Annotated in this window: 53 protein-coding genes and 1 tRNA gene (1 of these 54 running past the window's edge); 24 read left to right on the top strand and 30 right to left on the bottom strand. The window is 39.4% G+C overall.

Annotated elements, in window-relative coordinates:
* The 6 genes from FJR37_RS06660 to FJR37_RS06635 all read right to left on the bottom strand — a co-directional run.
* A protein-coding gene (locus tag FJR37_RS06660; RefSeq protein WP_052149729.1) for a hypothetical protein crosses the window boundary here: on the bottom strand, positions 1-318 show its 5' portion. It extends 132 nt beyond the left edge of the window; the window shows 318 of its 450 coding nt (coding positions 1-318); its start codon is at positions 316-318; the stop codon falls past the left edge of the window.
* An 18-nt stretch (positions 319-336) separates the two neighbouring features.
* Positions 337-768: a hypothetical protein gene (locus FJR37_RS06655; RefSeq protein ID WP_039199507.1), complete on the bottom strand. Its 432-nt coding sequence runs from the start codon at positions 766-768 to the stop codon at positions 337-339.
* A gap of 33 nt (positions 769-801) precedes the next feature.
* Positions 802-1443: a ParA family protein gene (locus tag FJR37_RS06650; RefSeq protein WP_160289893.1), complete on the bottom strand. Its 642-nt coding sequence runs from the start codon at positions 1441-1443 to the stop codon at positions 802-804.
* A gap of 167 nt (positions 1444-1610) precedes the next feature.
* Complete coding sequence (locus tag FJR37_RS06645; protein ID WP_039199509.1) at positions 1611-3014, bottom strand: NAD(P)(+) transhydrogenase (Re/Si-specific) subunit beta; 1404 nt, start codon at positions 3012-3014, stop codon at positions 1611-1613.
* Complete coding sequence (locus FJR37_RS06640; protein ID WP_039199511.1) at positions 3011-3304, bottom strand: NAD(P) transhydrogenase subunit alpha; 294 nt, start codon at positions 3302-3304, stop codon at positions 3011-3013. Before FJR37_RS06640 ends, FJR37_RS06645 begins: the two co-directional genes overlap by 4 nt.
* Before the next feature lie 148 nt (positions 3305-3452).
* The gene (locus tag FJR37_RS06635; RefSeq protein WP_039199513.1) at positions 3453-4607 is read right to left on the bottom strand and encodes a Re/Si-specific NAD(P)(+) transhydrogenase subunit alpha; all 1155 of its coding nucleotides are present in this window, start codon (positions 4605-4607) and stop codon (positions 3453-3455) included.
* 625 nt (positions 4608-5232) lie between these two features.
* Here FJR37_RS06635 and FJR37_RS06630 point away from each other — a divergent pair.
* The 13 genes from FJR37_RS06630 to FJR37_RS06570 all read left to right on the top strand — a co-directional run bounded on the left by FJR37_RS06630 (position 5233) and on the right by FJR37_RS06570 (position 15148).
* Complete coding sequence (locus tag FJR37_RS06630) at positions 5233-5739, top strand: DUF2808 domain-containing protein (protein ID WP_027401332.1); 507 nt, start codon at positions 5233-5235, stop codon at positions 5737-5739.
* Between the two features lie 125 nt (positions 5740-5864).
* The gene (gene rpmH, locus FJR37_RS06625) at positions 5865-5999 is read left to right on the top strand and encodes a 50S ribosomal protein L34 (protein WP_015209090.1); all 135 of its coding nucleotides are present in this window, start codon (positions 5865-5867) and stop codon (positions 5997-5999) included.
* A 30-nt stretch (positions 6000-6029) separates the two neighbouring features.
* A complete protein-coding gene (gene rnpA / locus FJR37_RS06620; RefSeq protein WP_039199516.1) occupies positions 6030-6419 on the top strand; it encodes a ribonuclease P protein component in 390 nt (129 codons plus the stop codon).
* The gene (locus tag FJR37_RS06615; protein ID WP_039199518.1) at positions 6406-6792 is read left to right on the top strand and encodes a PH domain-containing protein; all 387 of its coding nucleotides are present in this window, start codon (positions 6406-6408) and stop codon (positions 6790-6792) included. Before rnpA ends, FJR37_RS06615 begins: the two co-directional genes overlap by 14 nt.
* Before the next feature lie 438 nt (positions 6793-7230).
* Positions 7231-8376 (top strand): membrane protein insertase YidC, encoded by a 1146-nt coding sequence (yidC, locus tag FJR37_RS06610; protein ID WP_027401335.1) that lies wholly within the window; start codon positions 7231-7233, stop codon positions 8374-8376.
* A gap of 2 nt (positions 8377-8378) precedes the next feature.
* Positions 8379-8894, top strand: coding sequence for a R3H domain-containing nucleic acid-binding protein (locus FJR37_RS06605; protein ID WP_039199520.1), 516 nt, complete (start codon positions 8379-8381; stop codon positions 8892-8894).
* A gap of 135 nt (positions 8895-9029) precedes the next feature.
* On the top strand, positions 9030-9533 hold the full coding sequence (locus FJR37_RS06600; RefSeq protein ID WP_168465617.1) for a DUF177 domain-containing protein: 504 nt from the start codon (positions 9030-9032) through the stop codon (positions 9531-9533).
* A gap of 391 nt (positions 9534-9924) precedes the next feature.
* Positions 9925-10224, top strand: coding sequence for a type II toxin-antitoxin system HigB family toxin (locus FJR37_RS06595; RefSeq protein ID WP_027401338.1), 300 nt, complete (start codon positions 9925-9927; stop codon positions 10222-10224).
* Positions 10208-10609, top strand: coding sequence for a type II toxin-antitoxin system HigA family antitoxin (locus tag FJR37_RS06590; RefSeq protein WP_039199524.1), 402 nt, complete (start codon positions 10208-10210; stop codon positions 10607-10609). Before FJR37_RS06595 ends, FJR37_RS06590 begins: the two co-directional genes overlap by 17 nt.
* 678 nt (positions 10610-11287) lie before the next feature.
* Positions 11288-13444: a polyribonucleotide nucleotidyltransferase gene (locus FJR37_RS06585; protein ID WP_053538770.1), complete on the top strand. Its 2157-nt coding sequence runs from the start codon at positions 11288-11290 to the stop codon at positions 13442-13444.
* A gap of 198 nt (positions 13445-13642) precedes the next feature.
* Positions 13643-13975, top strand: a complete 333-nt coding sequence (locus tag FJR37_RS06580; RefSeq protein ID WP_027401341.1) for a hypothetical protein — start codon at positions 13643-13645, stop codon at positions 13973-13975.
* Positions 13939-14340, top strand: coding sequence for a hypothetical protein (locus FJR37_RS06575; RefSeq protein WP_027401342.1), 402 nt, complete (start codon positions 13939-13941; stop codon positions 14338-14340). The genes FJR37_RS06580 and FJR37_RS06575 overlap by 37 nt, the downstream gene beginning before the upstream one ends.
* A gap of 634 nt (positions 14341-14974) precedes the next feature.
* Positions 14975-15148, top strand: coding sequence for a hypothetical protein (locus FJR37_RS06570; protein ID WP_168465616.1), 174 nt, complete (start codon positions 14975-14977; stop codon positions 15146-15148).
* Between the two features lie 159 nt (positions 15149-15307).
* On the opposite strand, the gene argH is transcribed toward FJR37_RS06570, so the two are convergent.
* The 3 genes from argH to larB form a co-directional block, all read right to left on the bottom strand.
* A complete protein-coding gene (argH, locus tag FJR37_RS06565) occupies positions 15308-16696 on the bottom strand; it encodes an argininosuccinate lyase (protein ID WP_168465615.1) in 1389 nt (462 codons plus the stop codon).
* Positions 16697-17018: 322 nt separating this feature from the next.
* Positions 17019-17231: a hypothetical protein gene (locus FJR37_RS06560; RefSeq protein ID WP_039199529.1), complete on the bottom strand. Its 213-nt coding sequence runs from the start codon at positions 17229-17231 to the stop codon at positions 17019-17021.
* 102 nt (positions 17232-17333) lie between these two features.
* A complete protein-coding gene (gene larB / locus FJR37_RS06555) occupies positions 17334-18119 on the bottom strand; it encodes a nickel pincer cofactor biosynthesis protein LarB (RefSeq protein ID WP_053538772.1) in 786 nt (261 codons plus the stop codon).
* Between the two features lie 192 nt (positions 18120-18311).
* Here larB and FJR37_RS06550 point away from each other — a divergent pair, with 192 nt between their 5' ends.
* Together FJR37_RS06550 and FJR37_RS06545 are read left to right on the top strand one after the other, a co-directional pair.
* A complete protein-coding gene (locus FJR37_RS06550; RefSeq protein WP_254434527.1) occupies positions 18312-19991 on the top strand; it encodes a mechanosensitive ion channel family protein in 1680 nt (559 codons plus the stop codon).
* A gap of 36 nt (positions 19992-20027) precedes the next feature.
* A complete protein-coding gene (locus tag FJR37_RS06545) occupies positions 20028-20942 on the top strand; it encodes a mechanosensitive ion channel family protein (protein ID WP_172891187.1) in 915 nt (304 codons plus the stop codon).
* Between the two features lie 302 nt (positions 20943-21244).
* On the opposite strand, the gene FJR37_RS06540 is transcribed toward FJR37_RS06545, so the two are convergent.
* From FJR37_RS06540 to trmD, 5 genes are read right to left on the bottom strand one after another with little or no spacing between them, the layout of a single operon-like run.
* Positions 21245-23023, bottom strand: coding sequence for an ABC transporter substrate-binding protein (locus FJR37_RS06540; RefSeq protein WP_168465613.1), 1779 nt, complete (start codon positions 23021-23023; stop codon positions 21245-21247).
* Between the two features lie 21 nt (positions 23024-23044).
* Positions 23045-23671: a PIN domain-containing protein gene (locus tag FJR37_RS06535; RefSeq protein ID WP_052149730.1), complete on the bottom strand. Its 627-nt coding sequence runs from the start codon at positions 23669-23671 to the stop codon at positions 23045-23047.
* Entirely contained in the window at positions 23652-24143 is a 492-nt protein-coding gene (locus tag FJR37_RS06530; protein ID WP_039199542.1) for a type I restriction enzyme HsdR N-terminal domain-containing protein, read from the bottom strand. The genes FJR37_RS06535 and FJR37_RS06530 overlap by 20 nt, the downstream gene beginning before the upstream one ends.
* Before the next feature lie 32 nt (positions 24144-24175).
* Positions 24176-24658 carry a 2-C-methyl-D-erythritol 2,4-cyclodiphosphate synthase gene (gene ispF / locus FJR37_RS06525; RefSeq protein ID WP_168465612.1) on the bottom strand — a complete coding sequence of 161 codons (483 nt, stop codon included), beginning with the start codon at positions 24656-24658 and terminating at the stop codon, positions 24176-24178.
* A 16-nt stretch (positions 24659-24674) separates the two neighbouring features.
* Entirely contained in the window at positions 24675-25466 is a 792-nt protein-coding gene (gene trmD, locus FJR37_RS06520; protein WP_168465611.1) for a tRNA (guanosine(37)-N1)-methyltransferase TrmD, read from the bottom strand.
* A gap of 667 nt (positions 25467-26133) precedes the next feature.
* On the opposite strand from trmD, the gene FJR37_RS06515 reads away from it, so the two are divergent.
* A complete protein-coding gene (locus tag FJR37_RS06515; protein ID WP_027401350.1) occupies positions 26134-26997 on the top strand; it encodes a cyanophycinase in 864 nt (287 codons plus the stop codon).
* 178 nt (positions 26998-27175) lie between these two features.
* Complete coding sequence (gene cphA, locus FJR37_RS06510) at positions 27176-29872, top strand: cyanophycin synthetase (protein WP_168465627.1); 2697 nt, start codon at positions 27176-27178, stop codon at positions 29870-29872.
* Between the two features lie 143 nt (positions 29873-30015).
* Here the strand turns inward: cphA and FJR37_RS06505 are convergent, their stop codons facing one another.
* From FJR37_RS06505 to FJR37_RS06475, 7 genes are all read right to left on the bottom strand, one after another.
* A complete protein-coding gene (locus tag FJR37_RS06505; protein ID WP_053538779.1) occupies positions 30016-30444 on the bottom strand; it encodes a type II toxin-antitoxin system VapC family toxin in 429 nt (142 codons plus the stop codon).
* Complete coding sequence (locus FJR37_RS06500) at positions 30441-30689, bottom strand: plasmid stability protein (RefSeq protein WP_053538780.1); 249 nt, start codon at positions 30687-30689, stop codon at positions 30441-30443. Before FJR37_RS06500 ends, FJR37_RS06505 begins: the two co-directional genes overlap by 4 nt.
* Before the next feature lie 137 nt (positions 30690-30826).
* Complete coding sequence (locus tag FJR37_RS06495; RefSeq protein ID WP_168465610.1) at positions 30827-31165, bottom strand: hypothetical protein; 339 nt, start codon at positions 31163-31165, stop codon at positions 30827-30829.
* Positions 31166-31182: 17 nt separating this feature from the next.
* Positions 31183-31347, bottom strand: a complete 165-nt coding sequence (locus tag FJR37_RS06490; RefSeq protein WP_168465609.1) for a hypothetical protein — start codon at positions 31345-31347, stop codon at positions 31183-31185.
* Positions 31348-31384: 37 nt separating this feature from the next.
* Positions 31385-32782: an AAA family ATPase gene (locus FJR37_RS06485; RefSeq protein ID WP_168465608.1), complete on the bottom strand. Its 1398-nt coding sequence runs from the start codon at positions 32780-32782 to the stop codon at positions 31385-31387.
* Positions 32783-33009: 227 nt separating this feature from the next.
* A tRNA-Ser gene (locus FJR37_RS06480) sits at positions 33010-33094 on the bottom strand.
* A 58-nt stretch (positions 33095-33152) separates the two neighbouring features.
* A complete protein-coding gene (locus FJR37_RS06475) occupies positions 33153-34082 on the bottom strand; it encodes a TIGR04168 family protein (RefSeq protein ID WP_039204021.1) in 930 nt (309 codons plus the stop codon).
* A gap of 325 nt (positions 34083-34407) precedes the next feature.
* Here FJR37_RS06475 and nadA point away from each other — a divergent pair, with 325 nt between their 5' ends.
* Positions 34408-35370: a quinolinate synthase NadA gene (nadA, locus tag FJR37_RS06470; RefSeq protein WP_168465607.1), complete on the top strand. Its 963-nt coding sequence runs from the start codon at positions 34408-34410 to the stop codon at positions 35368-35370.
* Between the two features lie 132 nt (positions 35371-35502).
* Here the strand turns inward: nadA and FJR37_RS06465 are convergent, their stop codons facing one another.
* Both FJR37_RS06465 and FJR37_RS06460 read right to left on the bottom strand, forming a co-directional pair.
* Positions 35503-36393 (bottom strand): hypothetical protein, encoded by an 891-nt coding sequence (locus FJR37_RS06465; RefSeq protein ID WP_168465606.1) that lies wholly within the window; start codon positions 36391-36393, stop codon positions 35503-35505.
* 206 nt (positions 36394-36599) lie between these two features.
* Positions 36600-37733 carry an SGNH/GDSL hydrolase family protein gene (locus tag FJR37_RS06460; protein ID WP_168465605.1) on the bottom strand — a complete coding sequence of 378 codons (1134 nt, stop codon included), beginning with the start codon at positions 37731-37733 and terminating at the stop codon, positions 36600-36602.
* A 930-nt stretch (positions 37734-38663) separates the two neighbouring features.
* Here FJR37_RS06460 and FJR37_RS06455 point away from each other — a divergent pair.
* Positions 38664-38858 (top strand): hypothetical protein, encoded by a 195-nt coding sequence (locus FJR37_RS06455; RefSeq protein ID WP_015083627.1) that lies wholly within the window; start codon positions 38664-38666, stop codon positions 38856-38858.
* A 732-nt stretch (positions 38859-39590) separates the two neighbouring features.
* On the opposite strand, the gene FJR37_RS06450 is transcribed toward FJR37_RS06455, so the two are convergent.
* Both FJR37_RS06450 and FJR37_RS06445 read right to left on the bottom strand, forming a co-directional pair.
* Positions 39591-40316: a cyclase family protein gene (locus tag FJR37_RS06450; protein ID WP_217355201.1), complete on the bottom strand. Its 726-nt coding sequence runs from the start codon at positions 40314-40316 to the stop codon at positions 39591-39593.
* 649 nt (positions 40317-40965) lie between these two features.
* On the bottom strand, positions 40966-42273 hold the full coding sequence (locus FJR37_RS06445) for a hemolysin family protein (RefSeq protein ID WP_072033603.1): 1308 nt from the start codon (positions 42271-42273) through the stop codon (positions 40966-40968).
* 279 nt (positions 42274-42552) lie between these two features.
* Here FJR37_RS06445 and mfd point away from each other — a divergent pair, with 279 nt between their 5' ends.
* Positions 42553-46032, top strand: coding sequence for a transcription-repair coupling factor (gene mfd / locus FJR37_RS06440; protein WP_168465604.1), 3480 nt, complete (start codon positions 42553-42555; stop codon positions 46030-46032).
* Positions 46033-46571: 539 nt separating this feature from the next.
* On the opposite strand, the gene FJR37_RS06435 is transcribed toward mfd, so the two are convergent.
* From FJR37_RS06435 to pdxH, 3 genes are all read right to left on the bottom strand, one after another.
* Complete coding sequence (locus tag FJR37_RS06435) at positions 46572-47426, bottom strand: Uma2 family endonuclease (RefSeq protein WP_168465603.1); 855 nt, start codon at positions 47424-47426, stop codon at positions 46572-46574.
* A gap of 193 nt (positions 47427-47619) precedes the next feature.
* Complete coding sequence (locus FJR37_RS06430) at positions 47620-48711, bottom strand: glycosyltransferase (protein WP_168465602.1); 1092 nt, start codon at positions 48709-48711, stop codon at positions 47620-47622.
* Between the two features lie 702 nt (positions 48712-49413).
* Positions 49414-50058, bottom strand: a complete 645-nt coding sequence (pdxH, locus tag FJR37_RS06425; protein ID WP_039201388.1) for a pyridoxamine 5'-phosphate oxidase — start codon at positions 50056-50058, stop codon at positions 49414-49416.
* Positions 50059-50524: 466 nt separating this feature from the next.
* Between pdxH and FJR37_RS06420 the strand changes: the two genes are divergently transcribed.
* From FJR37_RS06420 to FJR37_RS06410, 3 genes are all read left to right on the top strand, one after another.
* Entirely contained in the window at positions 50525-51619 is a 1095-nt protein-coding gene (locus FJR37_RS06420; RefSeq protein ID WP_039201387.1) for an AI-2E family transporter, read from the top strand.
* 89 nt (positions 51620-51708) lie between these two features.
* Complete coding sequence (locus FJR37_RS06415) at positions 51709-52500, top strand: segregation/condensation protein A (protein ID WP_168465601.1); 792 nt, start codon at positions 51709-51711, stop codon at positions 52498-52500.
* 139 nt (positions 52501-52639) lie between these two features.
* Positions 52640-53809 carry a sugar phosphate nucleotidyltransferase gene (locus FJR37_RS06410; protein WP_039201385.1) on the top strand — a complete coding sequence of 390 codons (1170 nt, stop codon included), beginning with the start codon at positions 52640-52642 and terminating at the stop codon, positions 53807-53809.
* A 154-nt stretch (positions 53810-53963) separates the two neighbouring features.
* Here the strand turns inward: FJR37_RS06410 and speA are convergent, their stop codons facing one another.
* Positions 53964-55979 (bottom strand): biosynthetic arginine decarboxylase, encoded by a 2016-nt coding sequence (speA, locus tag FJR37_RS06405; RefSeq protein WP_039201384.1) that lies wholly within the window; start codon positions 55977-55979, stop codon positions 53964-53966.
* A gap of 317 nt (positions 55980-56296) precedes the next feature.
* Between speA and ndk the strand changes: the two genes are divergently transcribed.
* Positions 56297-56746, top strand: a complete 450-nt coding sequence (ndk, locus tag FJR37_RS06400) for a nucleoside-diphosphate kinase (RefSeq protein ID WP_027401368.1) — start codon at positions 56297-56299, stop codon at positions 56744-56746.
* A gap of 93 nt (positions 56747-56839) precedes the next feature.
* Here the strand turns inward: ndk and FJR37_RS06395 are convergent, their stop codons facing one another.
* Positions 56840-57571 (bottom strand): TerC family protein, encoded by a 732-nt coding sequence (locus FJR37_RS06395; RefSeq protein ID WP_039201383.1) that lies wholly within the window; start codon positions 57569-57571, stop codon positions 56840-56842.
* Positions 57572-57671: the final 100 nt, after the last annotated feature.

The raw sequence follows: 57671 nt of genomic DNA, 5'->3' as shown, positions 1-57671 counted from the left end.
TCCATAAAGGCGATCTGTAAATGTATCTTTATACCCAACTCCAGACAACATAATGCTTACATCTGCTCTATGATATTTGATATCTGAGTAATATTTTCGCGCTTCATCTTTATCTAAAGGTTTTCTGCTTAATTTAGATTGAAAGTGAATTTTTTTACCTTCAAAGAAAGTTGAACCATCAATACCGTCGTCTGATCCTCCTGGACCTGGTGTTAGTTGAAGACAATCTGCAAATCTCTGTCCAAGCTTCTGCTTAGAATCGTTTTCAGCTTCAAGAATACCTTTTATCAGGTAGTAGGTTGTCGGATCGCTATACACTTTTATTTTTCCTCAAGACTAAACATTTTCTTGACTAATATTTAAATTCTTGTCATATAAAACTTCAATCCCAGCAACAGCATATTTGCTTGCTTCTTCTACCTCTTTCACACCTAATTTATTAAGTTTGTTTAATGTTTCAGCATTAAGTATAAGTTTATGAATACTAGACCCTAAACTTTCAGGATAATATTGTAAATCCTTAACTTCAACACCTTTTTTTTCAGATAAAAAAATGATGTAGTTTATACAAGAGTTTAGCATTGTTCGCACAGACACACCAAATATCTTACAATATTCTTCAACCTTCTTTTCTTGAGATTCGGATAGATAAACTTTTAAAGATGACTCATTTAGACCAGAATCACGCTTATCTAAGCCAGAAGAAATTAGATAATCTACGGATGTATTTTCTATAGCTTGTTTTTCTTGTTGAAATTTTGGTGTCATCAGAATCTCCTAGCTAAATTATCAATCAATCAATCAACTTAGAAGAGAGCCAAAATAACTATTGAGATTTTCCAACCCTGGATAATTCCAAACAAATTCTCTCTCATTTAATGCTTTATCTACTTCCTTGTTTAAATCCTTCATACGATTGGCAACCTTATAACTACTGGGCAATCTGGAAATAATTTCCAATTTTCTATTGATAGTTTGTTTAGATGAACCTAGAGGTACAATAATTACTTCAGGACTAAAGCCAGCAAATTCCTCTAATTGTGAAATTACTGGTAAAGTGTCAGATAAACCTTCAATTGCCCAAGGATGCCTACTAACAGGTATAAATACAAGATCAGGGTTATTGTCAACTATAACTTTGACAGTTTCAGGTAAAGGTGTACTCATATCAAGAATGATATGATCGTAAGTTTCATAATCCGCAATTCGTTTAATTGGTTCACGCTCTGGATTCCAAATTATTGATAATCTGTTATTATAGTCTTTCATTTCCAAAGGTGTATTTGCCTTACTACCAAAGTAAAAGAACCAAGCATTTCTTTGTGTGTCGCAATCAATTAGAAGAATACGGTTTAGCTGAGTTGCAAGAATACCTGCTAGATGAACTGCGAGTGTAGTTTTTCCTGCCCCTCCTTTATGTTGAGTGCAAAGAATTATGCTCAAATTAATCTCCTGACAATTAAGTTATACAACAGCAAATCTCCAGCAACTTTTTTATATTTTATTTGTTCTTCTTGCTAGATGTTTAAGTAGTAGCAAGTATTTTAATAGTCTTACCCAAAAGTTCCAAAGTAAGGGCATAGCAATAAACTACACCCCTATACTATAACCTAAAGTTGCTTCACCTCACTAACCAACTTAGCCACCATATCCTTAGCGCTACCAAACAACATCGTCGTTTTAGCCTTATAAAACAACTCATTATCAACACCAGCAAAACCAGCACTCATACCGCGCTTAATCACAATAGTTTGCTTTGCGCGATCAACCTCCAAAATCGGCATCCCATAAATAGGACTATTCTTATCACTACGTGCCGCCGGATTGACCACATCATTAGCACCAATCACCAACGCCACATCAGCCTGTTCAAACTGGGGATTAATATCCTCCATATCATACAACTGCGTATAGGCCACATTAGCTTCTGCCAATAATACATTCATGTGTCCCGGCATTCTCCCCGCCACCGGATGTATCGCATATTTCACATCCACACCCATGCGTTCTAATTGATCAGCCAACTCCCGGACGCTATGCTGTGCTTGAGCAACCGCCATACCGTAACCTGGGACAATCACCACAGAACGGGCATAACCCAACATCATCGCCCCTTCTTCCGCATCAATACTGCGAACAGGTTGATCACTAGCACCAGCAGCCGCACCACCACTAGAAGTAGAGACAGAACCAAAAGCACTAAATAAGACACTGAACAAAGAACGGTTCATAGCCTTACACATAATTTCCGTCAGGATAAGACCAGAAGCCCCCACCAAAGCACCGGCGATGATTAACATATTGTTCATCACCACAAACCCAGCCGCAGCCGCAGCCACACCAGAGAGGGAGTTTAACAGGGAGATGACAACCGGCATATCACCCCCACCAATGGGGAGGACGAACATGACACCCAACACCAAGGAAACAGCCACCACAGCTAAAAATACAGGGAGGCTATCTGGTGTCATGATTAAATAGGCACTTCCAGCTAAATAAGAACCCAAAAGCAGAATGTTAAAAGGTTGTTGCAAAGGAAAGGTAATCGGTGTACCGCTAATTAAACCTTGCAATTTGGCAAAAGCGAGAAAACTACCCGTTAAAGTCACACCACCAATTAACACATCCAATAACATAGATATGTTGACATCGAGGGGGATAGGTTGAGAACTATCTAATAACCGCCAAAATTCAGCCACAGCGATAAGTGCGGAAGAAGCACCCCCCAAACCGTTGAGTAAACCCACCATTTGGGGCATTTCCGTCATTTGCACTTTGTAAGCAATCACAGCGCCAATTACCGAACCAATAGCCAAGCCTACCAAAATCATCTCGTAATTTAATACGTGCTGATCTAGCATTGTGGCGACAATTGCTAATAGCATTCCCACCGCAGCGATAAGATTACCGTTTCTTGCACTAGCGGGAGAACCGAGTTTTTTCAAACCGAGAATAAATAATGATGCAGCGACTAAGTAAGTTAGCTGAATCCCAGTTGGTAAAAAGTCGCTCATGCTTTAACTTCCTTTTTTTTAAACATTTGCAGCATTCTGTCAGTTACTAAAAAACCACCGACAACGTTCACCATTGCCAAAATTACAGCGATTAAACCGAGAATGACTGATAAATTCGTGTTTCTCTCCCCCGCAGCCAGGATTGCACCAATTACCGAAATCCCGGAAATGGCGTTTGAACCGGACATTAACGGAGTGTGTAACGTCGGGGGAATTTTGTTAATCACTTCAAAGCCAATAAAAGAGGCTAAGACGAGTACAAATAAAGCCGGAAGTAATGCTTGTGTCATGTGATTTTTGGATTAAAGAATAAGGCTCACGCAAAGGCGCAAAGGCGCAAAGGAAAGATAGGATACGCAAGAACTCTCTCAAACTCGTATTTCTCTGTGAACTCTGTGCCTCTGTGGTTCGTTATTCCGTGATTTTTATTGATGTAAACTAAACCGCTACCGTTTGCAAAGCGTCCTTTACTCGTTGGTTTCTAATTTCTCCATCATGAGTAACACAAGCAGCGTCAACGATATCGTCACCGAAGTTGATTTCTAAGGCTTTGTCTTTAATCAACAGTTGCATTAATGAAGTAACGTTCTTTGCATACAGTTGGCTGGCGTGTACTGGCATGGATGAGGGTAAATTAATTGGTCCAATGATTGTTACACCGTTCCAAACAATATCTTTACCTGCTTCTGTACAAGCGCAGTTTCCACCTTGTTCTGCGGCTAAGTCTACTATTACTGAACCGGGTTTCATTTGCGCTACCATTTCTTCTGTCACCAGTCTGGGGGCTTGTCTTCCTGGTACTTGGGCGGTGGTAATGACAATATCGGAGTTTTTGACGTGGCTGGCTACTAGTTCTTGGGTACGCTTTTTACTGTCTTCTGAAATTTCTTTGGCGTAACCACCGGCTGCAACGGTTTCTTCTTCGAGTTTGACTTCGACGAATTTCGCCCCTAAGCTTTGGACTTCTTCTTTAACGGCTGGGCGGATGTCAAAGGCTTCTACTACTGCTCCTAGTCGTCTTGCGGTGGCGATCGCTTGCAATCCTGCCACTCCTGCCCCCATAATAAATACTTTGGCGGGAGCAATTGTCCCCGCCGCAGTGGTTAACATGGGGAAGTATTTCGGTAATGCCGCCGCCGCAATCAATACGGCTTTATAGCCTGCCAGTGAAGCCTGGGAGGACAAGGCATCCATGCTTTGCGCTCTGGTGGTACGGGGGATTAATTCCATACTCAAAGCTGTAATTTGCCGATTTGCCAATTGTTGGGCAATTACGGGATTTCCCAGAGGATTAAGGAAGCTAATTAATACAGAACCAGATTTAAGTAATTCAATTTCTGTCCGGCCATCTTCTCTAGTTTGGGGTGGGCTAACTTTGAGTAAAATATCTGCTTCACTCCATAATTGAGCAGAATCATGGCTAATTTTTGCCCCTGCGGCTTCATAGTCAGCATCACTGAAAAATGCTTTTTCTCCCGCACCAGCTTCTACCCAAACTTCTAAACCTTGTTTGACTAATTTAGCTACGGTGTCAGGAATTAAAGCTACACGCCGTTCACAAACTTCTATTTCTTTCGCAACTGCTATTTTCATGAAATCTCCTAGAAATAAATCCCTTGACTATTAATTAAGCTGTCGGGATGATTAACCATGAATTACCTTTGTAGATAGAACTTTCAACCTTTTTGTTTTTCCTATCCTTGGGCTTTATTCACAATCTCAACTTGACAATATGCAAATATCATCCTGGCAAAATAGCTATAAGTAGAATTAGTTATCGCACATCCTATGCCGATATCTACATTTTGTATATTGTTCTTCAGATTATTTTATATTTGGAAAAGATCTCACCCTGAAAGTTTTATTTATTTAAAATATACTTGTGTACTAAAATATTTATAATTAGCAATAAAAATTATCCTTTAGCAATACAAAACTATGTAATCTAGATTTTATCTCTTGTTGGCCGCGTCAAACTCGATAAACACCTACTCAATAATTTATTCCCAAAGCCAAAAACAACACAATTTCGTTTATTCGTCTCATCGCAGGTTGGTACTGCGCGTAAGTCCTATAATCTTAGTTTCAGGAATGGAAGTTTTCACTAAAAAGGCACTTTTATCTTTCACCAACGTCAATTGTCAAACATATAGTAGTAAAGTTTAGTTACAAATACTGATACTTCGTTACAAACTACCAACTAGAGGAAACCTAATTTATGAAACGCCTACTTTCTGCCTTAGCCGTGACTAGCTGCTTATTAGCGGGTTTACCAGCGATAACTTTAGCCCAGAATGGTTTAACACTTTTTAGTGGGGTCAAAAGTGAAAATCAGTTACCCTTTCGGTTAGATTTTGGCGGACAAACCAGCAACACAGATCGTTATATACTCAGAGTTCCTGCCAAACAAATGAAACTAGCAGTAGCTCAATTTACCATTACTTATCCTGATTATTACAAGGGAACTTTCGATCCCAAAAGTGTTGAAGTCATAGTTAAAGGTAAAAAAGTCCCCCTATCTGAAGTCAAATGGGATAAAGAAGGTGGTGTGATTCAAATATTTCCTGAAGAACCAGTTCCCGCCGGTCGCAAGGTCGAGTTAGTCTTATCCAATGTACAGAATCCAGCTTTTGGGGGAGTTTACTATTTCAAATGTCAAGTTCTTTCCCCCGGTGATGTCCCATTACTGCGTTATCTTGGTACGTGGATTATCAGTATTAACTAAAAAGGCAAGGGGCAACTGACAACTGACAACTGACAACTCCATCCAGAAATATGTTTTTATTGCCTGTAAAGTGGTAAAATATCAGATTGTGACTTTTTATGAAAATCGCCTAAGAGGAGAACCGTATGCAAAGAACACTGGGCGGCACTTGCCGTAAGAGAAAAAGAACATCTGGATTCCGCGCCAGAATGCGAACACCAGACGGCAGAAACGTGATTAGTGCCAGAAGAAGAAAAGGGCGGCATCGTCTGAGCGTTTAGGGTAATAAAATTCAGCAATTAAGAACTGTTGTGGCTTTGCCCAAAGCATATCGGCTCAAATCCCGTCAGGATTTTCAGGCAGTTTTCCGAGAAGGAATTCGGCGACATAGTTCTCATTTCACACTGAGAGCTTTAAAACCTACTCTTGCGACAGAACCTTCTTTGGATACTGCCCCCCCTAGCACAAAAATTGGTATTGCCATTAGTACAAAAGTCAGTAAACGCGCCGTTGTTCGCAACAAAATCAAAAGGCAAATAACAGCAGCATTACATCAACTATTGCCTAAATTACTCCCAGGATGGCGGCTAGTATTAATTGTGAAACCAACAACAACAGGATCTGAGTGCGAAACCCAGAAATTTCTGCAAGAATTAGAGCAGTTGTTGGCACAAACTGAGGTATTAAATGGGTATTCGTGAAGAAGTTTATTATGAGGGTGGTCCCCACATTGGGGATTTGATTTTCAACCTGCTCATTGGGCTAACAGTGGTGGGTATACCCTTAGCTGTGGGAGCAATAGTCAGAGCAGTGTGGCTACGCTTCCGCATCACAGATCGAAGGATATGTGTAACTGGTGGTTGGATGGGACGCGATCGCTATGATGTAATTTATTCAGAAGTGGTGAAAGTCGTCAAAGTTCCCCGTGCCATCGGTCTATGGGGAGATATGGCAGTTACCCTCAAAAATGGTACTCTCATCGAAATGCGGGCTGTTCCCAATTTTCGGGGAGTCTATGACTACATTAATGAAAAAATTGCTGCTAAAAATCCCCAATATAGCAATCCTAAATGAGTCACTTGATTTTGGATTTACGTTAGCGAAGCGTACGCAGCGCAGCGAGTATTTTAGATTTTGGATTGAGTTCACCCTAAAGTGTATAGCTGGAAAATTTTGGATTTGGGATTTACGTTAGCGAAGCGTACGCAGCGCAGCGAGTATTTTTCCATCCTTCAGGACAGGGCTTGTACCAAATTTTTTGAATCTAAAATCTAAAATCTAAAATTCCCGGTCATTTTTCCAGAGCGTTAACATTCACATTTTTAGATCATGTGCGGCTATCCTTAACTTCCATAGCTTGTGGATAGTCGCAGCAATGCTTAACAAAAACCTCTACAATATAGAGCAAAAGCTTGGAAGAGAACCGCCTCTAGTCAGAGGATAGGATCAACTGAGTATCCCACTCCCAACCGGGGTGGGAGTGTCAAAGTACCGCAGGTTGAATTCAGAATAATGGATTTTGGTATCGGGTTTCTCTCGAACAACGTGATGTTGCCAATCATAGACCTTTTCTATGGTTTTGTCCCTAGCTATGGGTTGGCGATAGTAGCCTTAACATTGATTATCCGCTTTGCACTCTATCCCCTGAGTGCTGGCTCTATCCGCAGTATGCGGCGGATGCGAGTTGTGCAACCTGTGATGCAAAAGCGTATGGCAGAAATTAAAGAACGCTATAAAGATGATCAGCAAAAGCAACAAGAGGAAATGCTCAAGGTCCAAAGTGAATTTGGTAATCCCTTAGCAGGATGTCTACCTTTACTGTTGCAAATGCCAGTATTACTAGCACTGTTTGCAACTTTGCGGGGTTCGCCTTTTTCTGGTGTTAACTATTCCGTTAACCTGCAAATCTTCCCCCAAGAAGAGATTGAGCGCATTCAACCCCAAGCATTTGCCACTCCTCCACAAAATATCTACATTGCTGACGGTGATCACACTCCCATTTCTGCGATCTTACCGGGAGGCGATAAGTTAACAGTGGGAGAAAAAACTAAGATTCAATATCAAACCGTAGAAGGCAAACCATTTGATTTGCTTCTCAAGGAACACCCAGAAGCTCAGTTAACACCCACCTGGAAAGTCACCAAAGGCGCAGAGAGGGTGAAAATTGATGCCGAAGGCAATGTAGAGGCTCTAGAACCCGGAGACGTGACCATTCAAGGCACAATTCCCGGACTAGCAGCAGAAAAAGGATTTCTCTTTATTGATGCTTTGGGTCGAGTAGGTGCTATTGATCCCGATAACACAGTCCATTGGGATATTGTGGCGATGATTGTCTTCTTTGGTATCAGCCTTTATGTCAGCCAAATGCTGTCTGGGCAAAATTCCAGCGGTGGCAACCCTCAGCAAGATACAGTCAATAAAATTACCCCTGTCATCTTTTCTGGGATGTTCCTATTCTTTCCTCTGCCGGCTGGGGTACTTATGTATATGGTAATTGGTAACGTTTTCCAAACTATCCAAACATATATCCTCTCCCGTGAACCTCTACCAGAAGAAATTCAGAAAATCGTAGATTCACAAGAAAAAGAAGCCCAAACCATCGAAGTAAAAGCGTTGCCATTTGAACCCAAAAGTTCTAAGAAAAAGGCTACCGGTTGATTATGAGCGACATTTCTATGCAGAGTAGTGAACAATGGCTACAAAATTTGCTACTTTTAACTGGTGTATCTACTCAAGTATGGGCTAATTTAGAACCTAAGCCATCTTCAGGACAAGATACACCAACAGGAGAAAGCTACTGGTTAACAATAGATCAAACCAACTTAACATCAGAACAAATTAGGATTTTAATTGGTGCTGGTGGTTCGGTGCTAGATAGTATTCAGTATCTAGCAAATTCCGTTCTCAACTTAAATCAACCAGAAGAAAATCAGACAGCTTACACAATTGAATTGAATGGTTATCGGGTAAGACGAGAAGCCGAAATCCGCACTTTAGCTGAAACTGCTGCCGCAGAAGTCCGTTTTTCTGGAAGAGAGGTAGAACTTCAATCTCTCAGTTCCTCAGAACGCCGACAAATCCACACTTTATTGCAGGAATTTTCGGATTTAGAAACCTTCAGTCGCGGCAAAGAACCTCATCGTCATTTAGTTGTTCGTCAAGCAGTCACACCATAATTAGGTAATAGGGAACGGGGAACAGGGAACAGGAAACAAGGAACAGACAAAAATATTACCAATTACCAGTTACCAATTACCCATTACCCATTACCCATTACCAATGATCAATTTTGATGGTATTTCACAAATCCTATGGACGCTATTTTTATTCCGCAGCTATCTAAAGCCCCGGAGCGGACAGAGGAAATTCAAGTTCAAGAGTTTCTGCCTGGACTAGAAACATTGACACCCGTTCGCGGAGTTATCCAGGTTAAACACCAGGGTAATTATTTAGAAGTTTCATCTCAGGCAGAAACAATTGTTACCTGTACTTGCAACCGCTGTTTGCAGCAGTATAACCATCGTTTGGTTCTGAATACTCAGGAAGTCATTTGGTTAGATGAAACTGCTAATCAAACGGAAGATTTGCCTTTAGAAATGGAAGTTGCTGTCGAAGATTTACTGGAAACTTTAGCACCTGATGGTCATTTTGATCCCAGTGAATGGCTCTATCAGCAAATGTGTTTAGCGTTACCTCAGCGTCAATTATGTAACCTTAATTGTCCAGGTATTCTAAATACTGCTGTTTCTGAACCACCTATTGATAGCCGTTGGGCTTTATTAGATGCTTTGAAAAAACAACTTCCAGATAATTAGTAAATTTACTATTTGGTGCGTTATGGCTTAATTCTTTATGGCTCGGTAAAAGCTGTTAATACTCTCTCAATCTCCTCAAGGATTTTTTATCTTTGTGGAGTTTTTAATTACAGAGAAATGAAAAATGAACCACGAAGGAACGAAGGACTCGAAGGAAAGAGGGTTTTAGAGAGATTTTGCATAAACTCTAAGTTAGGGCTTGACAACTTACTCTCATTTTGAGAGAATAGGGCAGGTGGCAAGCACAAACACAAAAATAACTAAGCACAAACACAAGAATAACTAAGCACAAACACAAGAATAACTAAGCACAAACACAAGAATACCCAAGCACAAACAAGGAATTAAGCTATGTACACCAACCACTATTATTTCAAATCCAAAATATATTATGCACTTAATTCACATTCGCACCCTCCGCGAAGAAGCAGCAAAGTACCCTGATATCAGGAAACAAATAGAAGATTGGCATCAAACAGTTAAAAAATCAGAATGGCAAAGTTTAAATGATGTTCAGAAATTTTACCGAGATGCTGAGGCAGTTGGTAATTTTACTGTTTTTAATATCAAAGGTAATGATTATCGTTTAATTGTAGGAATGGATTATGAAGATCAAACGGTGTACTACAAATACTTGCTAACTCACGCCGAATATAGTAAAAATAAATGGAAAAATGACCCTTACTTTTGACCGAAATACTTATAGTCAATTACTAGCAGAAATCGCTCCTAAAGTAATTGAAACAGAGGAAGACTATGAACGGTTGTTAAAAGTTGCAGAATATCTAACTTTTAAAAAAAATCGTAGTCCAGAGGAGCGAGCTTTACACAAATTGCTTGTCAGACTAATTGAAGATTATGAGGAAGAACATTATCCAATGGATGAATCTACACCTCATGAAATATTGCTACATATCATGGAATCTAGTGGAATTCGTCAAGCTGACTTAGTACGTATTCTTGGTTCTAGCAGCGGTGTGGTTTCAGAGGTTGTCAACGGTAAACGTTCAATTAGTAAAGCACAAGCAAAAGCCTTGGGAGAATATTTTAAAGTGTCTCCTAGTTTATTTATTTAGAGGTTGTTTGAAAAGTCTAAATTCATACATAGGGTTTGCTGAATAAGTACCCATTCATTGGTGTCAACTTAACGTAAAACATCTATCCCGCAAAGAACTCAATTCATCTCATTCCCAGTCTCTGACTGGGAATGAATTCTAGAAGGCTCTGCCTTCAATGATATTAGAGGCAGAGCCTCATCAACTGCATTCCTAGTCAGAGACTAGGAACGAGGTGTGGTAGGGATTTGAGCTTAAGTTGACACCATTAAGCTTTTGCTTTACCCCTACACGGAGAATCAAATAATTAAGCCGTGTTGGGTATAAATATCGCTCTCCTTGAGTTAGAAGTGATATTTGGGGGATGAATTGACACTCTCCGGTCTAAAGACGCGAAGCTCCCAACGCTACCGCGTTCCTCTTGTAGAATTTATACGGATTGCTTTGCGTTTTTGCTCCTGTGCTTTTTAATGACAAGGTAAATATCATACTGTTATTTGCGGTTTAATTGAATGATGAACTATTATTAAATCGTTCTCAAAAATAGAACTGAGATCACAAACCCAGATATGAAGCCTGTTGTACGGCTAAATGAGAAAATTTTGTTTTATGTTTGTTCATTACAGAAGCCGTCTAGACTGCATAAATGTTAGGATTGCCACAGAGTGAGAATCGCGTAAGAGAAGGAAAAAAAACTGAATGGCAGAATTTGAAAAGTCAATATCCTTTGATGGACGGGATATTCGACTGACGGTTGGCCTACTAGCCCCCCAAGCAGGTGGGTCGGTTTTGATACAATCAGGAGATACAACTGTTTTAGTAACGGCTACAAGGTCAGCAGCGCGGGAAGGCATTGATTTTTTGCCACTGACCGTAGATTACGAAGAAAGATTGTACGCAGCAGGAAGAATTCCAGGGGGGATTATGCGCCGGGAAGGTCGTCCACCGGAAAAGGCAATTCTTGCCAGTCGTCTGATTGACCGTCCACTTCGTCCTTTATTCCCCTCATGGTTGCGGGATGATTTGCAAGTTGTGGCAATAACTATGTCAATGGATGAGCAAGTCCCCCCTGATGTGTTAGCAGTCACAGGCGCTTCAATTGCTACTCTCATTGCCCAAATTCCTTTTAATGGACCAATGGCCGCAGTGCGAGTAGGCTTGGTTGGTGATGATTTTATTATTAACCCTACCTATGCAGAAATTGAAGCGGGAGATTTGGATTTAATCGTTGCCGGTTCTCCAGATGGGGTAATCATGGTGGAAGCGGGTGCAAATCAATTGCCAGAGCGAGATATTATTGAAGCGATTGATTTTGGCTACGAAGCGGTTCGGGATTTAATTCAAGCTCAGTTAGATTTGCTGGATGAACTAGGTCTAAAACTTGTGCAAGAAGCCCCACCAGAAGTAGATAAGACATTAGAAAACTATATCCGCGATCGCGCTAGTGATGAGATCAAAAAAATCTTGGCGCAATTTGAGTTAACTAAAACTGATCGTGATATTGCTTTAGATGCAGTAAAAGATAATATCTCTGCTGAAATCAAAGCCTTACCAGAAGAAGACCCCATTCGCATCGCTGCCACAGCCGACTCCAAAGCCCTTGGTAATACCTTCAAGAGCATTACCAAATACTTCATGCGTCGTCAAATTGTCGAAGATAACGTGCGCGTTGATGGTCGTAAGCTTGATGAAGTTCGTCCTATCTCTTGTCGAGTTGGGATTATACCCAAAAGAGTACATGGTAGCGGTTTATTTAACCGGGGACTGACTCAGGTGCTATCAATGTGTACCCTTGGTACTCCTGGAGATGCCCAAAATCTGAACGACGACTTGCAACTAGAACAAACTAAACGTTACCTGCATCACTATAACTTCCCTCCCTTCTCCGTCGGCGAAACCAAACCATTACGCGCCCCTGGTAGACGGGAAATCGGACATGGTGCATTAGCAGAACGGGCATTATTACCTGTATTACCGCCAAAAGACAAGTTCCCCTACGTAATTCGCGTAGTTTCGGAAGTGCTTTCTTCCAACGGTTCAACTTCAATGGGTTCAGTTTGTGGTTCCAGTTTATCCCTCATGGATGCAGGTGTACCCATTACCAAACCTGTGAGCGGTGCGGCAATGGGCTTGATTAAGGAAGGGGACGAAGTACGAATCCTCACCGATATCCAGGGCATTGAAGACTTTTTGGGTGACATGGACTTCAAAGTTGCTGGTACAGATACTGGAATTACAGCTTTGCAAATGGATATGAAAATATCTGGTTTGTCTTTAGAAGTAATTGCCCAAGCTGTCAACCAAGCCAAACCTGCCCGGTTACACATTCTGGAAAAAATGCTCCAGACTATTGACACCCCCAGGGAAGAAACTTCACCCTTTGCCCCACGTCTGTTAACAATTAAGATTGATCCTGACATGATTGGTCTGGTGATTGGACCTGGTGGTAAAACCATTAAGGGTATCACTGAAGAAACAGGTGCAAAGATTGACATCCAAGATGATGGTACTGTCACCATTTCCGCAGTTGATGAAAACCGAGCTAAGAGAGCGCGGAATATCGTTCAGGGCATGACTCGTAAACTCCATGAAGGGGATGTTTACATCGGTCGTGTGACACGGGTTATACCCATTGGCGCTTTTGTGGAGTTCTTGCCCGGTAAAGAAGGCATGATTCACATTTCTCAACTCGCTGACTATCGCGTTGGTAAGGTTGAAGATGAGGTAGCTGTTGGTGATGAGGTGATTGTCAAAGTGCGAGAAATTGACAATAAGGGTCGAATTAACCTAACACGCTTGGGTATTCATCCAGATCAAGCCGCAGCAGCACGAGAAGCAGCAGCGGTAAACCATTAAATCGCTGGTTGGATTTTAGATTTTAGATTACAGATCAATCGCAAATCTAAAATCCGCGATGCCTTGCTAGTAGGCATCGTTACGGTGATTTTGGTAGTAAGTTAGTTATATAAAACCAATACAAAAAAAGCTAACAAATGCTAACAACTTATTTGGCAACGGGTAAGTTTATGTCGTAATTATCAAGAGGTAAAAATCATGGTGACAGTATCAATTAAAGATGAATACATTGAAGTTTTATCTGCACTAGGAGATTTACAAGAATCAATGGATTTGGCTCTTAAACAATATACTCTTGATAAGATAGCCTTAAAAATTGCTGAACTTCGTCAACGAGATATTAAGTATCAAGAAAAATATCAGCTAGATTATTCTACTTTTTGTCAGCAAATATATGAAGATGAAGACTTTATCAAACAAGTAGAAAATTTAGTCAGTAAAACATGGGAAATTGATTTAGCTGATTGGGAATTTTGTCATCAAGGAGTTGAAGATTGGATACAAAAATTACAGACTATTTTACTGACATAGTAAAAATCGCTAAAGTTAATTTTCAGCAGGTTAATTATATAATAGACACAACTCCAAAACGCGCCATCCTGCGTTTAGAAGGACAGTATGGAGAATATCGGATTTTGATTACAGAATTGTTCAGTGATGAACTGAGAAAATATAGATATTATGTTTTGCGAGGTGATTGGGTTGAAGCAGGTTTTGATAATAGCCCAGATCCTCGAGCCATTCGCCTAAAATATGGTCGTATTGGTAAAGAATACGCGAATGAATATATTCCTCACTTACATCGAGATGATAAAAATCAGCTATTTTTAACTGAAGAAATGACAGTTGTAGATTTTGCTGATTGGGTAAAAACTAATATTGATATTTCTCTCTGATTTAATCTGAATATTTAGTAAATTGCTGAAAAGTCTCAAGTCCAAGGATAGAAACGGCGATTCTTAACGCTTTCCGCCGTAAAATGCCCGCAGAATGGAATTGTGTGTCTATATAGGGCTTGCTGAAAAAGTTGTCTGTGATAGCGCAGCGTGACGTAAGTCATGGGCTAGGAGTCAGGAGTCAGGAGGAAGAATTAGAAGAAGAGAAGAATAGTATTAAATCTGGTAAAGTGATAGGCTTTTGCTAATTTCAACCCTTATTCCTTGCACTTCTTTCACCTTTTTTACCTTCAAACTCTTGATATATCTCAGTTCTAGGTTTATTCACCCCTGTATAAATATAGATTGTGCTTACTAATTTTCGCTTATACAAGCCTCGTTTGTGTATAATTAAATCGAGCTACCTATTGTAAATTGAATTGAATTCAGAAAATCACAGAAGTTCATGACCAATACCAATTACCAACCTAAATTCTGGTTGACATTAGACTTTTTAGTGCGATATAATGGTATGCTATTTAAAGTGTATTGATTGCTGCACTAGGCTAAAAAAGTATATCAATAATATCGGTAGCTAATATGGCCTAAGTAATGCCTAGATGCCAATTTTTTGTTGTTTATTAATGAGGTGAATATGGCAAAGCGCCGTAACCCGAAAAAAGAAAAGGCGCTACGAAACCAGGCCTACGCCAGAAAGTTTCGTAAACGGACCACCACAGGTAGAATGGGCAGAAGATTCCAACAAAGACCGCCCAAGAGTGAAGAGGAAGAAGGAACAGGAGCAGCAGCAATGGATGCTGCTGATTAATGTAGCTGGTTAAATTTGACTCTTTCATATTTTGAATTTTTAGGGTGTACACCAGTACACCCTTACTTGTGTTAGTGGTCAGTTGTCAGTTGGAAGAAAGAATGAAATTTCTCCCCTGTTCCCTGTTCCCTGTTCCCTGTTCCCTGTTCCCTGTTCCCTTTATTTCACACTGAGTTGAGTCCGGGCGTTGATAAGGGCTTGTCTAACTTGGAGAAAGCCTGTACCTCCATAGCTGTTGCGGGCTGCAACCACTTGACGTGGGGTTATGGCTTCATAAATGTCGGCGGCAAATGCGGGATGGATTTCTTGCCATTCTTCTAGATGCAAATCTTTGAGCAGTTTACCAGCGGCAATACTGGTTTTGACGACTTTGCCGACAATGTTATAAGCTTCGCGGAAGGGTACACCCCTGGCGGCGAGATAATCTGCAACATCGGTAGCGTTAGCAAAGTCTTCTGTAACTGCTGTTGCTAATCGTTGGTGACGAAATTCTAAACCTTCTTGCAGTAAAATTGTCATTGCTTCTAAACAGGCTTTGACTGTGTTTACACTGTCAAATATGCCTTCTTTGTCTTCCTGGAGATCTTTGTTATAAGCCAGGGGTAAACCTTTCATAATTACTAACATGGCTTGCAGATGACCAAATACTCGCCCGGTTTTGCCGCGCACTAATTCAGGTACGTCGGGGTTTTTCTTTTGGGGCATAATGCTAGAACCTGTGGCACAGCTATCTTTGAGGGTGATGAAGCGAAATTCTTCTGATGCCCACAGGATTATTTCTTCGGAAAGACGGCTGAGGTGAACCATAATAATACTAGCAGCACAGAGAAATTCTATGGCGAAGTCCCGATCGCTCACTCCGTCCAAGCTGTTAGCATAAACATTGTCAAAATGTAATAAATTGGCTGTATAGTGGCGGTCAATGGGGAAAGTTGTTCCCGCTAAAGCACCACAACCCAAGGGGGAGATATTCACTCGGCTGTAAACGTCTTCTAAGCGTTCCCAGTCCCGTTGTGCCATTTGAAAGTATGCCAGTAAATGGTGGGCTAAACTCACTGGTTGGGCGCGTTGCAGGTGGGTATAACCAGGAATCAATGTTTCAACATTTTTTTCGGCTATATCAACTAAGACTGTTTGCCAATCCCGTAATTGTTGGCGGATTTGTTGAATTTGATCACGGAGGTATAATCGAGTGTCTGTACCTACTTGGTCATTGCGAGAACGGGCTGTGTGGAGTTTTTTACCTACATCTCCGACAATTTCCGTGAGGCGCTTTTCTACGGCAAAATGGACATCTTCGGCATCAACACCGGGTTGGAATTGCCCTTGACGATATTCTTGACGAACTTGTTCTAAACCGTTAAACAGTGCTTCCCCTTCTTCGTGGGAAATTATACCTGTATGAGCCAACATTTTGGCATGGGCTTGAGAACCTGTAATATCATATTCGATAAGTTCAATGTCAAAACTGATACTAGCATTAAAACGAGCGATCGCTGGATGTAGCGCGGATTCAAACCGCTGACTCCAAGTTTGTTTTTCGGTCATAAATCTGAAGGGAGAGGAAGAAATTTGTAGATATTAGATTTTGAATCATACGCCGGATGTGAGTTAAAAATCTTGTTGTTTCATAAGCGAAATTACAAGGTCTTCAGTATCTAACTCAAGTTGCTAGTTATCTCGTTGAGGCTGGTAATGGGTAATTGGTAATAGGTAATAAAAGCTCTGGTTTCATCCTGTTAATCCTTTAATCCTGGATATTATCTCGACTTCCCTCGATAACCACCTGATTCTGACAATTTACCTAACTGGCAACTTACATTATCTAAATAACTAATCCAAAATCTAAAATCTAAAATCTAAAATCACTTTAACCGTAACTAGTAAAACCTTTGAACAGGTAACCAACAATTATACCAATCAACAATGCCCAAATTTGCCCAGTTTTGACAAAGTGATTCCAAGAGGCTTGTACTTGACCTAAAAGGTCTGGGTCTCTAACATTACCAATATCAGCCAGAAGAGTAATATGTTCGTGTAAATTTCCTAGCAGTGGCAATAGTGAATCATTCAAATGTTCCATAATTCTTTCACCAAAAGGTTTATCACCTATTATTAAGAGTTGAAGTAACTAATCAAATCAAAAGCCACCGCAATTATACGCAATCTTTACTTTCATACTTTACTATGTTTCTGCCGCCAAACGTAATTTTTCTGAAGTTCGTAAAATTTGCCCAGCTAAGACTGCTGCACCAAAGCCATTATCTATATTAACTACACCTATACCAGCGGCACAAGAGTTAAGCATTGTCAATAGAGGTGCTAAACCGGAAAAGCTTGCACCATAACCAATACTGGTAGGAACAGCGATTACGGGACAATCTGCCAAACCCGCTACAACACTGGGCAAAGCCCCTTCCATGCCCGCGACAACGATTAATACCGATGCTGATTCTAATACATGACGGTTGCTTAATAACCGATGAATTCCCGCCACACCTACATCCCAGAGGCGCTGTACATAAAAACCCGAAAGTTCCGCAGTGACAGCGGCTTCTTCAGCAACGGCTAAATCGGCAGTACCAGCGGAAAGAATGCCGATTTTACCGGGAAATCTGACTTCAATTACAGGAGGAACAATGGCACAAATTCGGGCTTGTTCGTAGTATTGGATACCTCTAACTTTTGGTTGTAATGCGGAATATACTTGTGGTTCAATGCGGGTAGCCATGACGACGGAAGTACGGTGGCGCATGACTTCCATGATTTGAGCAATTTGTTCTGGTGTTTTACCAGGTCCCCAAATGACTTCCGGGAAACCAGTTCTTAATTGACGATGGTGATCTATTTTAGCAAACTCACCTACGGATTGATAGGCTAAGTCTTTGAGGGAGTCGAAGGCTATATCTGGGGTTATTTTACCATTGGCGACGGCTTCTAAGAGCGATCGCAAATTTTCTGGTTGTGTCACTGCAATTTTGAATTAAAAATGAATTATAAATCTATTCTAGGCTGATTATATTTTTAACATCTATGATACTATACCAAGCATGGCTTGACGAAGAGCCATAAATTTAATCAAATCATGAAAAAACACATTAATAAAACAAAGGATATAAATATTTTTCATAAGTTTATGATTAGCCTAATATGTTTTATTTTTATGATAAACATATCTATAGCTTACTCTCAAGATAAAACTGTAACTGTTCCAGATCGAGACACACCTGTTGCTCAAAATTCTGACGTTGTGAATAAAATAGATGGAACTCCTGTATTGTTAGGAGATACCACACTATTTGTAATTCAAAAGAATGTGGGTTCATTTTCTCCCCAAGAGAGAGCGGAAGCCGTAAGCAATAGACTAGAAAAAATTGCTAATGATCCATCAACATCCCTAGAGAATCTACAAGTTATAGAGAATGCGGATATCACTAATATTGTTGTAGGGGATAAACTGTTACTTACACTCACAGATAAAGATGCTAAAGCTGCAAATCAAACCAGACAAATATTAGGCAAGGAATATTTAGAAATAGTTAAAAATACTATTATCCAATATCGAAAAGAACGTAGCCTAGGCAATATTTTAAAAGGAATAATTTATAGTTTTATTTCAACCCTTGTTTTATTAATACTTTTAAAAGTATTTAATCAAGTTTATCCCAGAATTATTACTAGATTACAAAATTGGACAGGAATTAGAATCCCTGAGTTAAGAATTCAAAATATAGAACTTTTACCCGCAGCTAGAGTCAGTAATATTGTGACTAGGCTAGTTAAAATTATCCGCACAATTCTAATAATTAGTATTTTCTATATTTACATTTCTTTGGTTTTGAGTTTTTTTCCTTGGACAAAACAAATAAGTTCTAGACTTATTAGTTATTTTCTAGCAGCAATTTATAAAAGTTGGTTAGCATTTGCAGATTATTTACCCAATATATTTGCATTAGCATTAATTATTTTTATCAGTTACTATAGTCTTAAATTTATTCGCTATCTTTTCACAGAATTAGGTAATGGAACTATATCTGTTCCCGGCTTTTATAATGATTGGGCAGAGCCAACCTATAAACTGGTATTCTTAATTATAGTGGCTTTAGCCTTAGTGTTAGCATTTCCTTATTTACCAGGATTTGGTTCACCAGCATTTCAAGGTATATCAGTATTTTTAGGGATTTTGTTTTCCTTGGGTTCAACGGCTGTTGTAGCTAATGTTGTCGCGGGGACTATTCTTATTTATACCCGTGCTTTCCAAATGGGTGATCGCATTAAAATTGGTGAAGCTATAGGTGATATAGTAGAAAAAACCCTGCTAGTTACGCGCATTCGTACCATCAAAAATGTCATTATTACTATTCCTAATGGAACTGTATTAACTAGCCAAATTATCAACTATACAGCCCTATCTCAAGACCCTAATTATTATCTAATATTACATACAACAATCACACTTGGGTATGATGTGCCTTGGCGAAAAGTTCATCAAGTTTTAATTGATGCAGCAATAGCGACAAATAATATACTAACTGAACCTATTCCCTTTGTTTTGCAAACTAGTTTAGATGATTTCTATGTTAGTTATGAATTAAATGCTTATAGTAATAAACCCATGCTAATGGCGAACATTTATTCAGATCTCCATCAAAATATTCAGGATAAATGTAGTGAAGCAGGGATTGAAATTCTTTCTCCTCATTATTCTGCGGTCAGAGACGGTAATCAAACCACCATACCAGAAAACTATCTGTCTGAAGATTACAAAGCACCAGGATTTCGGCTATCTTCTTTAAATAACCTTTTCAACCCTGATAACAGTAAAAATACACCAAATTTATGAATGTAAATTAACCGTTTATTTAATAAGGATTAAATTGTGGAAAATGCTTTAAAGACAATTCAAAAATTATTAGATGATGCTATAGTTATCAAATTGATTGAAGTAACTTCAGGGATTATTATAGTTGCCATTATTTTCCGAATTTTATCTCAAGTTTTACCGCGTCAGGTTCAAGACAGTGATTTACGCTATCGTATCCGCAAAGGCATTACCTTTGTTGGTTATGCAATTATGGCTTTATTAATTGTTTTGATATTTAGTGATAGCCTGGGAAAACTAACAGTAATTTTTGGGGTAATTGGTGCTGGTGTCGCCTTTGCATTACAAGAAGTAATTGGGAGTTTTGCTGGTTGGGTAGCTATTTCCTTCGGTCAATTTTACAAACCAGGAGATAGAGTATTACTGGGTGGGATAATGGGAGATGTTATAGATATTAGTATTTTACGGACTACTTTAATGGAGTGCGGCGCTTGGGTAAAAGCTGATCTTTATAATGGCAGAATTGTCAGAATTGCTAATAGTTTTGTGTTTAAAGAACCCGTATTTAATTATTCAGCAGATTTTCCCTTTGTCTGGGATGAAATTACTGTACCAGTAAAATACGGGAGCGATCGCTCTTTAACCAGAGAAATCCTGCAACAGGTAGCTAACGAAGTTGTCGGGGAATATATGCCTCAAGCACAGGTACAATGGCAACATATGGTACACAAATATTTAATTGAAGATGCCAGAATCGAACCTGCTGTCACCCTAGCAGCTAACGACAACTGGCTAGAATTTACCCTGCGTTATGTAGTGGACTACAAACAACGTCGAGGTAAAAAAGATGTCATCTTTAGCCGAATTCTTGACGAATTCGACAACACAAACGGAAGTATAAGCATTGCTTCCACCACCATTCACATAGTAGAAACACCTGCATTTAACGTCAAACTGACGGACAACACATAAAAAAGTTCTCCAACTTTTGTAGTCGCTACATCATAGCCCCCTCTCGAAGAGCGGGGAGGGGTTTGAGGGTGGGGTTTTTGTATCTCACTTAACCGATAACCGCTATAAAAATTCCTAACTTCCCAGAAGAATATGTGCCAATATCACCTGAGTTCGACATAAGATAATTTTTGGAAAACTGCCCCAAATATGAGTCTCAAACCCTTATGATCTCGTTGAAAAAATTATAACTCTGTTCGCGTAGCGTCTCCGAAGGAGAAACTCCGAACTCCTAACACCGAACTCAGGTAATATCCATTTCCCTATTTCGTAACTTTAATTTCATGAATATTCCAAAAAGCACCACCAAGAGCAGAATATTGGATACCTTGAAACCGATTTCTGATTGCTGATAGAGAATAGGAATTAACCAAGTAAATGAAAGGTAAATACTCCTGTGTTAATTGTTGACTTTCGCCATAAATTTCCTTCAATTTAGCCTCATCAAACTCCTGTGCGCCTTGAATATAAAGTTCATTAATTTTCTTTTCCCAGTCAGCAACTTCCCAACCTTCAATCGGTTTTTGTCCAGCTTGTGGTTTTTGATTAAACATATGTAGTCCCCCTTCAGGAGACCACACATTAGCACCATCATTTGGTTCTAACCCCCCTGTCAAACCTATTAAACAAGCATCCCAATCTAAAGTGTTAGAAAGTTTATCTATAAAAGTATTCCAAGCCAATGGTGTAAAATCTACTTGAATACCAATTTTACTTAAATCCTGTTTAATTTGCGAACCCATTGACTCCCGAATTTTATTACCCGCATTAGTGAGTAAGGCAAATCTAACCTCATTACCTTGATCATCTACTAAGAGATTTTTTTCATTATATTGAAATCCAGCTTTTAGTAGTAATTCTTTGGCTTTTTCAGGATTATAGTTATAAACCTTTAAGCCTTTTTCCGGTGATAAGAAATAAGGACTTTGAACAGAAATAGGAGAATTTTGGGGTGTACCTAAACCACGAAAAGTATTATTTAACATGGTTTGTCTATCAATAGCATAGGCTACCGCTTGCCGGAATTGCACATTATTAAACCATTTAGATTTAATGGGATCAACTAGAGGTTGATTTTTTCTTTTTCCCTTATTTAAGTTAAAGGAAATAAAGGAAGTGCTAGAACTAGGACCCCCATTATATATTTTAAAATTCCCTTGTTTTTCCTGAACTTTTAATAAAGAAAAATAATCAGGGGAAACACTAATAGAATCTAAATCACCGGAACGAAATTGGAGTAAGGAAGTATCTGTTGACTCCACAATTTGCCAAATTATTCGTTCAATATAAGGTTGGGGTTTACCTTGAGCATCTTTACGCCAATAATAGGGGTTACGGCGAAAAATTATGCGTTGACTCGTATCATATCTTTCCAGTTTATAAGGACCATTAACAATAATTTCTTCAGGAGGAGTATCCACACCCCATTTATTCAGAAATTCCACTTTACCATCTTTGTTTTTTGTTTTGACTGATTTCTCTAAAATATGAGCAGGTAAAATAGATGCTCCTGTATTCAGTAAAAAAGGTCTAAATGGTTCAGGGACACTAAATTCCACTCTTCTATTATCTATTTTTCTGACAGTTGGTAATTTGCGATTTTTACCGACTCTTAAAACATCTCTAGTATCTGTGGGGATGTTTTCATTTAAATAAATGTCATTATAGGTAAATACGACATCATCAACTGTTAATGGTTGTCCATCTGACCATTTTAAACCTTCACGCATGGTAAAGGTAATTTTGGTTTTATCTGGTGATATTTCCCATGATTCGGCTAATGCTCCTTCTATTTTGCCATCAATGGGATTTTGAGTTAATAATCCTTCATAAGTGTAACCAAAAATATTTGGTGATTCGGAACTCAGCGCAGCATTAAATGTTTTTGGATCACTCAAAATGCTTGTTACTAATTGGGGTACTTGAGCCGCATTTGTTTTTAATTTGGTTGGGTTACAAGCGGTAATTGTTATTGATATAAAACCGATTGTTATTAATAAGAAAAAGCGTTTTGTAAAATTGAGTATTTTTTGTGATGTCATAGTTTATACCAGATATTAATTTTATGGTAATTGAGAGTCTAACCAACCTAGAAAGTTTTTAGTGTTACTAAAATATTTAATTTTTGCACTATTCAAAATCTCTCTTACTTCCTGTTTACCGAAATCTTTTGTATTGCCACTAATAAATACTTTTTGATCACAAGGATGCTGATTTGCATGAGATACAATACACTGTAATATTAAGTTATCCATAAGATCATTCTTAATTAGTAGTGTTTCTGTTTCTATAAAAATATTATCAGAAATATCCTTGATTATGTTATTATCAAAATTAATAGTTTCTGAATTTTCTGTTAACAAGTTAATAATTTCATATAACCTATCTTGTACATCATTTAATAATAGTAGATTTTCAATAGATGCTCTTTCTAAACTCACCTTAAATAAATCTGCATGGATAGAAATTTTATCACGCATTGCTTCATTAATTTGTTTCTCCATTTCTGCTTGAAATTTTAACTGATTTTGCTTATCTATTCTATATGTGTTAATAACTTCTACATAACAAATAGCTGGTATAGCAAGACGAATTAAGGGAGAGAGATTCCGCAGCAATTGTCCTGCCTCTAGGTCTCTTCCTTTTGCAACTGCCATTAAAAAATTAGTTTCAATGTAAAGTATCAGCACCTAAATTTTCCTGAATATAAGTATGTCCACCTTCTAACAATGGTAATAAACCAATTTTCGCTAATTCATTATACGCTGGTGGTGTATCTGAATTCCAATGATATGATAAATCTCTGAGCCAAGATTTAATAAGTGTTTCTAAATAAAAATCAAAGATTCTTTTATGCGGGAATTCTGGATCATAATTACTTAGTATATCATTAGTTCTCAAGGAAATTAGGTTTTCTATTTCCTGATCATTATTCAATGCAAAAATATTAATTTCCTCTAAATCCACTAACATACCAAAAGGAATATCTGGCTTGATATTCTGCAAATATGTTTTTAATTGATAAATAGCACTTTGCCTGTTTAATTCTGTCTCTGATTTTTGAGCTTTTACCTCTACTAATAAGATAATTTCTTCATCTTTATTTGTAAACATAATATCAGGACGATATTTTTGAGGGGACTGGAAGTTGATAACTTGCATCTTCTTTTCTCCTTGATGTAAATAAAAATTGATTAATCACCACTTACCAACAAAACTACAGCATAAGCACAAATACCTTCTTCTCTGCCTGTTGGTCCAAGTTTTTCATTAGTTGTAGCTTTGATACCAATTTGATTTGGTTCTACTTCTAAAACTGCTGTTAATTTATCTCGCATTTTAGAAATATGCGGTTTTAATTTCGGACGTTCAGCGACAACGACAGAATCAATATTGCCAATTTTCCAACCTTGTTCACGAATTAGTTGATGGACTTGATGTAATAATACTAAACTATCAGCCCCAGCCCATTGGGGATCTGTTGGGGGAAAATAATGACCAATATCCCCCAAAGATAAAGCTCCCAGCATCGCGTCCATAATAGCATGAGTAAGCACATCAGCGTCACTGTGTCCTAACAAGCCGAGTTCATGAGGAATGTGAACACCGCCTAAAATTAAATGGCGATCGCTCACCAATCTGTGTATATCGTAGCCATTACCAATTCTGATGTTCATAGTTAGTTGTCCTTTGTCAGTTGTCAGTTGTAAAAGAATATTTTTCTCCCCCCACTTCCCCCACTTCCCCCACTTCCCCTACTTCCCCTGTTCCCTGTTCCCTGTTCCCTGTTCCCTGTTCCCTCTCTTTTTCCCAAAGTTTAAGCAAATCGGGACGACGGGAAGCTGTGCGCTGAATTTGTTGTTGAAACCGCCAACGAGCGATCGCTGCATGATTACCACTTAGTAGCACATCTGGGACTTGCCAACCACGAAAATTTGCCGGACGAGTGTACTGGGGAAAATCCAACAAATATTCCTCAAAACTTTCCGTCTTCAGCGATTCCTCCTTACCCACAGTTCCCGGAAGCAGACGCACCACACCATTAATCAAAACCATCGAAGGAATTTCTCCCCCTGTCAGGATAAAATCCCCTAAAGAAATCTCCCGAGTCACCAAATTTAGCACCCTGTCATCTACCCCTTCATAATGACCACAGATTACAACCAACTGGTCGTAATTCGTGGCTAATTCGCGCAGCAAGGGCTGGTTCATTGGTTGTCCCTGGGGACTCATCAAAATCACATCTCGACGGGGTAGAATCGGCAAAGACTCCACAGCCGCAAAAATCGGTTCTGGCTTCATCAACATTCCCACACCACCACCATAGGGTTGATCATCCACCTTATGGTGCTTATCGGTAGTGAAATCTCTAGGATTAACTAAATGCACTTGAGCAATCTGTTTAGCTAAAGCCTTAGCCAACAAACCAGAATTGAGGATTGATGTAAAACAGTCAGGAAAAAGTGTAACTATATCAAAACGCACAGTAATTCGGATTCGATAGAACTAATTTTAAGGGTAGATACTTAGCTAATACCATAACTGATAACCTAGCATGGATTCAGGAGTTCGGAGTTCGGAGTTTGGAGGAAGAAATTGAAGAATAGAGCATGAAATTTCTCCCTTGTTCCCCGTTCCCCGTTCCCCGTTCCCCGTTCCCCGTTCCCCGTTCCCCGTTCCCCGTTCCCCGTTCCCCGTTCCCTCTTGCCTTTTTTGTAAGTCATAGAAAAACTAAAAATCTATCAACAGTGCCGAAAAATACCAATATCCTTAATTTTCTAGTGAGATCAAAAGTTTTTCTAATTACTTAATTTATGTTTAAATATTGTCACTACTAAATTTAAATTAATAATCCCACCAAAGTTAACAACTTCCGGGATACATCCAACCAGCCTCAGAAGTAAGAGTGTCAAGACCGACTAAATCCTAAGTCCAGAAGGGAATTATAGTTAATTTAGCACTATGAAAGCCATCTGGAAAAAGTAGATAGGTAAAAAACAAGATGCTGGCTATGAGAACGACGGACATGAGAAAATTGAGGCATCGTGTGCGTCAAGCAGTGTCCTCTCATCAAAGCCAAAGGCGAAAATTAACAAGCAACAAACCTTGTTCAATTAACCTGAAGTTGTTGACTCCCTCAAGCAGAAACACAATGCCGCAGTTAGAAGTTAAATCGCTGGAAATGAGGACACCCCAAGCTACTAAAACCGCCGTACTAGTTATCGGAGGCGCAGAAGATAAAGTTCATGGACGTGAAATTCTAAGAACTTTTTTTGTTCGTGCTGGTGGTAACAAGGCGTATATTACAATAATTCCATCAGCCTCCCGTGAGCCTGCCATTATCGCTGGTAGGTACGTTCGCATTTTTGAAGAAATGGGTGCGGAAAAGGTTGAAATATTAGACATTCGGGAACGGGAGCAATGCGAAAATCCTGAGATTAAAGCATCCCTCGAAGCCTGTAGTGGTGTCTTCTTAACCGGAGGAGACCAACTGCGCCTTTGTGGAGTCCTGTCCGACACACCGGCAATGGAAATTATCCGCCAGCGGGTGAGAGCCGGACAACTGACTTTGGCAGGAACAAGTGCTGGAGCAGCCGTGATGGGACATCACATGATCGCAGGTGGTGGTAGTGGTGAAACACCCAATCGTTCCCTAGTTGACATGGCAACAGGCTTAGGATTCATTCCTGAAGTTGTCGTTGACCAACATTTCCATAACCGGAATCGGATGGGGCGACTAGTTAGCGCGATCGCCGCTCACCCAGATAGATTAGGCATTGGTATAGACGAAGATACCTGTGCCGTATTTGAACGCGATGGTTGGCTACAAGTTATGGGTAAAGGCAGTGTCACTATTGTTGATCCTACCGAACTTACCCACACTAATGAACCCAACGTTAGTGCGAACCAACCCCTGACAGTACATAATTTAAGACTACATATCCTCAGTTACGGAGATCGCTTCCATCTTTACCAACGTACTGTTTTACCTGCTGTGCATCGCATCTCTAGCTGACGATATAGAAGATATAGAGCATATCAGGTCACACTGATTTGACCGCATCTTGATTTCTTCTTCTAGAGTTTAGATCAATTCCATCTAAGAAAGAAAAACTGCTTCAAATGCCAAATTTAGCGGTCAATTCCAGCAAAAAACTAGAATTTTGGTTACGAATCTCCATCTACCTATTCCCATGAGAATCCTCAAGATCCAGACCTTACGCGGCCCAAATTACTGGAGCATTCGACGGCACAAACTGATCGTTATGCGCCTAGACTTAGACAAACTTGCCGAAACCCCCTCAAATGAAATACCTGGCTTTTATGAAGGACTAGTAGAGGCACTGCCAAGTCTAGAGGGTCACTACTGCTCCCCAGGTTGTCGTGGTGGTTTTCTAATGCGGGTGCGAGAAGGCACCATGATGGGTCATATAGTGGAACACGTAGCCTTAGAACTCCAGGAATTAGCGGGGATGCACGTAGGTTTCGGTCGCACCCGTGAAACCGTCACACATGGAATTTACCAGGTAGTGATTGAGTACCTAAATGAAGAAGCGGGTCGCTATGCAGCCCGGGCAGCAGTCAGGCTATGTCAAAGTATTATTGACCGAGGACGTTATCCCAAAGCCGAACTAGAGCAAGACGTTCAAGACCTCAAAGACTTTTGGCGTGATGCTTCACTAGGACCTTCCACAGAAGCCATTATCAAAGAAGCGGAGAAAAAAGGTATTCCTTGGATGCCTTTACCAGCTAGATTCTTAATTCAATTGGGCTATGGTATCCACCAAAAACGGATTCAAGCCACAATGACCAATAACACAGGCATTCTTGGTGTAGAACTAGCTGGTGATAAAGAAGCTACTAAACGGATTCTCGATGCCAACGGCGTACCAGTCCCCAGAGGTACAGTCATCAATTTCTTTGATGATTTAGAAGAAGCCATTGAATATGTTGGTGGTTATCCCATCGTGATTAAGCCTTTAGACGGTAATCATGGACGAGGGATCACCATTGATATCCGCAACTGGGAAGACGCAGAAGCAGCTTATGAAATGGCTCGACAAGTCTCTCGCTCAATCATTGTTGAGCGATACTATGTGGGACGAGATCATCGAGTACTAGTAGTTAATGGCAAAGTAGTTGCTGTAGCAGAGAGAATTCCTGCTCATGTGGTGGGTAATGGCAAATCTACAATTACAGAACTAATTGAAGAAACAAACCTTGACCCTAAACGTGGTGACGGACATGATAACGTCTTGACTAAAATCGAACTAGATCGTACCAGCTATCAACTCCTAGATAGACAAGGGTACACCGTCAACAGTGTACCACCCCAGGGAGCAATTTGTTACTTAAGAGCTACAGCCAACTTAAGTACAGGTGGTAGTGCTGTAGATCGCACAGACGAAATTCACCCAGAAAATCGCTGGTTAGCACAACGGATAGTCAGAATTATCGGCTTAGATGTAGCTGGTATAGATATCGTGACTTCAGATATTAGCCGTCCCTTAAGAGAATTAGACGGTGTAATTGTTGAAGTCAATGCTGCCCCTGGTTTCCGAATGCACGTTGCCCCCAGCATTGGCATCCCCCGCAATGTCGCCGGCGCAGTCATGGATATGCTGTTCCCCAACGAACAATCTAGCCGTATTCCTATACTTTCAGTTACAGGTACGAATGGTAAAACTACCACAACTCGCCTGTTAGCCCATATTTATAAGCAAACTGGTAAGGTTGTCGGCTACACAACTACAGATGGTACTTATATCGGTGATTTCTTAGTAGAATCGGGAGATAATACAGGTCCTCAAAGCGCCCATGTTATCCTTCAAGATCCGACCGTAGAAGTAGCCGTATTGGAATCGGCTCGCGGTGGTATTCTCCGCTCTGGGTTGGGTTTTGAAAATGCTAATGTAGGTGTAGTATTAAATGTGTCTGCTGACCATTTAGGCATCGGTGATATAGATACTATTGAGCAATTAGCCCATCTTAAAAGCGTAGTTGCTGAAGCTGTTTTCCCTGATGGTTATGCGGTACTCAATGCCGATGATTACCGGGTTGCTGCTATGGCAGAAAAAACTAAGGCGAACATTGCCTACTTTACCATGAATCCAGACTCGGATCTGGTACGGAAACATATCCAACAGGGTGGAGTAGCCGCAGTCTATGAACATGGTTATCTGTCCATTGTCAAAGGTGATTGGACGCACCGCATCGAAAGGGCAGAAAATATCCCCTTGACAATGGGTGCAAGAGCGCCATTTATGATTGCTAATGCTTTAGCCGCTAGTTTGGCAGCTTTTGTTCAGGATGTCACCATTGAGCAAATTCGCGCTGGTTTAAGAGGCTTTCGTGCTTCTGTAAGTCAGACCCCAGGACGGATGAATTTGTTTAATTTGGGTAAATACCATGCTTTGGTAGATTATGCCCACAATGCGGCTAGTTACGAGGCTTTGGGGTCATTTGTCCGTAATTGGACAATGGGACAGCGCATTGGTGTAATTGGTGGTCCTGGCGATCGCCGTGACGAAGACTTTGTTACTCTAGGTAGATTATCAGCAGATATCTTTGACTATATCATTGTTAAAGAAGATGATGATACTAGGGGTAGACCTCGTGGTTCAGCTTCAGATTTGATTGTTGAAGGTATTACCCAAGTTAAGCCTAATTACCGCTTTGAATCAATTTTGGATGAAACCACAGCTATTAACAAAGCCTTAGATATGGCTAATGATGGTAGTTTGGTAGTAGTTTTGCCAGAAAGCGTCAACCGGGCAATTAAGTTAATTAAGATGCGGGGTGTACAGGAAGAAGTCCAGCCTCAGCAATCAGTTAACAATGATTCCCAAAATGGGATAGCACCTTCTTCTGTTGTTAATACACTGATTTAGGAGCATCTCTTGTTTGTAAATTGCCCTCAGACTCATTCATAATTTAAGTCTGGGGGTTAATTAATATTAGTTAAGACTTAGCAAACATCTTTAAGAATAAAATAGCAGGAGTCAGAAGTTAAGCGACTTATTAAGGTAGTTATCTATACTGATTCATATTTCCAAGGATTAATAATAGAAATACCACATCCTTCAAAATCAGAAACATTGCGTGTTGCTATGGTTGCTTTATGAGTGTAACAAATAGCAGCAATTTGAGCATCAGCTTGAGAAATAGGAGTCCCATTTTGTCGTCGTTGGGATGCAATATGAGCAAATGCTACAGCAGCATTTTGATCAAAAGCAAGAACACGTCCAGCGAAATCTTCAGAAAACATCAGTTGTGCTGCTTGACTAAGTTCTTTTCGTCGTTTTCCTTCAGGAAGTAAAGCAATACCATAGAGAATTTCTGCTTGAGTAATGGTTGTGGTAAACATACTCATCAAAGGTTTTTCAGCTACCCATTCACGAACTATTTCCGACTTTTGAGTCTTCATTAATTCTGAGATAACATTTGTATCCAAAATAATCATTCTTCAAATATTGATACAGTGCGGATAGGTTCTCTAGCTATTTCTGGTAATTCCAAATCGCCCAAATTTGCAAACCGTTGTTCAATTAAAGTTGCTAGATTTAAGGGATGTTTAGTATTTTCGATGAGAACAAGACGGAGAATTTCTCTCACTTCTTCTTCTAGGGAACGTCCATGTTTTTCGGCTCGTTTTTGCAACTGATATTTGATGTCATCATCAATGTTGGAGATGGTGATATTAGTCATAAATAATAGAGATAATTTTGATTATACCTATTATAGTAAATAATCACGAAAATTTTTGATTTTTACCTTTGAAAATACATATACTTACATATAATACGCATTTAAAAGTATTAATTAACTGTCTCGATCTTCTCTAATCATTTCTTTCGTTTTCCTTTAGGTTGATACTTCGCACCTCTCAGAAAATCACCTAAATCTGAATTTTTGCTAATGTCATAGTTACCTTCATCAAACTTATCCTTTAATTCTTTTTTATATTTATCAAGTTCTTGAGGTACAGAACTTTTAGATAAAATATATGTTTTTGCAGTAAAACTTAATGATGAATCAGTTTTTTTCAAGAATTTATTAAAGTATGTATATGTATTTATAACCTGCTCTTTTGTTGTGTTTATATCCTTACCCTTCAATTCTACAAAGCAGATAATCCTTTCATTGTCTTTTGCATAAAATACGATTAAATCACAGATTTTCATTCCTTCTTTATCTAATTCTAATAATTTACGAAATTTACAATTAGGTTTGATTTCTCGTCTATATGAAAAAATAAAACTGTTTCACCACTTGCTGGTTGTAAACTTACCTCCACACCATCTTCTTTATGACTTGTTTTCCCTGGTAGTAAACAACATGATAACAATAAATGATCGAAAGGCATTTTAAAATCACTCCTGAATTTAAGATTATAAGAGTGATTATGGAAAAATATGGGAAATGTCATCTGAAACATTCCCAAATGTTCCCCAATCTATCCTACCGTCTTCATGTAATATATTTTTAGCTGTACCATCTTCAAATAGATAAACAGAAACTTTCTCTTGAGGAATAAAAGCTTCTGTTCGCTCTAAATAAAATCGTTCTTTGAGACTTTCTTTATCTTCATATTTAGCGGCTTTCATTAAATTTGCTAAATGATCAACTATGTAAGGGCTGTGAGTTGTAATTAAAACTTTCAAACCTGCTTGTACTAACATGGCTAAAAATTCCGTAATTTCTACTTGCGCCGCTGGATGTAAATTCATTTCAGGCTCATCAATTATCAGTAATTCATTTGGTAGAGCTAAATGACGCAAGCACAAAACTAAAGGAGCTAATTCTTTTACCATTGAAGAAGAAACAGTCATTTCTAATTTAACATTTTCTGATGGTTGATATAATATTTCTTTATCAATTACAGATTCATCAATAAGATTTACTTTTCCTCCTAAAATATCGTTTTCTAATATTTCTGCTAATCTAATATAATCTAAAACTTCTGGATACAATTGTATTTCTTCTTCTCTTTCTATAGATGATTTTTCATATACAGAATATACCATATTTTCAAATATTTTTACTACTTCAGTTAGTTTGCTAGTTTTATCTTCATCATCATATTCATGATATTCGTCTATTTTGTTGGCTGAAGAAAATAATGGTAAAACTCCTGTTCTTTCTGTGGGAAATATATATACAGATGAATAAAAAGCTCTATGAATTAAAGCAAAAAATTCTTCAAATAAAATCTCTTCAAATACTATTCTAGGTAATTTATCAAAGATATTAGACTGATCATTAGAATTAGAAACTGAAATTAAATAAAAATAAATACTATTTTCATTCTTTTCTTTAAAAATACGCAAAGTATTTTTATTTTGAGAAGAACCAAAAGAAATTTCTTGAGCCAAAGAATATTGTTTAATATTATCAAGTATTTTGAGTGTTATATCCGCTAAATTAAATTTAACTTTCACGTTGGCAAAATTAACATATTCTGTAGCCAGAAACTTATTCATCCAGCGATAAGTTAGATTAGAAACATCATTAATATATGTTTCAATAAACTCTTCAGCAAAATCAATTAAATCAATCCGAACATATCCTTCTTGTAAAAGTTCTTCAATTGCATTATCTATAATTGGATATCTCTGTTGAGTCTTTTTATCCAGATAAGCTTGCCAATACTTCTTACATCCATATTCACCTAAAATAGATGCTAAAGTATAAGCTGTCCAAGTTTTCCCTGTTCCATTACCACCAATAAAGACAGTTAAAGGCTTTAAATCAATTTCTGCCTTTTCAATAACACCTAAGTTAGCAATTTGTATTTTCATAGCACATTTAATTTTAATTAGGGTTAAAAATCTCCAATTGACTACACCCTACCATTATTCGTAAATTCAGCAAATCATACCTATTACTGAATTACATATTTAAAAGGTTATATCTGGAATCATAGCAAAACTGACTCTTACCTTACAGCAGATTTAATATTTCCATATCAAACACCTGCGTTCTTCTCTGTGACTCTGCGGCTCTGCGTGAAATAAAAACAAAAAAATGGAGAGGGGGAGATTCGAACTCCCGGAAGCTTTCACTTCATCCGATTTCAAGTCGGACGCATTCGACCACTCTGCCACCTCTCCAGATTATTTGCCAGAATTGTGTAACACAAAAACTGACAAATAAAATCATAACATATAATTACAGAATTGGCACTACTGAAACTGAAGAATTATAAAAAACTTCCTCAGTAGCGATTTGGTAGTTCTGATCCACCCAAACCAGAGAAGCTTTTGTTACCAAACCATCCTCCAAATCAACCAGAGAAAAATTTCGTAACTTTATTCCGTCTTGTTGAATAATCCGGGGGACAGTGGCAGCGTTTAGGTAAATAGTGCCTTCTGGACTTCTAAACACAGCCTTGCGTTGCAACTTTTTAGTATGGCGCAGTGTGCGGTGCATATGACCAAAAGCGACAAGGGAAACAGTTTTCTTGAGGTTGAGACTTTGAGAAATTGCTTCCGCTAAATCAGGATCACCAAAATCACCACCGATAGGATGCCAATCTTTGCCACAAGGGTCCTCAGCGCGATCGCCTAAACCGCTCGGTCCATTGTGTCCGAGAAAAATAATATGATCACAAGTAACACTTTTTACTACCTTAACAATTTTATCTGCGGACTCCTCCAAACTAGAGACACCATAGCGTTCTTGACACATTTGGGCAAATCGCCATTCGGGTCCTCCCCAGGTAAAAGGACGACCACCCACCACAGTTAAATTCCACTGAGGAAAATCTAACTTACCATAACCGACTTGGGCAGATCCTAATAAATCTAGCTGTTCCTGTACCCAGTCTTCCTTGGTGCGGTCATAAGGACATTTTTTGCGTCCCCATTCAGTCGCAGAGTACCAGGCATCGTGATTGCCCATTACCGCCGCTTTGGGAAGGTCTAGGGAGGCGATCGCTTTTACCACTTCCACCGACTCATTCCCGAAATCACCGACAAATAGCGCCAAGTCAACACCGAGATGCTGGAGTGCTATGCCGTCCTCTACTTCCCATTGGTCGTGAACATCGCCAATTACAGCAATTTTGATAGGTTTTGATTGATTTTTCTGACTGGTCATGCCACTTTAAAAAGCCGTATATCTCCAGGATATGAAACTCCACCGGATTTGGACATAAATTGCTAGAATCAATCCCTCACTCTTTTTGGTAAAAACTACTATAATTGAATTTACAAGTTCAGAGGGAACAGGGAAATCTCACGTTTAAAAACATGAGATTGAAATAAGGATACCGTTTTTTCGGGCTACGCATCTTGTAAAAACATCTTTATTCTTGACTAAGCTTTAAACTGGTGCAAATGAGTATTTCTTATCTGTTCCCTGTTCCCTATTCCCTGTTCCCTTTCTTTGTAATCTTAATTGTACAAAAAAGCAGTTTTTAATTGTGTTTACAACTACACTTACTCAACCAAAATCAGGTATTTTACCATTAGATCTATTTGCTGCCATTGCGGATCTCAAAACAGAACTGAATGCAGTGATATTAGCCCACTACTATCAAGATCCTGATATTCAAGATATTGCCGATTTCATTGGCGATTCATTACAATTAGCCAAAGCCGCAGCCAATACCAAAGCCGATGTCATTGTCTTTGCTGGTGTTCACTTCATGGCGGAAACTGCCAAAATCCTCAACCCTGATAAATTGGTGTTATTACCAGATATTAATGCAGGATGTTCTTTAGCAGATAGTTGTCCTCCCCAGGAATTTGCAGCTTTCAAAGCCTCACACCCAGACCATTTGGTAATTTCCTATATTAACTGCTCGGCGGAAATTAAAGCCATGAGCGATATCATTTGTACCAGTTCCAACGCTGTGAAAATTGTCCAGCAAATACCCCAGGAACAGCCAATTATTTTTGCTCCAGATCGCAACTTGGGACGGTATGTAAGGTCACAAACAGGACGGGAGATGCTGTTATGGCAAGGTAGCTGTATTGTCCATGAAACCTTTTCCGAAAAGAAAATAGTCCAGTTAAAAATTACACATCCTCATGCAGAAGCGATCGCTCACCCCGAATGTGAAACCAGCGTCCTCCGCCATGCCAGTTATATTGGCTCTACAGCCGCCTTACTCAATTATTGTCAAACCAGCTCTAGTCAAGAATTCATCGTGGCTACAGAGCCAGGAATCATTCACCAGATGCAAAAACTAGCACCTGACAAACACTTTATTCCCGCACCCCCCCAAAGTGATTGTAACTGTAACGAATGTCCATTTATGCGGCTAAACACGCTAGAAAAACTGTATCTAGCCATGAAAAACCGCACCCCAGAAATTACCCTACCAGAAGAAATCCGCATAGCCGCACTCCGACCCATGCAAAGAATGTTAGAAATGAGCTAATTAGGAGTCAGGAGGTAGGGGCGCAGGGCCTGCGCCCAAGGAGTCAGGAGGAATAGGAAAAATACATCCTGTTCATCCTTAAATCCTGCACAACCTGATATGGCTTACGCCACGCTTCGCTATCAGACATTGTTAAGATTTACTCTTCTGAGCTTCTTTCTGGGCAGCCTCACTAAACTTTTTATACAACTTAGTTCTAATCTGTGCTTCCTGATAACGGCTGTGGCTAGGTGCAACCTGACCCATTAAATCAGAAGCCCGTTGCCAAGTAGCAGCTAATTCCAACCACTGAGTTGAAGTTGTAGCCGTTGTACCAGTCACAGTCGCCTGGTTAGCCAGTCTCACAGATGCGGCAAACGGATCATCCAATGGGATAGAAAGACTTCGGCGCACAGGACGATTCGATGATTCTGGCGGTCTTTGGTTAACCGTTTGAGAAGATTGAGAACCCACTAATGGCAACAGCTTCTTTAATGGATTACTTAACCGAAAATCTAGCAACCAAGCCAGTAAAATTATTGAAGATAAACCAGCAACCCATACAAATAAAGTTTTGACAGAAATTTTGCCCTGATTTCGATTCTTCAGCAAAGATTGGGGTTTTGTTAAAATAGGTTTTCTTGATTTGGTATAAACTTCAGTTAACTCTGGAATTAACCGCTTCAACAAGTTTGGTTGGTATACAGTAATTTCCCGTGACCACAGTAACTGACCATCAGTATCGCGGTTAATTTCCTCCAACCATAATAATTGCTCTTCTCGAACAATTCGACTATTAATATTAACTCGGCGAATATGACGTGGTGTCAGTGAGTCCAAAATTTCTTGAATTTTTGGCACTAAGACAGATTGCTCTAGTTGCTCTACTGTAGCCGCTTCACACAAGAGTTGTAATATACCAGTCGAAAAAACTGCTCTAGTTCTGACACCAGACACAACTAGCCTTTCGTTCAAAACTTGAATAATTGCCGCCACGCTGCCCTGGTGAGCTTGCCAAGCGATATCATTTATCCGATCTACCATTTGATATTTAGTGATAGCTCTCACACCCTGATCTGTGAAATAATATAACTTAAGTTACTAATTATCTAAATTTAGGCAGGGAAAAAGGTGATTGGTCATTGGTCATTGGTCAACTACTCCTGCCTCTTGCCTCTTGCCTCTTGCCTCTTGCCCCTTACCCATTTTCAACTAGCAACTTACGTTAATATACATTCAATTTGCATATATCAATTGTAAATTTGAGCAACTCTATATTCTATTTGCTCAAGTGCAAATTGCCACACTTGATATCCTGCTAAAGATAAATGTAATCCATCTGTAGTTAATTCGGGACGCAAATTGCCATCAATATCCGTAAACCAATTGTGAATGTTGAGGTAATTAGCCCCTTGCTTTTGGGCAATTATAGCCAGTTGGGCGTTAATATGACGAATTCGACTATTAGGGATTTTCTGCGATCGCACAGGTAAAATAGATTGGACAATAATCTGACTGCTGGAATGACTCTGACGTAAGCTATGAATAATCCGCGAGGAATTGACCAAAATTGACTTGTCAGTAGCACCCTTACGTAAATCGTTAATCCCAGTCATCACATAAATTACATCAGGTCTGGTGCCAGAAAATGCCGACAATCTTTTAGAAACGCCCTCAGAAGTATCTCCAGATATACCTTGATTTAGCCATAATTTACCCGTAGGTAGTTTGTCCTTGGGAAACCACAAACTTAAAGAATCACCTACTAAAATACTCAACCGATTCGCACCTTGACCTTTAGCTATAGCTTTAGCTTCCAAAGCTAATAAGCTTTTCCAGTCTTGATAAGTCAGTTTATCTGCCTTATTTGATTCCCCAGACAATGCTAAATTTTCATCATTATCAGTGCGCGTATAAATCTGACCAGATATAAGTGATGCTAATCTTTGCTGGTAGAGTTGACTACCAGAAATAGGTGATTTAGTTGGTGTCGTTGGGGAATTTAAGTTAAAGGATGATTTAACAGGTATTGATAACCCATGCTGTCTAAATTCTGATAAGAGAATCTCTAAGGTGGGGAGGTTTTTCCTGATTACTGATGACTGTTCAACGGTCGTCGGTGTTTGTCTACTAAATTCTGGTAATGATTTATCAGTCTTGACAAGACTCTTATTTGCTGGTGAGGACTTTTCAATTTGATTACTAAATTCAGGTACAGCAATTTGACGTGGAGAATTTCTTTTGCCATCGTAAACCTGGAAACCCTCGGCTAAATCCAATAAAGATAGAGAATCTTTGGGAAGATTGGTTATTTGGGGGGGTGTTGATATTGGTATGACCAATCCTGTTAATAAACTTGCAGCCAACAGATAAGGTTCACTCATCGTTGTTTTGTTCCTTGTGCGTATTCACTACTTTTTCTTATGACAGCGTTAACTAAGTGAATTCAGGAAGATTTCGATTTCTGTCTATACCCCATCTATCTTGCAAACTTGCGGTTTGCTATCAAAAAACTATAGGTTTGAACTCAATACCTTCGCCACATTGAAAAAAGCCTTGATTCGTAGCGACTGTCTTGATTGTCAATCGATCATTAAGTGAGACAGGGTTTATTTTGCTAGTTTACAATATTTAATAATATTAAGTTATTCAACGCTATTCAATCCTTTGAATCACGATAAATATCCTCCCGTCAGGATTAATCAACACTAAATTTTGGGATTTTCCATTTTAGAAGATTTACTATATAAGCTTTCCAGCTTTTTGAGTATCTCGCTGTTACCATCGTTTTTCAAAATCTTATCCCTTGATGATCTACTAAATTTTAGGTTTCATACTTTTGATAGATGACAATAATTAATTGTTTATGTTGTGAGTTGTAAGAAAAATTAATAAATAATTATATAGGTATCAATTTTTGTTGCTAAAAAAACAGCAATAAAACGCTAGGAAGTCGAATTGATAAGCTTTAAATAGTATTTATTTTTTTAAGATAGCTACGTTTATTTACACCTACTTCTATAAGCAATGTTGTTATTAATACTTAAATAAATTGCGTTATTTTATTGTGTGATTTCAGTAACACGGCTGTTTGTAGCAGAGTAAGTAAATCGTTAAAATGCTTGCTACAGAAGAGTTATGTCCGTAGTTAAAAAGTTAGATTTGCAGAATTATTGAGTCTGTTTGCTATTTATAGTCTGGATTAGACATACAAAGATTTATCGAAACTAAAGTAGATCAGTTCCGGGGATGTAGAATAACTTAGCGAAAAGTGCTAAGATTTATCCGATGTCATTAATGTTTCTTTTTATAACGTGGCTAGAGCTAGTACAGCAATCGGTGTATCTCCCATCATTAAGGAGATTGTGCAAAAACAGGCACATTCAACTCGCTTAACTTTGAAAGAAGTTATTCTCATGGGAATGTTGGCAATTGATAAGTTAGATGATCAAAATTGTCAAGAATTGGCAGATCAAGTTCATCAAATGCAGGTTAATGGTGAAATCTAAAGCTGCTGGCAGGAGTCTAAAATTTAAAGTCTCAAGCCTTCAGTTCACAAGCTAAAAAATAGCAAAAGTGGTAGTGTGATTTATCAAGTCTCTACTTTTGACTAAAACCTTAGCTAGTTGCCATTAAATAGTTCTCGTTTAAGTCCAAACTTAACTAACGGTATTGCTAATTTACAGTAGTAAAGTCCGTTGTGTTAAAGGCAAAAAAGGGATCTGAAACTAGATCCTTTTCGTCTGTCAAAAATTTAATAAAGAACTCAGCGAAAGTTTCATGAACTTTGCTAAATGAGGTTTAATTCCTGCTTGTTTACAGCGGTGCAAATAGGCAATATTAGACTTGATAGCGGCGATTTCCAGTAAATTGGCAAGATTGCCTCCATGATTGGGAAATTGATTAAAAACATCATTTCCAATTCGTAAAATATTTTAGCCTCATAGCCATTTTTGAGTAGTTTTGCATACTCTGGCTATGGGGCTTTAATATTTTTTAATTATTTCTTGGAGTTCTGATTTTACAAGTTTTCTGAATTGGTTAATGGTTTTATTGAGTAAGTAGGTTGGTGTTGAAAATTGTCGTTATGGCAAGGCAAAAGGCACTCATGCAAGAGGCAAGAGTGAAGAGGGTTTGGGCGATTTTACATTTCTTTACACAGTTTGGTTTTATTGTGTTCACCTACTTATTATTGGTTGTGAATTAAAGAGTTTGGGGTAAATGGTTGGAAAAGGAAAAATTTAAAATAATGCCATGATTGCTGCGGGAGAACCAGAACCTCCTCTTAATCTGAGAATTCCAATGATTAAGGTGATACTATGCGGTGGTAACTGATCTAAATTGGTGAGGTTTTCGAGAACAATTAGCGATCGCTCTAAAAGCAACCGGTTAATAGTAAAATTAGTATTCTGCCCAGAATCTACACCATGAGTATCAATACCCACTCCAGTAATTTGCCTGTGTGTTATTAAAAACTCAGTTGCATCATAGCTAAAACCAGGAAAGTGCATTTTTCCGTCTTTATCTTGGTTAAAAAATGCCTGGTGATTTAACCATTTTTCTTGCCAACCAGTATATAATATCACTATACTACCTGTGGGAATTTCTCCAAATTCAGTTTCCCAAGTTTGGATATCACTAACAGTCAAGGCATAATCAGGATTTACTGCTGCTTGTTCACAAATATTGATAACTATAGCTGGTAATATTAAAGATGATGCTGGATACTGGTCAATACTTGCGCCGTTTGCATAAAAACTATTAGGGGCATTGATATGAGTCCCGCTATGTTCTCCCAAGGAAAAGCCTCGTAAGTAATAACCATCATCTGGAATTTCTGCAACACTGGTAAATTCTACGGGAGGATCACCTGTCCATTTTGGTATATCTTGATCAATGAGATGACTAAGATGGATGACACGAGAGTAACTAATATTACTTAATATTTGGGAATTTTTGCTGATCAAAAGGGTTTTTTTGTAAGTTGAGGATATTTTAACAAATATAGGGCTTATGCACGCTCACTAACTTACCATTATATGAATAAACGAAATTGCGTCGTTTTCAGCTTTGGGAATAACTTATAAAAGTAGGGTGCGTCAGATAAAGGAAATCTGTTCTCTACCAAATTATTAGGTCTGACGCACTCTACAAGAGATAAAATCTACATTACATATTTGGTAAGCTTGGTCAATGCGTAAGTCCAAGAATGAAAGAAATTGCGTCGTTTTCGGCTTTGGGAATAACTTATAAAGGTAGGGTGCGTCAGATAAAGGAAATCTGTTTTCTACCAAATTGTTGGGTCTTACGCACCCTACAAGAGATAAAATCTACATTACATATTTAGGAAAATTTGTCAATGCATAAGCCCTAAAATAATCCCCCAAACCTTTTCACTTGAAGGTAATGGGGGGAATTTTAATGTTGCAGCAAAAAGTGAATTTAAACCTAGTGAACAGTAGAGAAGTTAAGCTTTAAATAAGGAAGAGTTAATTTTACATGAATTTTCTCAAAACCAGAATGATGACCAACCGGACTTCTGTAACCCTTCTAATTCTTAATTCTTCCTCCTGAACTCCTGATTGGGCGCAGGCCCTGCGCCCCTACCTCCTGACTTCAATTAGCCATGACCTTGGGTACTACTAGGACTTTATCAACCCGATTTCCGTCCATATCCATAACTTCAAACCGCATACCATCCCATTCAAAATGATCTGCGGCGGCGGGAATCCGGCCTAAATGGGTGATGACAAAACCGCCTAATGTTTGATAATTTCCTCTTTCTTCATGTTCTAATTCTTCAAGATCAAATAGTTCTAAAAATTCTTCTATTCCTAACATTCCATCTACTAACCAAGAACCATCTTCCCGTTGTACAGCTTGGGGTTCTTCTTGTCCTGGTTCTGTGGGAACATCACCGACGATTTCACTCATGATGTCATTGAGGGTGACTAAGCCTTGAATTACGCCATATTCATCTACGACCAAAGCCATGTGTGTGACGGTTTGTTTGAATAATTCTAAAACTTTTAAACCGCGTGTGCTTTCGGGGACAAATACGGGTTGACGTAATCCTAGAGTTAAGTCTAAGGGTTCGTTGCGTAAACTTCTGGCTAATAGGTCGGTGACGGGAATAATCCCCAGAACGTTATCTAGTCCTTCTTGACAAATGGGATAGCGAGAATAACCGCTTTCTGCCATTTTTTGGCGGTTTTCTTCGGGGGGATCTTCCAAGTCTAACCAAACTATATCAGGTCGGGGTGTCATAAAGGAGGTGACGGGGCGATCGCCTAACCGGAAAACTCTCTCTACCATGTCCTGTTCTGCTTCTTCAAATGTTCCCGCTTCTGTCCCTTGTTCGATGAGAATTTTGATTTCTTCTTCTGTGACTTGTGGTTCAGCAGAGGGTGTGATTCCTAATATTCGCAAGACTAAATCTGTAGATGCACTCAAAAGATAAACTATGGGTGAGGCTATTTTTGCTAAAGCCCGCATGGGTATGGCTACTGAAGCAGCGATTTTTTCGGGGTTATTTAAAGCCAGACGTTTGGGGACGAGTTCACCGACAATGAGGGAAAAATAGGTGATCAGTAAGACTACGATGCCAAAGGCGATCGCATTACTATAATTAGCTAAAATGGGAATTAGCTTGATATAATCTTCTAATCTTTTGGCAATGGTCGCACCACCAAAGACACCATTCAGAATATTGATGAGTGTAATCCCTACCTGGACGATAGAGAGAAAATGATTGGGAGATTCTGCGAGTTTTAATGCAGCCTTGGCGTTAATATCCCCTTGATTGGCTAACTGCTGTAGTCTGACTTTCCGGGCTGAAACTACAGCCATTTCCGACATGGAAAATACACCGTTGGCGAAAATTAGCACCAAAATCGTTAAAATTTCAAACGTGAAGGAAGACATTTTTAAAATTGCTGGTATAAAGAATAGAAGTATACGGTGATCAGAAGTTGCCCAGTGTTCATTCAATCAGACTGATCTTAGTATCCAGTATTTTAGGTAATTCTCTAAATACTTTGACTATACACAAAGTAGTAGCTATATTGCTTCTGTCTATGAGTAGTTCGGTTTGATTCTTTCCTATTTATCGTCAAGAGAGGGGTTAACACTTTTAAAATGGTTAACAGGAAATAATTCGAGATTTTCACGTCAGCAGCGACTTCCTTTTTTAGCGTAAAACTTATGTCCTTCTCTTCTATTGTGCGTGCTTTGGCGCGATCGCCTCTTACCGCAGAACTCATTACTAAACTCAACAAGCAACAGGAATTGCGGTTAAATGGGATTTCTCGGCTACCCAAAGGACTGGTAGCTTCAGCATTAGCAAATTATGAAGATCAGGATTTATGTGTGGTCTGTGCCACTTTAGAGGAAGCTGGGCGGGTTTTTGCCCAAATGGAAGCAATGGGATGGAAAACTGTCCACTTTTACCCCACTTCCGAAGCTTCTCCCTATGAACCCTTTGACCCTGAAAATGAGTTGAGTTGGGGTCAAATGCAGGTGTTAGCTGATTTGGTCAATGGTCGGTCGTCAGTTGTCAGTGGTCAGTTGCCAAAACAAAGAACTGCCATAATTGCTACTGTGGGGGCGTTGCAGCCGCATTTGCCACCACCGGATGCGTTTAAATCATTTTGTGTCACCTTAGAAAAAGGGATGGAATTTGATTTAGACGGGTTTGGGGAAAAAATCACGATTTTGGGATATGAACGAGTTCCCCTAGTGGAAACTGAAGGACAATGGAGTAGACGGGGAGATATTGTGGATGTGTTTCCGGTGTCCTCCGAGTTGCCTGTGCGCTTGGAATGGTTTGGCGACGAAATTGAACAAATTCGGGAATTTGACCCGGCTACCCAGCGTTCTGCCTTGGATAAGGTGGAAAAAGTTACCCTTACCCCTACAAGTTTTGCACCGATTATCAACACAGCACTTACAGAAAATGTAGAGACGTTTCATGAACCGTCTCTACAAGAGTTAGGAACATTAGAAGGAAGTCGGCGGTTTTTGGGGTTGGCTTTTGCAAAACCGGCTTCATTGCTGGATTATTTAGCAGCAAATACCCTTGTGGCCATTGATGAACCAGAACAATGTTATGCTCATAGCGATCACTGGGTGGAAAATGCTAATAGTCAGTGGTCAGTTGTCAGTGGTCAGTTGTCGGTTGGATTACCTAAGATTCATCGAAACTTTGATGAGTGTATAGGGGAAATTAGTAATTTTAGAAAGTTATATTTATCAGAATTGTCGGAAGAAAATAATGGTTTAAATTTAGCAAGTAGACCTTTACCTGTTACACCTCACCAATTTGCCAAGTTAGGGGAAACTATTAGAAACGAGAGAGAACGCAATTTTGCAGTTTGGATAATTTCGGCTCAACCTTCCCGTTCGGTTTCTCTGCTACAAGAACATGATTGTCCTGCCCAGTTTATCCCCAATCCCCGTGATTATCAAGCTATTGATAAACTGCAAATTAATCATATCCCGATTGCCCTTAAATATTCCGGTTTAGCAGAATTAGAAGGTTTTATTTTGCCTTCTTTTCGATTAGTTATTGTCACCGATAGAGAATTTTATGGACAACATTCTTTAGCTAATTTTGGTTATGTCCGCAAACGTCGTCAAGCCACATCTAAACAAGTTGATCCTAATAAATTACGTCAGGGAGATTATGTTGTTCATCGTAGTCATGGCATTGGTAAATTTGTTAAATTAGAAAGTTTAACAATTAATGATGAAACCCGTGATTATTTAGTTGTGCAATATGCAGATGGTTTATTAAGAGTTGCGGCTGACCAAGTTAGTTCTTTATCTCGTTTTCGCACCAGTGGAGATAAAGCCCCAGAATTACACAAAATGACCGGAAAAGCCTGGGAAAATACTAAGAATAAAGTCCGTAAAGCCATTAAGAAACTAGCAGTAGATTTGTTAAAATTGTATGCTGCCCGTTCTCAACAACAAGGTTTTTCCTATCCCGCAGATATGCCTTGGCAAGAAGAAATGGAAGATTCTTTTCCTTACCAACCTACCACAGATCAGCTAAAAGCGGTACAAGATGTGAAACGGGATATGGAAAGTGAAAGACCGATGGATAGGTTAGTATGTGGAGATGTGGGTTTTGGCAAAACTGAAGTGGCAATTCGGGCAATTTTTAAAGCTGTCACCGCAGGAAAGCAAGTAGCACTTTTAGCCCCAACCACAATTCTCACTCAACAACATTATCATACAATTAAAGAACGTTTTGCCCCCTATCCTGTGAACGTGGGGTTACTAAATCGGTTTCGCAGCGCAGAAGAAAAACGCAATATTCAAAAACGTCTAGCGACTGGAGAATTAGATATAGTTGTCGGGACACATCAATTATTGGGAAAAGGTGTGCAATTTAAAGATTTAGGACTTTTAGTAATTGACGAAGAACAAAGATTTGGAGTTAATCAGAAGGAAAAAATAAAAAGCCTCAAAACGCAAGTTGATGTTCTCACTCTTTCCGCAACTCCTATTCCCAGAACCTTATATATGTCATTATCAGGAATTCGGGAAATGAGTTTAATTACCACTCCACCTCCCACCAGAAGACCAATTCAAACCCATCTCGCACCTTTAAATTCTGATATTATCAGAAGTGCAATTCGTCAAGAATTAGATCGAGGTGGACAGGTATTTTATGTAGTTCCGCGAGTCGAAGGGATTGAAGAAACTACTACAAAATTGCGAGAAATGGTACCAGGAGGAAGATTTGCGATCGCTCATGGCCAAATGGACGAAAGCGAGTTAGAATCAACTATGCTGACTTTCGGTAATAATGATGCCGATATTCTTGTTTGTACGACAATTATTGAATCTGGTTTAGATATTCCGCGAGTCAACACAATATTAATTGAAGACGCGCACCGTTTTGGTCTATCTCAATTATATCAATTACGGGGTCGGGTAGGACGTGCCGGCATTCAAGCCCACGCATGGTTATTTTACCCCAAACAAAGAGAATTATCCGATGCAGCTAGACAAAGATTAAGAGCAATTCAAGAATTTACTCAACTCGGTTCTGGATATCAATTAGCAATGCGAGATATGGAAATTCGCGGAGTGGGAAACTTGCTAGGTGCAGAACAATCTGGACAAATGGATGTAATTGGCTTTGATTTGTACATGGAAATGTTAGAAGAAGCAATTCGAGAAATTAGAGGTCAAGAAATACCCAAAGTTGAAGATACCCAAATTGACCTTAATCTCACCGCATTTATCCCTGCAACCTACATTCCTGATCTTGATCAAAAAATGAGTGCTTATCGCGCTGTAGCCACAGTAAAATCAAAATATGAACTCAAACAAATTGCCGCTGAATGGACTGATAGATATGGGACTATACCAGTTCCAGCAAATCAATTATTGCGAGTTATGGAATTAAAACAATTAGCTAAAAATCTGGGATTTAGTCGCATTAAACCAGAGAATAAACAGCATATTGTTTTAGAAACCCCAATGGAAGAACCAGCTTGGAATCTCTTAGCAGAAAACCTCACTCCCACAATGAAAGCAAGGTTTGTTTATTCTCCTGGGAAGGTAACAGCAAGAGGTTTAGGAGTATTTAAAGCAGATCAACAATTGCAGACTTTAATTGATACTTTTGTAAAAATACAAGGGGCAATTTCAGAAACTGCTGGAGTTTAATTTTATTGGGTAATAGCCACCTAACAAAAAAGGTTCTTCGGTTCTCAATACTGCTCGGTTAAGCCTGAAAATTCATTATATGGTAGGTTTGGTTGTGGAACGTAAACGTATCCCTGCGGGACACTGCGTGAACGCGGAGCAATCGGAACGTTCACGAAGTGTGGCGATAGCTTGCGTGGCGACGTAGGAGCCATAGCCATAACCCAACAAAATCCTTGATAATGTTGGGTTTCGCTATCGCTCAACCCAACCTACATTTCCTTAACCGACAAGTATTGCTTCAGTTCTTTTTATGGAAAACCTGGTTCAAAATCATTGGTAGTCTTATTGTGTGGGCATTTCATTGAAAATAAGTAGGTTGGCGTTGAAAATTGTCGTTATAGCAAGGCAAGAGGCAAGAGTAAAGAAGTTTTCAGCGATTTTACGTTTCTTTACACAGTTTGGTTTTATTGTGTTCACCTACTTATGGGGAATCTTACAAAAAAGAATGTAGAGACGTTCCATAAAACATCTCTACAACAATTTTAGAAAACGCACATTTAATCAATTGGATCAATACCCAGTGCGCGTAATTGTTCTGCCAATCTTTTAGCCCGTTGGCTTTCTTGTTCAGCCCGTTGGCGTTCCTGTTCAGCCCGTTGGCTTTCTTGTTCAGCCCGTTGGCTTTCTTGTTCAGCCCGTTGGCTTTCTTGTTCAGCCCGTTGGCGTTCCTGTTCAGCCCGTTGGCTTTCTTGTTCTACCTTTTCGACTGCCCAGGGTAACAAATTACCTGCTTGATCCCACCATCTTAGCCAGTAACCTATGCGCCCCTCTTTTTCTCCTTCCCACAATCCCAAAAATAATCCCATGTCTGTAATCCAGTAGCGATTATTCTCGTCTATTGGCTGTAATTTATACTGTCCTGACTCGATTTGATGAAGTTCTAATTCAGCCGTCAGGGGGTCAAAAATTACATAGGTAGGGACTTGGAGAATTTGTTCATAAAAAAACCATTTTCCGGGGGGGAAGGCGCGTCTAGCTGAGTATTCTTTCCCGTCTGTATCTGAGCAAAATTCCATGACAACACGGGGAATTTCTCCTTCCAGATGAGGTGTATAACTGCGTCTATCTGTTGTCCCAGACAAGGGTAAAACTGTCTGCACGAAAAACCAATCTGGGGCTTTAACAACTAGTTTGCCATCCATTGTGGCACAAATACCCAAATTAGCAGCTATCAGCATGGCGGGTTGAATGTATCCACTCAGTTCTAGACTTTCTCGTAATGCCCCAGCAATTAATGGTTGTGCAGTGTTTTCCACAGGTTCTTCTTCTAGGATAAAATCTTCGGGTAATGCTTCCCAAGAAATTGCTATTGTTGATAGTTGTGGAGCAGTCGAGATTGGAGTAGCCACCATAACTCTAACTCCCTGTTGTGAGGATTTTTTGTAATTTATTATTGTCCTATTGTAGCTGAATATTTTGATTCTTAATTTAACTTAACTGTTGGCGGAGTTGCTGAAATAAACTTGAAGATTCAACAATTTCCAACTTTGTATTTTGGAGCGAAACATAATTCATCTCGCTATTATACAATGCTAAAAATCGGTATTAGTCAGGTTGAGTAGATGGAGAAAAACTTTCCTGAAAATTTAACTCCTCATATACAGCCAATGTTTCTTGGTGTACACGGGCAACATTTAACCATTCTAGATTATCCTGCGATCGCTGTTTCCATTCCTGAAGTATATTCGCATCACTCAATAATTTCACTAATGCCTGAGCCAATTGATGACTATCCTGCACCGGCACTAAGATCCCCGCTTTGCCATTATCTAACGCCTCTGGAATCCCGTCCACCTTCGTAGCCACAATTGCCAGCCCTGCTTCCCTCGCTTCCGAAAGCACCAAGGGACAAGGATCACGGTGGGAAGCCAAGACAAAAATATCACAGGCTAGTAAATAACGTTGGGGTTCAGGCTGAAACCCTTCAAAGTGAATCCGATGACTCACAGCCGTTGCTTGGGCTTGAGACTCAAATATTTGTTTATCTGGACCATTTCCCACCAAATATAAATGTACTTCGGGAAAATCCTGAGCAATTTCTTCAAAAGCCGCAATTAATTCAGTGATGCCCTTTCGTTTATACATTCCTGCTACGGTAGCGATCGCTGGACTTTGTAAACTTAAAGGTTGATAATCGGATATTTTCCGAGTCCGAGGACTACCCAATGTCCCATTACAAATTACCCGTAATTTTTGTTTGGGGATTCCCCGTTGTACCATCGAATTTTTGACAGCCTTACTAACAGCAATTACTCGGTCTGCCAAACCCATCAATAGGCTACTAGGTTGAAATTCATTATGGACAGTAGCCACTAAAATATATCTATTTTCCCATCTCAAAGCCCGCGCTAACACCACACCAGTCATCATGTGAGCATGAACTATATCTGGTTGAAATTCTTGCACAATTTTCCGATAAGCGATCGCCGCCTTCATCATTGTTATTGGCTGACGACTTTGGTTAATTTCGTAATGTTTAACACCAAATTGATTTAATAATTTTTCGTATCCCCCTCCCGCTGAAATTACCGCCACATCATCGCCAGATTGGGATTGTAAACAAGCTAAATCCACAGCTACATTGACAATACCATTACCGATTTCCTGGACATGATTTAATATATGTATGATTCGCATAAAGTTAAAAATGTGTATCAAAACTTAAATACATTTCAGCAAAGAAAGATTAATCATCTAATTCAAAGGGAACAGGGAACGGGCAACAGGGAACAGGAAAAACTCATGTTTAAAAACATGAGATTGAAATAATGACACTGTTTTTTTCGTGCTACGCATCTTTTAAAAACATCCTTTTTTTGACTGAGCTTTAAACTGGTGCAACTTTTGTTTCTTATTTGCTCCCTGTTCCCTGTTCCCTGTTCCCTGTTCCCTGTTCCCTTCTTTTGTAAGTGAATGGAAAAAAGACTAAATATGTAAGGAAAAGTCAAGTTGCCCAAAACCTCTTTTCTGTTCCCTTGCCATAACAACAATTTTTAATGCCAACCTACTTAATGACCTGATAACTACTATATCTATGTCGGTCTTTCTGATAAGTCATGCTTACTATATACAGATCCAGTATAATCTAACTGTACATTAAGAAACATATATCAAAGATAATTTGGGGTAGTTAACTTATACTGAATTATTAATTAATAATCACCGGTTTTTACTCTGATCAGGATCTTCCTATTAATTATCATTTAAGCATTCAGTATTCAGCTATCAGTTTTCAATACGGAAATACAGAATGTTAAATGTGTATAACTTTCAGGAAATAACTACTTCCTCATCTCCACTATTACTGCTGATAGCTGAATGCTGACATCAAATATTAAATCAAGGTGATAAACGCTCGATTTCCCAGCCGCCATTATCTACACGAGTATATAACAGGCGGTCATGTAAACGACTCGATCTTCCCTGCCAAAACTCAATTTTTTGGGGAATCACGCGAAAACCACCCCAATGGGGAGGACGAGGAACTTCTTGAGTTTCATATTTGCGCTGAAATTCTTGTAATTGTAATTCTAAAATTTCTCTACTCGCAATTACTTCGCTTTGATTAGAAGCCCAAGCACCTAACCGACTATATGTAGGGCGGATTTCAAAATAGCTATCAGATTCTGCTGCGGAAATTTTTTCCACAGTTCCCACAATTCTGACCTGGCGTTCTAATTCCGCCCACCAAAAAACCAAAGCAGCATGGGGGTTTACTGTCAATTCCTGTCCTTTTTGGCTATTGTAATTAGTAAATAAGACAAACCCCCGTTCATCAAAATCTTTGAGTAATACCATTCTCGCCGAAGGCTGACCATCGGATGTACAAGTAGCCAAAGTCATAGCATTAGGTTCAGGTAGCTGGGCTGACAGGGATTGACTGAACCAGATTCTAAATTGTATAAATGGATTTGGATCAATTTGTTTCTCATTCAAATCTTGTAATGTGTAGTCTTTGCGAAGATCAGCTATGCTAGTATCCATTTTTGTTATTTCCTCAAATTTAGATCAGCTAAAATTTATGATCAAAATCAGTAAATAGTTTAGACAATAGTAATACCTTGTCCATTTTCCGTAGGTTGGGTTAAGCGACAGCGCAACCCAACAAATGCGTTGGGTTTCATGCTGATTGCTTGGCGTTCACGCAGTGTCCCGCAGGGATACGTTTACGTTCCACAACCCAACCTTACAAATCAAGGCTTTTTCCAATTTGGACAAGGTATTGACAATAGGAAATGGAAATTACAAAAGTATGGCTTCCGCCACACTAGTAGTTCGTCAAATTTATTTTGACGGGTAATGATCGGAAAAAACTTCTGTTCTTCCCTCCCCTGCCCCCCCTGCCTCTCTTCTCCCCCTGCTTGCCTTCACCCGTCATTTTCGGGTTGACAGACTACTAAGTGATCATTCCTCTCTTACACCTGAAGTCCTTGCTTATACATTAAATCAGATGCGCCGTTTTGCTTCTCTGCAAACTCTGTTAATTTACGGACTCAGTGGACCAATTATCGCCCTCAATATCTGGCTACTGTCTGTATTATTCCATTTTTTCCAGAATCCAATTACTATTCTCAGTATTGCTGCAATTCTGGCTTTTCTATTGAATTACCCGGTTAAGTTACTGGAGAAAGTCAGAATTACCCGCACTCAAGCAGTAATTATTGTTTTACTGCTGACTTTAACTTTGTTTATTGTTTTGGGTGTTACCCTCGTACCAATGGTCATTGACCAAACCATTCAATTGTTAAATAAGATTCCTGATTGGTTAGCGACTAGTCAAGCTAATTTAGATCACTTAGAAAGTTTAGCAAAGCAGCGGCGGTTATCTATAGATTTAAAGCTGGTAACAAACCAAATAAATGCTAATATTCAAAATTTAGTACAGCAAATAGCTTCAGGGGCGGTAGGATTTGCCGGAACACTGTTATCAGGAATACTGAACGTAGTGTTGGTAATTGTTCTAGCCTTTTATATGCTCATATATGGCGATCGCGTTTGGTCTGGTTTAGTTAACATTCTCCCGTCTAATATTGGTATTCCTTTTAGCCGCTCATTACAGTTAAATTTTCAAAACTTTTTTTTGAGCCAATTATTGCTAGGACTATTTATGGTCATAGCCCTTACACCCATTTTCTTATTTCTGAAAATTCCATTTGCCCTGTTATTTGCTATTATTATCGGTATTTCTGGGCTTATTCCCGTTGTTGGCGCAACTTTAGGCATTGGTTTAGTCACATTGTTGGTATTAATCCAAAATTGGTGGTTAGCCTTTCCAGTCGCTACAATGGCAGTTATCATGCAACAAATCAAAGACAATTTGTTAGCACCAAAATTAATGGGCAATTTTATTGGACTTAACCCTTTATGGATTTTTATTGCCATTTTAATGGGATTTGAAATTGCTGGATTATTAGGAACACTCGTTGCTGTGCCAATTGCGGGAACTATCAAAGGCACTTTTGATGCCATTAAAGGCAGTGATCACAGTGATTTTGTCTCTACTTTTCGAGCTAATTACGGCTCGGAATTTGAACAAGATGAATAAATTGGTTATTGGTCATTAGTCATTGGTCATTGGGTAATTTTCTCCGAACTCCGAACTCCTGACTCCTGGTATATTAAATTTTGAATTAAATGGATGCAGTCGAACTATTAGAAACAATTACACACCTCATTGAGCAAGCTGAAAAAGGGGAAATTGACCCTTGGGACGTGCGAGTTATTGAGGTGATTGACCATTACTTAGAATTGATGGCTCCAGAAGCAAGAACTATCAGAGGCTATGAAAGTGACTTGTCTCAATCTGGACAGGCTTTTTTATCAGCATCAATGCTTGTATTGTTTAAAGCTAATACATTAATGCAGTTGTCGGTAGTATATAATAGCTCAGAAGAAGTTGTAGATGATACACTATTAGAAATTGAGGATGGATTGTTATATCCAGCCCATCGTTTCCATCTGGAGCAACACTTACGCCGTCGTCCGGCAGCTATGCCACCCCCAAAACGGCGGGTAACTTTACAAGAGTTAATAGACCAGTTACAAATTATGGCCAGCCAACTAAAGCTGGTAGAAACAGTAGATAAACCTAAGCGACTGAAACGTCAACCTAGTGTGCAAACTATGAGGGAAGCCCTAGAGTTAGCACACCAGGAAAATCTAACGGAAGTCGCGTTAGAACTAGAGCAAGTATTAAATTCTGCTGCTAAAGGGCAAAATTTAGAGGAACAATGCTGGAATTTAGAACAACTGATAGATTTGTGGATAAAGACAAAACAACCAGAGAAAAAAGCTTCTCATCATGAATCAGAACACGGTAACTTAGTTAGCGTTTTTTGGGCGTTACTACTGCTATCGGCTCAATCTAAGGTAGAACTATTTCAACGAGAATTTTACCAGGAAATTCAAATCCGCTTACTTACTTAAAGGCAGGGTGCAGGGAGTAGAGAGTAAGGGGAGTTGGGGAAGTGGGGGAAGTGGGGGAGGTGGGGGAAGTAAAAGGGGAGAAATATTCTTGTGCAACTGACAACGGACAACTGACAACTGACTAAGGAAATAAAATTTTATGAAAGCGATGATTCTTGCGGCGGGAAAAGGTACTCGTATCCGTCCCATTACGTATACAATTCCCAAACCGATGATTCCTATACTGCAAAAGCCGGTTATGGAATTTTTGCTGGAGTTATTACGTCAACATGGCTTTGACGAAATTATGGTCAATGTCAGCCATTTGGCGGAGGAAATAGAAAGTTATTTCCGAGATGGTCAGCGGTTTGGAGTGCAGATTGCCTATTCTTTTGAAGGTAAAATTGATGATGACGGTAAACTCGTCGGTGAGGCTATTGGTTCGGCTGGGGGTATGCGTCGGATTCAAGATTTTTCCCCATTTTTTGACGATACATTTGTAGTGTTGTGTGGTGATGCTTTAATTGATTTAGATTTAACTGCGGCGGTAAAGTGGCATAAATCCAAAGGGGCGATCGCTACTATTATTACCAAATCAGTTCCCAAGGAAGAAGTTTCTAGTTATGGTGTGGTAGTTACGGACGACGATAATCGCATCCAAGCTTTCCAAGAAAAACCAACTGTTGAAGAAGCTCTTAGCACTAATATCAATACAGGTATTTATATTTTTGAGCCAGAAGTGTTCAAGTATATACCCTCTGGGATGGAGTATGACATTGGTGGCCAATTATTTCCCCAACTTGTGGCAGATAATGCCCCTTTTTACGCCATTCCCATGGATTTTGAATGGGTAGATATTGGTAAAGTTCCCGATTATTGGCGAGCAATTCGTGGTGTTTTATCAGGGGAAATTAAAAATGTGCAAATCCCTGGACATGAAGTTTTGCCAGGTATTTTTACTGGATTAAATGTATCTGTAAATTGGGACAAAGTAGATATTACTGGACCTGTTTATATCGGGGGAATGACTAAAATTGAGGATGGCGCAAAAATCATTGGTCCGGCGATGATTGGTCCAAATTGTTGGATTTGCAGTGGTGCAACTGTAGATAACAGTGTGATTTTTGAATGGTCGCGTTTAGCTCCAGGTGTGCGTTTGGTAGATAAGCTGGTGTTTGGACGTTATTGTGTGGATAAGACGGGGGCATCAATTGATGTCCAAGCTGCGGCTTTAGATTGGTTAATTACTGATGCTCGTCAAACTCCACCTTCTCAAAAGCCTTTAGAACACCAAGCGATCGCCGAATTATTGGGAACAAACTCAATTTAGTCAGTGGTCAGTGGTCAGTGGTCAGTGGTCAGTTGTCAGTTGTCAGTTGTCAGTTGTCAGTTGTCAGCTATCGGCTGTAATTTACTACTAACTAATGACCAATGACCAATGACCAATGACCAATGACCAATGACCAATGACCAATGACCAATGACTAATGACTATTCAAGTAAGTATACCGTTGTAAACTTTGTTCGTAAGTTTGTAATAGTCGTTGGGACTCTGCTATGGTGATATGCTTTTCTTCTAAGGCTCGCTCGCAACGTTGGCGAATGTTTTCTATCATGTCTTCAGAATCATACTGGACATAGCTCAAAACTTCACTCATGGTATCGCCCTTGACAACGTGTTCAATTTGATAACCCTTGGGGGTTAAATTAATGTGAACAGCGTTAGTATCACCGAAGAGATTATGTAAATTCCCCATAATTTCCTGGTACGCTCCATTCAGGAACATTCCTAGATAATAAGGTTTCCCCGGCTCAAATTTGTGCAGTTCTAAAACCGATTTGACATCCCGTAAATCTATAAAGCGGTCTATTTTTCCATCACTATCACAGGTTAAATCCGCTAAGATTCCTCTGCGAGTTGGTTCTTCATCAAGGCGATGTATGGGCATAATGGGAAATAGTTGATCTATCGCCCAACAATCTGGTGCTGATTGAAACACAGAGAGATTGATGTAGTAAATGGAAGCCATAATTTTTTCCAGGTCTTCCAACTCATCAGGTACGTATTCTTCCTGACGGATAAGAGTTAAAACTTTTTGACAACAAGCCCAGTAAAGACGCTCGGCTTTAGCGCGTTCGTTGAGGCGCAAAATTCCTAAGTTGAAACGACTGATAGCTTCCTCTTTGAATTGAGCAGCATCGTGATAGAACTCTTGGTAATTTTCCTTATTAATGGATTGGTAGGTTTCCCAGAGATATTTAATGATTGGAGATTCTCCTTCTTGGTGAGGAGAAGGGGGATCAAGAGGCACATCACTGGTGCTGAGAACATCAAAGATTAAAACCGATTGGTGGGAAGAAATCGCCCGACCACTTTCACTAACTAGCGTTGGTACGGGAATATGCTTTTCATCACAGGTGTCTTTTAACTCTGCTACGATGTCGTTAGCATAGTTTTGCATATTGTAGTTTTTCGAGGTGTAGAAATTGGTTTGAGAGCCATCGTAATCTACACCTAAGCCACCACCAACGTCTAAATACTTCATATCTGCCCCTAACATTGCCAATTCTACATAAATGCGGCTGGCTTCTTGGATGGCATCTTTAATGACATTGATCGCGGAGATTTGAGAACCAATGTGGAAGTGTAATAATTGCAAAGAACCGAGTAAGTCGGCTGCACCCAATTTTTCCACAGCCTCCATAATTTCGGGAATTGTTAAGCCAAATTTAGCGCGATCGCCTGTGGAAGTTCCCCAACGTCCCATTCCTTGGGTACTTAATTTCGCTCTTACTCCTAAGATGGGCTTAATGCCTAATTGACGACTAGCCGTAATGGCTAAATCTACCTCTTCAATTTGCTCTAGGACGATAACTGGTGTTTGTCCTAGTCTTTGGGCTAACATCGCTGTTTCGATGTATTCCTGGTCTTTGTAGCCGTTGCAAATTAACAATGATCCTGGTGTATCCAACAAAGCCAGAGCAATCATTAATTCTGGCTTAGAACCTGCTTCTAAACCAAATTGATGAGGTTTACCAAACCGAACTAAATCTTCGATCAGGTGGCGTTGTTGATTACACTTAACTGGAAATACTCCCCGATATACACCAGGATAGTTATAGCGAGCGATCGCTTTAGCAAAACAAGCGTTTAACCGCTCAATTCGGTCTTCCAAAATATCAGAAAACCGGATTAACATCGGTAGACCTAAATTACGCTGCTTTAAAGCATTTACCAACTCAAACAAATCTAATGACCCACCGCGTTCACCCTTGGGAGAAACAGTGACATGACCAGCCGCATTAATCGAAAAATAAGGCTGTCCCCAACCTTCAATGCGGTAAAGGTCTTCACTGTTCTCAATTTTCCAAGGCACAGGTAAATCTCCTGTACTTGTACTAGGTACTAACAGTTGTTTCTTTTTTTGGCGTTTTAGTTCGGATTTATGCTCATTAGATGGCATTTTCACAATCTCATCAGCGGTTGACTCGACACCCATTTTTTCCTGACCTCTGTATTGCGCCCACGAAATAACAATTTAACAAAATAGTCTGGTAACGGATATACAACTAGAAATAATTTCTGATTAAGAATTAGTATTAGTAATTAGAAGTATGGTTAATACCATGTTGCGCTACCCATAGAGGGGTAAGTAAGCCTTGCTAGGTTTTGACCAGAAAGAAAAGAAAACTATCTTTGCTTAATTCCCTGATCTCTACAAATTTTTCGGGAAAATTCGCAAGACTACTAGACAAAAGACATCAATACAACTGACAATTAACCCATCAAAATTAGATTATGTTTTTGGAGACAGATTTGGAACGCACATTTTTAGCAATTAAGCCTGACGGTGTCCAGCGCGGACTAGTGGGTGAAATTATCCGCCGATTTGAAACCAAAGGCTTTACCCTGGTGGGTTTAAAGTTTATGAAAGTCAGTAAGGAATTAGCGGAAAAACATTATGATGTTCACCGTGAAAGACCTTTTTTCCCTGGTTTAGTGGAATTTATCATTTCTAGTCCAGTGGTAGCAATGGTTTGGCAAGGTGAGGGCGTTGTGGCAGCAGCCAGAAAAATTATCGGCGCAACCAACCCTTTAACAGCAGAACCAGGAACAATTCGCGGCGATTTTGGTGTTAATGTCGGTCGTAACCTCATTCATGGTTCTGATGCTCAAGAAACCGCTCAAACAGAAATTGCGCTGTGGTTTAAGGAAGAGGAGTTAGTTGCTTGGCAACCTCATTCTACACCTTGGTTAAGTGAGTAGTTAGGCAAGAGGCAAGAGGCAAGAGGCAAGAGGCAAGAGGTAAGAGGCAAGATTAATTTCTCCTCATCTCCTCTGCTTCTGATCTTTGCTGAATTACTTTGTTACTTCGGATACTTCAGCTTTTTCCTTTTCTTCTGGGGCTAATTCTACAACGTTGCGTTTAGAGAAGCCCCAGGCTAAGATGATCCCAATGGCAGTCACTACGAGCCATTCTGGTGGGACTAAATCATCGTTGATGACTTTTAATAAGAGACGTAAACCCACAAATGCTACAGTGATATAGCCTGCGTCTTCTAAGTTTGTATATTCATCTAACCAGCGGATAAATAATCCAGCCATAAATCGGAGAGTGAAAATCCCAATGGTTGTACCTGTGATTACTAACCATATTTCTTGAGAAACGGCGATCGCTGTGGTGACACTATCCAAGGAAAAGGCTAAATCTGTAAAGGCAATTACGGGTATAGCTTGCCACAGAGATTTAAAACGTGGTCCATGATGGTGATTGTTTTCATCTTCCTGGGAACTGAAGTGTTGAAATACTAGCCATAACAGATAAGCAGCACCCAATAGTTCAAATTGCCAAAATTTCTGTACCCAGGTAGCTGTTAACAGTAGGGTAATGCGGAGAACGTAAGCGAAGACTAACCCAATATTTAGGGCTTGACGTTCTAGTTTCTTGTCTTCTAGTCCTTGGGCGATCGCAGCGAGAGCGATCGCATTATCAGCCGACAGTACCGCTTCTAAAAACACTAATATTAAGAGGACTATAGAAGCTTCAACACTGAAATGAAAATTTAAGTAATCAAATATTTGGTCTAACATTCCAATTTCTCAGGCAAAAATTTAAGAATCTACAGGATACGGGATTAGAGATTTTTATTGTCGAAACTACATTGACACTCCCCTGGCTAAAACCGAGGAG

It is taken from the genome of Aphanizomenon sp. UHCC 0183 (assembly GCF_009712065.1).
Lineage (GTDB): Bacteria > Cyanobacteriota > Cyanobacteriia > Cyanobacteriales > Nostocaceae > Dolichospermum > Dolichospermum heterosporum.
Note: the sequence above shows the minus strand (reverse complement) of the source record. Positions and strands in the feature narration are given on the sequence as shown.

What these genes read in the sequence shown, in the direction of transcription:
- FJR37_RS06570 (WP_168465616.1), top strand. Translation starts at nt 14,975, where the DNA reads ATGGCAAAGCGCCGTAACCCGAAAAAAGAAAAGGCGCTACGAAACCAG.
- FJR37_RS06595 (WP_027401338.1), top strand. Translation starts at nt 9,925, where the DNA reads ATGCACTTAATTCACATTCGCACCCTCCGCGAAGAAGCAGCAAAGTAC.
- FJR37_RS06645 (WP_039199509.1), bottom strand. Translation starts at nt 3,014, where the DNA reads ATGAGCGACTTTTTACCAACTGGGATTCAGCTAACTTACTTAGTCGCT.
- FJR37_RS06580 (WP_027401341.1), top strand. Translation starts at nt 13,643, where the DNA reads ATGGTGACAGTATCAATTAAAGATGAATACATTGAAGTTTTATCTGCA.
- FJR37_RS06655 (WP_039199507.1), bottom strand. Translation starts at nt 768, where the DNA reads ATGACACCAAAATTTCAACAAGAAAAACAAGCTATAGAAAATACATCC.
- rpmH (WP_015209090.1), top strand. Translation starts at nt 5,865, where the DNA reads ATGCAAAGAACACTGGGCGGCACTTGCCGTAAGAGAAAAAGAACATCT.
- FJR37_RS06560 (WP_039199529.1), bottom strand. Translation starts at nt 17,231, where the DNA reads ATGGAACATTTGAATGATTCACTATTGCCACTGCTAGGAAATTTACAC.
- FJR37_RS06485 (WP_168465608.1), bottom strand. Translation starts at nt 32,782, where the DNA reads ATGAAAATACAAATTGCTAACTTAGGTGTTATTGAAAAGGCAGAAATT.
- pdxH (WP_039201388.1), bottom strand. Translation starts at nt 50,058, where the DNA reads ATGGATACTAGCATAGCTGATCTTCGCAAAGACTACACATTACAAGAT.
- FJR37_RS06445 (WP_072033603.1), bottom strand. Translation starts at nt 42,273, where the DNA reads ATGTCTTCCTTCACGTTTGAAATTTTAACGATTTTGGTGCTAATTTTC.
- FJR37_RS06410 (WP_039201385.1), top strand. Translation starts at nt 52,640, where the DNA reads ATGAAAGCGATGATTCTTGCGGCGGGAAAAGGTACTCGTATCCGTCCC.
- FJR37_RS06495 (WP_168465610.1), bottom strand. Translation starts at nt 31,165, where the DNA reads ATGAAAATCTGTGATTTAATCGTATTTTATGCAAAAGACAATGAAAGG.
- FJR37_RS06395 (WP_039201383.1), bottom strand. Translation starts at nt 57,571, where the DNA reads ATGTTAGACCAAATATTTGATTACTTAAATTTTCATTTCAGTGTTGAA.
- speA (WP_039201384.1), bottom strand. Translation starts at nt 55,979, where the DNA reads ATGGGTGTCGAGTCAACCGCTGATGAGATTGTGAAAATGCCATCTAAT.
- FJR37_RS06465 (WP_168465606.1), bottom strand. Translation starts at nt 36,393, where the DNA reads ATGGTAGATCGGATAAATGATATCGCTTGGCAAGCTCACCAGGGCAGC.
- FJR37_RS06490 (WP_168465609.1), bottom strand. Translation starts at nt 31,347, where the DNA reads ATGCCTTTCGATCATTTATTGTTATCATGTTGTTTACTACCAGGGAAA.
- cphA (WP_168465627.1), top strand. Translation starts at nt 27,176, where the DNA reads ATGAGAATCCTCAAGATCCAGACCTTACGCGGCCCAAATTACTGGAGC.
- FJR37_RS06530 (WP_039199542.1), bottom strand. Translation starts at nt 24,143, where the DNA reads ATGCAAGTTATCAACTTCCAGTCCCCTCAAAAATATCGTCCTGATATT.
- FJR37_RS06585 (WP_053538770.1), top strand. Translation starts at nt 11,288, where the DNA reads ATGGCAGAATTTGAAAAGTCAATATCCTTTGATGGACGGGATATTCGA.
- FJR37_RS06515 (WP_027401350.1), top strand. Translation starts at nt 26,134, where the DNA reads ATGCCGCAGTTAGAAGTTAAATCGCTGGAAATGAGGACACCCCAAGCT.
- mfd (WP_168465604.1), top strand. Translation starts at nt 42,553, where the DNA reads ATGTCCTTCTCTTCTATTGTGCGTGCTTTGGCGCGATCGCCTCTTACC.
- FJR37_RS06420 (WP_039201387.1), top strand. Translation starts at nt 50,525, where the DNA reads ATGCGCCGTTTTGCTTCTCTGCAAACTCTGTTAATTTACGGACTCAGT.
- FJR37_RS06605 (WP_039199520.1), top strand. Translation starts at nt 8,379, where the DNA reads ATGAGCGACATTTCTATGCAGAGTAGTGAACAATGGCTACAAAATTTG.
- FJR37_RS06635 (WP_039199513.1), bottom strand. Translation starts at nt 4,607, where the DNA reads ATGAAAATAGCAGTTGCGAAAGAAATAGAAGTTTGTGAACGGCGTGTA.
- FJR37_RS06600 (WP_168465617.1), top strand. Translation starts at nt 9,030, where the DNA reads ATGGACGCTATTTTTATTCCGCAGCTATCTAAAGCCCCGGAGCGGACA.
- ispF (WP_168465612.1), bottom strand. Translation starts at nt 24,658, where the DNA reads ATGAACATCAGAATTGGTAATGGCTACGATATACACAGATTGGTGAGC.
- FJR37_RS06435 (WP_168465603.1), bottom strand. Translation starts at nt 47,426, where the DNA reads ATGGTGGCTACTCCAATCTCGACTGCTCCACAACTATCAACAATAGCA.
- FJR37_RS06460 (WP_168465605.1), bottom strand. Translation starts at nt 37,733, where the DNA reads ATGAGTGAACCTTATCTGTTGGCTGCAAGTTTATTAACAGGATTGGTC.
- FJR37_RS06640 (WP_039199511.1), bottom strand. Translation starts at nt 3,304, where the DNA reads ATGACACAAGCATTACTTCCGGCTTTATTTGTACTCGTCTTAGCCTCT.
- yidC (WP_027401335.1), top strand. Translation starts at nt 7,231, where the DNA reads ATGGATTTTGGTATCGGGTTTCTCTCGAACAACGTGATGTTGCCAATC.
- FJR37_RS06415 (WP_168465601.1), top strand. Translation starts at nt 51,709, where the DNA reads ATGGATGCAGTCGAACTATTAGAAACAATTACACACCTCATTGAGCAA.
- FJR37_RS06630 (WP_027401332.1), top strand. Translation starts at nt 5,233, where the DNA reads ATGAAACGCCTACTTTCTGCCTTAGCCGTGACTAGCTGCTTATTAGCG.
- FJR37_RS06615 (WP_039199518.1), top strand. Translation starts at nt 6,406, where the DNA reads ATGGGTATTCGTGAAGAAGTTTATTATGAGGGTGGTCCCCACATTGGG.
- FJR37_RS06500 (WP_053538780.1), bottom strand. Translation starts at nt 30,689, where the DNA reads ATGACTAATATCACCATCTCCAACATTGATGATGACATCAAATATCAG.
- FJR37_RS06475 (WP_039204021.1), bottom strand. Translation starts at nt 34,082, where the DNA reads ATGACCAGTCAGAAAAATCAATCAAAACCTATCAAAATTGCTGTAATT.
- FJR37_RS06430 (WP_168465602.1), bottom strand. Translation starts at nt 48,711, where the DNA reads ATGCGAATCATACATATATTAAATCATGTCCAGGAAATCGGTAATGGT.
- argH (WP_168465615.1), bottom strand. Translation starts at nt 16,696, where the DNA reads ATGACCGAAAAACAAACTTGGAGTCAGCGGTTTGAATCCGCGCTACAT.
- FJR37_RS06505 (WP_053538779.1), bottom strand. Translation starts at nt 30,444, where the DNA reads ATGATTATTTTGGATACAAATGTTATCTCAGAATTAATGAAGACTCAA.
- FJR37_RS06590 (WP_039199524.1), top strand. Translation starts at nt 10,208, where the DNA reads ATGACCCTTACTTTTGACCGAAATACTTATAGTCAATTACTAGCAGAA.
- FJR37_RS06550 (WP_254434527.1), top strand. Translation starts at nt 18,312, where the DNA reads ATGATAAACATATCTATAGCTTACTCTCAAGATAAAACTGTAACTGTT.
- FJR37_RS06540 (WP_168465613.1), bottom strand. Translation starts at nt 23,023, where the DNA reads ATGACATCACAAAAAATACTCAATTTTACAAAACGCTTTTTCTTATTA.